Raw genomic sequence first — 56,315 nt, 5'->3', positions numbered from 1 at the left:
CGCGGGATGGCTTAGCATTGGCGGCTGCCTCGTGGGCAGACTGCAACTCAGGGTCAGCAGCGCAGGCGACGCGCAGGTGGTAACCGACGGTTGGGGCCGGGACGCCCACCAGCTCGGCAATCTTGGTGCGGCTGAGCCCGCGTCGGTACATCAGCACCCACTCCTGGTTCGGCGCCGTGCCCCGCCTCGTACTCGCCACGAGATCCATCCTGCCATCCGTCCCGGCTTTCCCTTGGGGCGCTCACCGGGGCAGGGTTTAGATTAGCGCCACTTACAGGAAGGCCTGGCACTATCGATGATCGAACAGAACCTGGAGCCGACGCCCAGAGGCTGGATAGAAAAGGCCTACGACGCGAATGTTTTCACACTGCTGACAGTGGCATTGCTCGTATCAGTGCTGTATCCCTTGAACGACAGAATGGGGTTTTGGCTCTCAGTGGTCATCATGGCTTTGGCCGTCGCTGCGGTGACGGTCTTGGTCGCACGGCCTGTCATCCACATCAAAGCGGCGTGCGGCGCTGGACGCGCAACGTGGTCTCTTTGAATGCGCCCATCGGGAGGTTGGGTCCGCGCTCAAGCAAAGATGGGCCATGGGATATGCGAAAGCAGAGCCAGGGCGGTTCCTGTTCCAAACCAAGACCGGCGTGACTGGTCGCTTGGCCGGCCCCGTCGAGGTCTACTCCCATCTGCGGGTGATGGGCGAGCCCGCCAAGGCACCATGGTCGGCATTCCCGCAAGGAAAAGTCATTACCCTCAGTACCAACAGGGTGTATGAGGGTCCGGCCATATCCGAAAGGAGACGGCCGTGTCAGAGTCCACGACCGAGATGACAGAGGTGATGATCGGCCCTATGACGGGCGAGATCATCGATCAGAAGGAGCTTGCGGAGCGGTTGCTCGCGCAGGCGAAGGAGCAGGGCGTGAGCCTGGTCGGCCCGGGCGGGCTGCTGAACCAGCTCACGAGGAATGTGCTGGAGACCGCGCTGGAAGCGGAACTGACCGAGCACCTCGGGCACGAGCATGGCCAGACGCCGATCGCAGCCAACATGCGCAACGGCACCAGGCCGAAGACCGTGCTGACCGAGATCGGCCCGGTCGAGATTGAGGTGCCCCGGGATCGGGACGGATCGTTCGAGCCGGTGATCGTGCCCAAGCGGAAACGGCGTCTGGACGGGATCGATCAGGTCGTACTCTCGCTGTCCGCCCGCGGGCTGACCACGGGGGAAATCGCCGCGCACTTCGAGGAGGTCTACGGGGCCAAGGTCTCCAAAGACACCATCAGCCGCATCACCGAGAAGGTTGTTGGGGAACTGGCCGAATGGTCGGCCCGACCATTGGATCCGGTCTATCCGGTGCTCTTCGTGGACGCGGTCGTGGTCAAGGTCCGTGACGGGCAGGTGCGCAACACCCCGTTCTACGTCGTCATGGGCGTCACCGTGAACGGGGAGCGGGAGATTCTGGGGATCTGGGCCGGCGACGGTGGCGAGGGTGCCCGGTTCTGGCTCCAGGTGTTCTCCGAGCTAAAAAACCGCGGAGTGGAAGACGTGTTGATCGCCGTCTGCGATGGGCTTAAGGGTCTGCCGGAGGCGATCACGACCACGTGGGAGCGGACGGTGGTGCAGCAGTGCATTGTGCACCTGATCCGCAACAGCTTCCGCTACGCCGGCCGCCAGCACCGCGATGGCATCGTCAAGGCGCTCAAGCCGGTCTACACCGCCCCGTCCGAGCAGGCGGCGAAGGACCGGTTCGCCGAGTTCACGGCCGAGTGGGGCCAGCGATATCCGGCAATCGTGCGGCTCTGGGAGTCCTCCTGGGCTGAGTTGGTGCCGTTCCTGGAGTACGACGTGGAGATCAGGCGGGTGATCTGCACGACGAACGCGATCGAGTCGATCAACGCCCGCTACCGAAGGGCGGTGAGGGCCCGCGGGCACTTTCCGAACGAAACCGCGGCCCTGAAATGCCTGTACCTGGCCACCAGATCCCCTTGATCCAACCGGTGGCGGTCGGGCACGCTGGGTAATGAGGTGGAAGCCTGCGCTGAACGCGTTCGCTATCACCTTCGCCGGTCGGTTCGAATGAACCACTCACTAATGAAAACCGCTGGACCCCACACACCGTTTATCGGACAGTCCCGGACAATATTCGAGACGAGCAGCCTGCCCTCATGGATATCCCGGGTGATGACTTGGTGACGATGGGCAGGGGCTTTTGTTCCATGTACGACGGCGGCGCGGTTGGTGCCGACATCAATGAGTACGTCCTCGAGGAAGGCGGCGTCGGTTTCACTGTGGAGGAGCTCGTCGCCGTGCATGGAGCAGCAGTGGGTGCGTTCTGTCCTCGACACATCGACAAGATGGGATCGTAACCCTTCGATCACCTGCGTGCTCTCGTCCAGCGCCTCATGTACGGGGCCTGACCCGTACGGCGTGTCGGGTGGATTTCGTCAAGGAGCAGCTGGTTTTCACCGGGGAGGACTCCCCCATGGCTAACATCATGTTCTATGTGATGGGTGCCTTCGCCGCGTTCGAACGCTCTCTGATCAGGGAGCGGCAGCGGGAAGGCATTGCCCTGGCCAAGCAGGAGGCGCTACCGCGGGCTGGCGGAATCACGCTTATCGGCCATTTGAACTAAGCCGGGTTCCTATACTCAGCCTGATTCCGCCCTAGGAAAGGCAGGCGACGCCTAAGGCAGCCTCCTTTCAGGGCCGGCGAAGAGCCGCATACGAGAATGAGCGCCCGATCCACGAATGGCACCAAACCGCGGCCGCTTCGACGCGGCAAACAGCCTCTGACCCTGGATTCGAAGCGGCTTATCAAGCCGCCCAAAAGAGTGCCAGTGAAGGCGGCATTCCCATCGGGGCGGCAATCATCCGCGATGGCGCGGTCATCGGGAGCGGACACAACGAAAGAATCCAGAACGGTGATCCGATAGCCCACGGGGAAATGTCGGCACTCCGAGCAGCAGGCCGGCAAAAGAGCTATCGGGACATCACTCTGTACACGACACTGGCGCCGTGTGCGATGTGTTCGGGTACGATCATCCAGTTCAAAATCCCTCGCGTGGTGGTGGGAGAAGCTCGCACCTTCGACGGCGAATTGGATCTGCTGCGATCACGTGGCGTTGAGGTGGCGGTCTTAGATGACCAGCGCTGCGTGGACATGATGCGCACATTCCAGGAAGCCCAGGAACGTTCTCCAAAAGAAACGCCTCAGGCTGAACCTAGCGTCGCCTTGGTGCTGTTCTGCAGTCCCCACGCAGCTCTAAGAATACCCTTTCAGCGGGTGCGTCGCCCAGAGGGGGGTGTCAGGCGCTGCCGCCCGCAGGGGGTTTTACGAGGTCCTGAGCAAGCTGGATTAAGGCCGCGAACGTTCCCACAAGTGTTACGCCCACCAGAGCTAAAGCAACCGCATTTTGCACAGCCGTGTGCCCGTCCAAGGCTTCGAGGCGAGCGGCCTCCTTCGACAACCCCACTGCGTCACCACCCCGCAAATAGGCCGAGGTGCGCTTCCGCAGCGACTTGGTTCGTTTCCAGAAGCTTGTATCTGGAAGAGCGTGGCTAGGAGCGCTAAACCCAGCCTTGACATGTTCCCTGCCGGAATGGGAATCGTTATTCCCCGTAATCCATATCAAGGTCCTCCCGCTAAGGAGGATTATAGAAAAAACGATCCCTAGAACCTTCACCGCGTGAAACTCGTCGTCTCTAGAAATATGCTCAGCAGCAGTTTGAGGGATCCACGCCAAGACAAGCCACAGTAATGACACGAGAAACAGATCTTGTTTAGCATTGGACACCGGTGTGTATTGCGTGAGATAAGTTGTTCGCCCGTATCCATAGGCCGCCGCAGTAGCCGTCAAAGCTATCAGCCCAACTATGACCATCGCCCCTACATTAGCCAGCAGGGATGTGAGCAGATGCACTGGGGCACCAGAGGTTCCTACCCCTTTCGTAAGCGACCAGTACGCAATTACAAAGGTGGCCGCTCCAGCAAGAAAACTTAGTATGGCAGTTGCACGTGTCACCCGCACGAGGTTCAACCGGAGTCCATTGCCGACAACACACTCCATTATGAATATAGCTACGAGGGCAGCCTGCAGCGCTGCTACCGGATGAAAGGTCGGAGGCGAACCTGTCCATGGCAGCGAGCCTGCAATCACGAATAGGGCGCATCCGGCGTACGTCGCCGGTAGCGAGACACCATTCAGCGATGGAGGGAAAGACTGGCGTTGTCCCGATCTCTCCCGTCGCGCATCAGCAACTTGAGGAGAAGCTAAGGCGAGAACAGCCAAGGCCACCGCTCCGAGCACAACACTTGGAGCTTCAATACTCACGTGACCAGTTGCAGGAAGCCAACCAACGGCAGGAGCTATGGACACAGTTAGTGTAATTATCACAAGGGCTGCAGCTACACCTGCAGCCCCTATACGGCCCCATATGCCCTTTTGTTCCGCGATTTCCTGCGGCGGGGCGATTCCGCCGCTGCTCTTTCGAATTTCGGATTGCTCAAGCTCCATCAGGCGGGCATAATCCGCTTGACACGGGACCAGGGCTATCTGGCTCATTCCTGCAGCGGCAAGCGCCAGCAAAATGGGTCGCCAGTGGAAGCCCAGATCGGGCGCTTGAATGAGCACGAGTACCCCGAAGCTGGTTCCCAGGAAGAGTGCCGCAATTAGAAACCAGCTAGTGTCCGGACCCAAGCCCTTGGCTCGCCGACGAAAGCGGCGAAAGCCTAAAGTCAAGAGTAGGACGACAACGACTGCCCCAGCTGCTGGAAGCAAGCGCGAGGGCGCGAAACCAGCGTGTTGTGAGATTAACGGCACCACGCCAAAAAGCGCCGGTACGGCAAGCCACTCTAGAGCTGGTGATCCTCGAGCGCCCGTCGTCGTTCCTTGAATGTCCTCTCCTTGCACAGCGGGCTCAGCCGTCATAGCAAACGACAATCCCGCAGCTGCCGCCATAGCAGTTAAGAGAATGGCAACAACGCTTGACGGCGGCATCAGCGCCAAACAGACGAAAAAAGATGCGAGAAAAACGCCACCTATGGTGGATGCGAAAGCTTCGGCAATGTCCCGCCGCGCCGCCCAGGCTAAACCTAAGGCTAGGAAAAGAGCCGAACCTACAAGCGCGTACAAGGATGATGCTCCTGCATCGGTCGTCCCCACGCGGGCGCTATCACGCCCGGCCAGCGCCGCGTACCCAAAGGTAGTTCCGACGATGAGAGCGAACAACCCTGAGCGAAGCAGGGAAATACCAATGACGCGTGTGGAAGATGCCCGGAACGCCGAGTGGAGACGATGCACAAGTTCGGCCCAGAGCATCGCAAAAAGAGCAGAAGCTCCAATCAGAAAACCTGCATGCCACTTACCCGCGTTGTTCAAGTAATGTGGCGCCGGCATCGTCCAATTGAGGCCCGGGTTTGGATCACTAACCCACCCCAGGATGACGAGTCCCCCAACAAGCAGTCCAAGGATGGCTGCCACAGCTAATGGATAGTGATGCTTTGGCTTTGGCAGACGACCTATGGAATAAACGAGGACTGCGGCAAGCACCGGAAGGAGAAGCCCGTCGCCCCAGACCGCGCTCGGATAATCATAGAATCCGAGTAATTTGGCATCCTGAGGCTCGGAAAACCAGTACCACGTCAGAGCGCCCCAGCCACAAAGGAGAACCAGTAGGGCGATGCCTGCGCTGCGAAGTAAAAGCATCATGCCGTTAGCATTACATGTCGCGGACCAACTGTGGTGAAGGAAACGGCTCTGCATCGCCCCTGAGTGATATTTGGCAGACCCCTGCTGCATACGCTGTGACGACGCTCCCCTGCTCCTCGCGAGCAGGTTGACGGAATATCAACTATCGGCGCTGCGTTCTACGGTGTGGCGGCTGATTGTTATGAGCAGAACGAAGTAAAGACGGTCGCTAAGTCGACGGCCAAGGTCATGCCCGCCACGTCGGTACCTGTCGATAGGATCAAGCCGATGACTGACGCCCGTGACCTTGCCCTTCCCAGCGGCTACAGCGACCTCCTCGCCGAACCCAAGAACCGAGTCCGGGAAGCCCGTATCCAGGCGTTGCGCTCAGTCAATACCCAGCTCTTGCGTGGAGCAGCGCTATCTGGACAGGATCAGGTCAAGCAGAGCCGGCAGGCTTGTGACGCCGTCTTCTGTCATGAAGTGTCCTGCTCCCGGATAAACCTGCAACCTTGCGTCCAAGCGCCTGGCGAGGTCATCGGACGCTGCCGGCGGCACGAAAGGATCAGTGTCGGAGCGGATCACTGTTCGATCCCCGATGCTCGTTGCTACGCGTTCAACGTCAACGTCAGCTGCGAGGAAACCATTAAGTTCCGGCAATGCCTCCAGTGGTTCGGTGAAGCCGGCGACCAACACAAGACCGCCCAGTTCCCAGGGCTCCGGCAACGCCGCGAGTACTCGTAGGACAGTGACCACACCGAGGGAATGCGCCACAATCACCGTTGCAGCGTCGGGCACTGCAAGTGCCGCGCTGACCGCGTCCTCCCATGCTGCTTTCTCAGGATCGTCCGGTGTAGGGAGGGAAACGACTGTGACGGCTATGCCTTCAGCTTCGAGGGCGTTTTGAAGCCAAGGGAACCAGTTCGCATCCGGCGAAGCCTCGTACCCGTGGACAATGACAACCCGTTCGCCGGTCCGAGCCTGGACGTTACTGGCTGTTACGTTCATACCCAAAGACTCTAAAGGGTCCGCTGATGTGACAGTTACGTCAGGGCCAGTACCGCCACAGTAGGTTGGCGCACGGGCTGGATATGCGCGCGGCTCAGCCGTCGAACAGCCGCACATTACACGTGAGTCCGGGCAACCTCGCAGGCCGGAACGCCTACTTTGTGAACGGCAGTCGATAGTGTTTTCTCGGAAGTGAACCGCAATCGAGTTGGGGGATAACGGTAAGGCCTTGCGCAGTGCGTCGACGCAGATCAGCGAGCAGGTTGAAAGCGTCAAGGAAGCTGCCAAAGACACAGTCGATAAAATGGCTTTGAAGGCGCCGGACGCCTACGAGGAGGCCATAGCGGAATACAACGCTGCCTTCGCGGCGATGAGCGACAAGGGGCTTTCGCTCCTGCGCCAGCGCGAACGGTCAGCGGACCTGATCGAGTTCGTCGAGCTGCTGGTGAACAGTATCGCGAACACCCCGAAGTCGTTCGAGACGTCCTTGGGTGAGATTGGCGTCTACAAGGCCGAGTTCCTGGATGCGGAGGAGTTCGCTCGGAAGGATCCCGAAGCTGCGCAGCAGTCTGCTGCCAGCGCCGGCGCGGGGTTTGCCGCGGGAGCTGCAGTCGCGAGCGTGGCGCCGACGGCCGCCATGTGGGTTGCCACCACTTTCGGCACTGCCTCAACTGGTACCGCTATCTCTGCTCTCTCCGGAGCCGCTGCGAGCAACGCCGCTCTTGCCTGGCTAGGAGGCGGCGCGTTAGCTGCCGGAGGTGGAGGCACCGCTGCAGGGGGCGCATTACTGGCGCTGGCCGGCCCCGTTGGATGGACCGTCGCAGGAGCCACCCTCCTCGCGTCAATCGCGCTGTTCGCCAAGAAAAAGTTCGACAATCTGGCGGCAAAGCAGGAGGCGCTTGCTGCGGTGAAGCGAAACTCCGCGTCGGTCAAGAGCGATGATGCAAAGATCGAGGACCTCCTCCAGAAGACAACCACGCTTCGCGTAGAGCTGGTGAACTGCTACGGCGAAGCACTGCCGTATTTTGGCGCCGACTTCCGTTCGCTCTCCGATTTCCAGCAGCAGAGACTCGGCGTCCTCGTGACCAATACGAAATCGTGTGCAGCACTGCTAAGCAGGCACATTAAGCGGGACGCAGCTGATGAATGACATACCAAAGCTGGTCAAGAGCAACCAGGAGCAGGCGATTGCTTCATGGGTGAACTACCTCAATCAACTTCGCATTGACGACCTACTGAGCTCATTCAGCCAGCAAGACGAGAACCTCCTGAACGCATTCACCAGCATCGATGAAGCTATCAGGAAGATTGACCTTGAGGTGGTCACCGCGAACCGCGGCGGACAGCACGGAATGCACGGCTTCATCGCGGAAATCGCCGAGGTCGGTATCAGCAATGCCCGGCAACAGATCCTCGGCCAGGAGTCCGACTACCAATGGGTGAACAATAACGGCCCCGTGGACCTGCTCCGCAGCGGCGTGGAGATCCAGCAGAAGTTCGTCGCAGCAGGCTTTTCACTAGGAGCGCTCACTGAGCACCTCAAGAAGTATCCCGACTTCGTGCAGAATGGCGGGAAGTACCAGATTCCCGCTGATCACTTCGAGGTGATCAAGAAGCTGTACTCCATGCCGCCTGAAGAGGCGGGAAAGCTCCTGTCGCGCAGCAGCGACGGACCCTCCTTTAAGGACTGGCAACGGATCGAAGCGTTCTTCCAAGAGGGATCGATCGCTATCGAAGCGCTCGAACCATCGACGCTCAATTACCACGAGGTACAAAGGGGCGTTTACGAGTCGACCATGGCTGCCGAAGAAACCTCCCTCCTTTCTACCGACCAGTCCCTTCGTGACAACGCCTTCCAAGAGAGCCTGCCTAACCTGAAAGAAGGAGCAACCGTCACGCTTGCAGCCGCCGTGATCGAGGGTGGAACCGCTTTCGTATTGGCCGTGGTCGCCAAGCGTCGGGAAGGGAAGCTGTTCAGAGAGTTCAGCGAGCAGGACTGGCTCGACATCGCAGGAGAGACAGGCTTCAGCTTCGTCAAAGGCGGAGTACGCGGCCTTAGCATCTACGCGCTGACAAACTTCACCGCCACATCAGCAGCCGCCGCAAGCTCAATCGTCACCGCCGCCTTCGGCATTGCCGAGCAGGCGAACAAGCTCCGCCACGGCGAGATAGACGAATTGGAGTTCATCGAGAACTCCGAGCTCGTCGCCCTGGAAGCCGCGGTGAGCGCACTGTCTTCTTTTGCCGGCCAAGCGCTCATCCCAGTTCCAGTCCTCGGCGCCGTTATCGGCAACACGGTCGGCACCATAATGTACAGGGCGGTCGCATCAGCCCTCTCGAAGCGAGAGGCCGACCTGATCGAGCGTTACTTCGGTGAGCAGCGCTTGCTCGACGAGCAGCTCACCGCGGAGTACCAGGAGCTCATAGAGAAATTGGACCAGGGCATGTCCGACTATCTCGGCTTGCTCGAACGAGCCTTCTCGCCTGACGTGCAGGTCGCTCTCATTGGATCAGTCGAGCTCGCACGAGCGCTAGACGTGCCTGTAGACGAAATTTTGGACTCCGACGAGAAGGTTCACGCCTATTTTCTCGACTAGTTTTTACGCTCAGAACTTCAGGTGGTCCTGAGTCCTGGCCGTTCTTGTGGTGGCTGGATCGAACGCGATGGTAGCGCGTCTAAAGGAGCTGCGTGGGAGGAAGCTGCTTCATGCACTCCATTCGCGTGATGACTTTTCCTTGCTGAAGAACTATGTCTTTAGTCGTTAGACCTTGGGGTGCTGGTCGTACGGGCCGGAGAGCTGCACGTGAGGGGTCACGGTGAAAAATCGTATGAAGCGTGGAGGACGCTGGTGCGCCCGTTTCCGCCACTGGTCGCGCTTATCTGCACGGTGCCGCTGAACCAAGGCGGCAGCAGCAAATATGCCAGCGATCTGGGCAGCTGAAAGCGTCGCTATCGGAGCTGCTGCCGCGACGATCTGCAACTAGTTAGGAACCACCGCCGAGGGAGGCCCTTTCAAGCGCCACTGGCGTCCGTGCATATTCTGTCTGAAACTATTCGTTCCGGCGGGCAGCTGAGCAGGAGCGATGTTCGGTGACCTGACGTGATTGCTCAGGTAGGAACAGCCGAATTTCCATCCTCTCCCGCCGGTTGAGGCGGTAGTACGTTGAACAGCTCAGGTATGTAGCCTTGCTCTCGAATCAAGGGTGAATTGGATCGATGGCAGCGTCATCCAGCGGTGCCCACACATTGCAAGGACCTGGAATGCCGCCGGCAAAAGCAACCGCCAAGACACCCGTTCCTGACCGTGCTTCAGCTGAACAAATCCAGTGGTTGTTGCAACCCCTGAAAATGCGGTCAGAATCCCCAATCTTGGCTCCGTCGCTGTCCCCGTGGCTGCTGAAGGTTGCCTTTTGAGCCACAGGACACGGCACCTTCTAATGGCGTCGCTAAGGAGAAGAAATAGCGTCGCTGGACCGCGAAAAATGTTGCCTCAGGCAATCTACTTTATATGATCTATATTATCGGCGTTTTACGAGTCTCACGGCGATGGCTAACTGTGCGGCACCGCGTCCTCGGGATGTTCTTTCTCAACGGAATCGCGAATAAAAAGCGCAGCGGTTTGCATAGTCGCAAGCGATTCGACCGCTGCAGACAGGTAGCTTTCAACATTCTGGGAGCGAAGATGCACGATTGCAGGATCCTCCCATCCAAATTCGAGCCTCTGTTCTTTTTCCTTGCTGATCTCATCCCAGCCGCTGATGAGGCTGGAAAGGGAGGAGCGGGCACTCTGAGCGCTCTCAATCAGCTGACCTGCGTGGTCCCCTAGCGAAGAACCTGCGGCGTGCTGTGTGAGGATTCGCTTGCTTCTTGCGAATTCCTCAAACTTCGGCGGAATCGCGTCCAAAAGCTCATGCAATGTTTCCCCACGCATGAGTTCACGGAGCTTCCAGTCCTTGGGATGGAATCGCTCGTCTGACAGGACACTTGCTGCCGTATAGAGAACCCTCCGATGGAGGCTGACGGTATCATTCGACGCACTAGGGCCAAGTGTTTCTGGGTTAGGCAGTTTGTTCCGACGGATTAGCGTCTCGATCAGGCTTTCCCGAGACACGGTTCCCGCATTGTGAGCCAAATCGGAGCTGACGCTGGCCAACGCTTCGAAGCTAACTGCCGGCGTGGGTACACGCTCCCAGCCCTTACAGAAGCGATCGAGTAGAGCCTGGGCCCGCGCTTCGCTGGGCGACGGCTCGTCAAATCGATGCTGTTCCACCACTAGGGCTTTCAGCACTTCCCAGACCCCAGGACTCGGGACGGAAAGCCCCTTCGCCGAGGCCTGAAAGAAGTCACGGAATGTGTCCATGCGGGCAATAAGTTTGTCATTCCGCAGCTGGACTGCCTGAAAAAAGGAGGCTTCGCTTTCATGTGCCCGCGCAATTCCCGCCAATCTATACAACTCCGTTGGCGGGACGGACACACTCTCCGAGACGAGAACCAGTCTCCAAGAGCCATTTTTCATGGCCACAGTGTGTAAGCCAAATTCACTCAGGAACTTCGTGAACAGGCTGACAGACTTGGTGTCACTCGAAACTAGCTTGGGATTTATTCTTGCCGCGACGGCCGCTACCTTGACGTGGCCTTCCGCGCTACCTTCGATGATGAAGTCATCCACCTCACTAATATTCAGCGCTTGAAACCTGACCTTTGTCGGTACGCCACCACCCAACTCAGCCATTGGTTCCTCGGCAAGGACGTGGGCAAGAATGAACGCACCATAGCGGTGCTCGAAAGTCGTTCCCTCACCAGATGAACTGCGTGGACTCGTGTTAGCTAGGCCGGTCATGTCCTAAATTCCCCCGGATCGTTAATTTCGTCGAACAGATTTCAGCCTATGCGGAAAGCGTCAGAAGAAGCGTCACCTCATGCTTCGACATGCGTACTTCCGCCGGAACAACTCGTCAAATGAGTTGAATCGCCTCGAAGAACGCTTCCAAACCGCAGCCGACCATCCACGACGGTGGAGTGTCAGGCGGTGAGTTCGCGGCCAGGGTTTGCGGCGAGTTGGCGTTCGCCCAGCCCTCCACCGGTCTTATGTTCGGCTACCAACCATTCAACCCCGCGGCGACGACGACATCCGCGCCGCCGAAGCCCTCTGCGCAGCCCTGCGCGAGTCCCTCTAGCCAAGAAAGAAATTGGCCAGTTCTCCCATGCCCCTTGACCCCCACCTCCACAGGATTCATCCCGTTCCCATGGCGTCCACATCGACCTGCTCCGCGACGACGCCGCTGCCTACGCACAAAACTTCGTGAATTCGGGTACACCCCAACCTGACGTCAGGTGTCCTGGTGCAAGGTGTCAGAGCAGAGCCCCATTTCTACTCTATTGACGATCGCTGAAGAGACTCCCAGACCCAAACTGGACACTCTGGGCCAACCGTTCCGAACCAAGAGGCCGGCGGAAAGCCTTCCCCGCAAGCCGAGGTGCGGCAACGCAACGCTACGTGCCGCCTTTCTGATGCGGTCAACCTCCCGCATCAACAGCCTCACACCTCTGGCATCCAAGGTCATCAGCGTGAGGACAGCTCACGTGTGGTCATGTCGAAACCGGTCCTCGATCTTATGAACGTTCGTGATCAAGAGTTGCGAAGAGTGCACGATAGGCTTCGAGCCTTCCCGCAAAAGTCAGCGCTTCTGTTCAATCCGCTGCGGCAACAGGAAGCGGGACCGGATGCGTCGAACTGCCCGCCGTCCTGCCCTGCCGGTAGCGGCTGACGACGGACCCGTAGTTGTCAAGGACGAGCTGAAGGCTTTGCAGCGCAAGCTGGCAACTAGGACAAGGATCTGCGAACGCCGTGTCGAGATTCTCCAGTCCAAGCTCCGCTCCCAGTCCTGTGAGATTGATCGGCTTGAGGCGGAGAACTCCGAGCAGCGTCAAAGCAACAATGTCCTCCAGATCGAAGTAGCCCGGCTGAAGCGTGCGCAGCGGACCAACGTGCAGGACCTCGCGCATCTCGCAGCATGGCTGGTCTCGCTTGCGAACGCAAAAGGTGTCGCACTGGACCCCGCAACGCTGGACATCCTCAACCGCCGCGGATGGCATCCATCCAAGCGCCGCGCAGGAGCGTCGCGGCCATGACGATGTCCATCGCACGCCTCTCGGCACAATCAGGTCTGCGCTACCTGTTCAAAACCACGATGCTGGATGACCTCACTACCACTCCCCCGGATGCCACCACCTACTACATGAAGGCCGGGACGCCTGAAGGCCGGTGGATCGGCAGCGGACTACCAGGCATCAACAGACGTGCCGGCGACGTCGTCACAGAAACAGATGCGAAAGCAATCTTCGACTTAGCCGTACATCCGGATACCAACACGCCGCTGGGCCGCCCGCACAGCCAACCCACCGCCGTCGAAAACAAAACCGGCCCACCAGCGGTGAGGCACGCCGTCGTCGGTTTCGACCTGACCTTCAGCGTGCCGAAGTCAGTGTCAGTCCTCTGGGCGCTCAGCCCTCGCAGCACGCAGGACCTAATCCTCCGCGTGCACCACCAAGCAGTGGAAGCAACACTTGCCTGGTTGGAAGAGCAAGTCATCCACACCCGCGCCGGACGAAACGGCGTCGCCCACGTCGGCACAAGGGGCGCCATCGCCGCCGCCTTCGACCACTGGGAATCTCGTACCGGTGACCCGCAACTCCACATCCACCTTGTCATCGCCAACCGCATCCAGCGCATCACCGACGGAGCCTGGGTCACCCTTGACTCCCGCACGCTATACAAGGCCGCCGTCGCCGCCAGCGAACACTACAACGGACTCCTCTTTGACGCCCTCCACCGGAAACTTGGCAGCGACACGGACATCCGCTTCCCCCTCGTCAATACGGGCAATCCCAGCCAGCAGCTCACCGGAATCGACGATGACCTCATCCGCGAGTTCTCCAACCGGTCCCGGCTGATCAACGTGGAAACAGACCGCCTCGTCGCGGAGTGGACAACGGAACACGGCCATCCGCCAAGCACAGCAACGGTCATCAAGCTGCGGCAGCAAGCGACCTTGGCCACACGCGTCCCCAAGTCCGAGCTCCCCACGCCCCTGCATGAGCTATCCAGAGAATGGAAGGCACGCGCCACCGCCAAAGGATTCCCACCGGACAACGTAATCGCGGCCACGATCAACTGCTCCCGAATCGTCCCATTTGGCTGCACTGACTTCACCTCTGACTGGATCTGGGCCGTCGCAACCCTGACACGTGAGCGGGTCGCTCACAAACGCTCCACCTGGAACCGCTGGAATCTCCTTGCGGAAGCCGAACGCGTCTGCGCCCAGGTGTGTTGCCGCACGGCGGCGGACAGGAGCACGCTCATGGACGCCGTCGCCACCGCGGCCGAGCAGCAGTCCGTGCCTCTGAATAATTACCGGTACACCGTCCCTGCCCACGCCGAGGCAGACGTCCGGCATGGACCACGAAGCGTCTTCGACTTTCACGGATCGCGCCTCTACACCGATACGTCCACGCTCGCCTGCGAGGACGCGGTCATGGCGGCCAGGAACGATGACGACGGCCCGGCAGTCCGCGCAGACCTCATCATGGATCTCCTTGAGCAGATCCAACAGCCGGAGAGCCGAGTGCTTCACTCCGATCAGCGTGCCGCCGTTGCCGACGTAGTCCTGAGCGGCAACCGGCTCGACGCCATCACGGGGCCAGCGGGCACGGGAAAGACGACAACGTTGAGTGCAGTGAAGGCAGTATGGGAAGCCGAGTACGGCGCCGGTAGCGTTGTAGGACTCGCCCCGGCAGCTGCCAGCGCCGAAGTGCTGGGCCGCGAACTCGCTATGGCAACGGAGAACGTCACGAAGTGGCTGCACGAGTCGGCCGGTCAGGGGGCTAGTTCAAGGGCGGGGCGCTTCTTCAATGTGCAGTCGCAACTGACCACGGCTCCTGTCGGCGAGCGCTGGAGCATCAAGTTAGCGCAGGAGGCTGCGCGGCTCGCTGCCGTCCAGCAACGATGGTGCTTCCATGCGAATCAACTGGTCATCATCGATGAGGCTTCCATGGTCTCGACTTTCCAACTCGCTGCGCTCGTACAGCAGGCGCAGGAAGCCGGCGCGAAGATCCTCCTCGTGGGAGACCCGGGGCAGCTGGACGCCATCGACGCCGGTGGCATACTTGGCTGGCTGGACCGGCAAGGTAAGACGACCAGGCTGAGCAGCGTTTGGAGGTTTCAAGAGGAGTGGGAGCGTGTGTCGTCGCTCAGGCTCCGGAAGGGTGAGTACTCAGCCATCGCCGACTATGCCCAACATGGGCGGATCCGGCACGGTAGCTACCTGGATATGGCTGACAAGGCGTACCTCGCGTGGCAGGCAGATACCCGAGCAGGAAAGTCGTCCATCCTCATTGCCGCCGACAATGAAACGGTCGGCATGCTCAATGAACGGGCGCAGGCGGACCGAGTGGCACAGGGAGAGGTGGATCCAGAGCAGACGGTGCTGCTCAGCGATGGCCTACGGGCTGGTTCCGGTGACACCGTTATTGCCCGCGGAAATAACCGAAAGCTAGTCGACAGCGACGGTAAATTCGTGAGAAATGGCACGCTGTTCGACGTCGAACAGGTCAATCGTCGCGACAGCTCGCTGCTGGCGCGACGGCAGGACACAGGCGCGAGTGTCCTGCTCCCAGGAGCGTATCTGGAGTCATCCGTCGAGCTGGGCTATGCAACAACAGCCCACCGTTCCCAAGGCATCACGGTGGACACCGGCCACACCGTTATCACTCGGGGCCGGCTCACCCGCGAGCTGCTGTACGTGAGCATGACCCGTGGCCGTTCCGGCAACTTTGCCTACGTTAGCGAGGGTGACGACGCCGACCATCCTGCCGTCGACCCGTCCCAGGAGCTGTCGTGGCGGGGTATCCTCGGCGAGGTACTCGCTGCGGAAGGCGCTGAGCGTACCGCCCACGAGATGCGTGATGCGGAGCGGAGGAAGGCGGACAGCCTTGAGCGGCTTTACGCGGAGTATGACTACCTCGCGCAGATCGCGGCAGGACTGGATCTTAGGCAGCAGTTGGACGAACATGCCCCTGGTGCCTCACAGGAATTCGAACAATCTCCGTCGTGGGGCGCAGCTGTCGCGGCATGGCGGAAAGCCACAGCCGTCAGCCGGCAGGGTACCGAGCGCATACTGAGCCAGTTCTGCCAGGAAAGTAGCATTGCCAATGATCGCTGCGCTGTCCTCAGCGTGCGCTTACGCCGGTTCATGAAAGGAAGGAGGACGGCGGTTGAGGAACCTCTGGTTGAAAAGCTCACCATTCCGCGCCCTGACTTAGCGTCGATGATTCAGCAGGTCAGGGTGCGTATCTCCCAAAGGACGGAGACCGTGAGCATGGCAGCGCTGACAGCCGATCCTGAGTGGAAACGTGCTTTGCTTGAAGCCGTCGGAGATAGCACCAGCGGCGAAACCTGGCAGCTGGTCCGTGACGTTGCCGTCTTTCGCGACAGGTGGGCGCTGCCGGACTCTCCCCTCCCCTTGGGTCCGTCTCCCGCGGATTACGAATGGGAACAACGGGGCCAGCGTGAACGAATCAACGCAGCAATTAACAATGCTCATCGCCGTGGCACCGCTCAACTAGATGACTCACCTTTGGATTCAGCCCTTTCTCAGCAAGTCGTCCTTACAGGTGCCGGCTGGCAGCTCTAATCTGGTAGGGAGGTAATGCGAATGGTCGTCAATCCGGCGGTAAGACCCAAGGTAGCGACAACCGGACTAGTGATAGCCAGCGCGGTTGTCTTCATAGTCTTTGCCTTCTCATTCGTAGCTTTGGCTGCCACGGAACTTCCTCTCGTCATGGAGGTCATCGTTGGCAGCCTGTTGCTGGCAACTGTTCTAGTGCTGGCGCTGTTATGGGGGAAAAGATCCGCCCAACGGCGAACCTGGCTGGCTAACGCAGCAAACAGATGGCGATCCTTTGACAACGCTAAGCTGGCCAGCGGGACCACGACAGAGGTCACCCTTCTCAGCGTCGACACGGTGCAACCCACCGGCTCGTGGGTCACCATCATCTGGAACCGCTTCAACCACGTTCAGCGTGCCTGGATAGAAGCACTACCCGAACCACTTTGGCCAGGATCCGTCCTGCTCATCGCCCCCGACCCCACTCAAGTAATGCCGAGCACACCCTGGCCAGAGACGTATTTCATTCGAGCCGCCGACTGCTTAGCTTGGGCACCCGCCGAAGGCCGGAGCCCCTAAGCGGCATCTACTGTGACGACGCTCCGGCGATGCAAAAATTCGAACGTGTGTTCTAAAATAGCTTCATGATCAAGTCCGGCTCCCCTCAAGATGTCGAGCGCATGATGATTCGCATGGACGCCGAAGCAAGCCGGCCGATAGACGACCCGGCACCCATCCGAGATTTCCCGAAGTATGGGGTCCGCTTGTGTACGTCAGCGGAATTTATGGCAAAGCCGTCGGGTCGACCCACAAGTACGGCCTCATCGAGTGGCTGGATACCTCCGGCAAATACCACATGGGTTGGGCGCATTTCTCGAGCATCAGGCGTGTAAAGCCTGATGAGTGGAAGGGCAGTAGTGCGCTGTAGTTGGCAGCCATCCGGGCGACGCTCAGGTAATCATCGGGTAGCGCCGTGCGTGTCGAAGAAACGCAAGGCTCGCGGTCGTGCCTAGGGTCGTGGGCATGGAAAGAGATCCCTCAGGGGAGCTGAGAGGACAGACGTCGATCAACGATCTTCTCGACAAGTCGGTCGGCGCCGCACCGGTCCAGCTCGCGCTGCCGATCCTGGTGCAGGTGAAGCCTGGACAATTCCGCCGGCTGTCTTAAAGCGGCGGCCGAGAGCGAGCGTACATGTGGAGCGTTGACAAGGTGATGGCCTGGTCCAATGAGGATCAGGCCATCACACTGCCAGCAGCAGTCAGCTACATGCTTATGTCAGCCCGCGCCGGCCTGCCTAAAGGGGGTGCGGCCACCGGACCTTTCGTAGCGATGCTGTAAGCAGGTTGAGCCGCTTCAGGCGCCGCTTGCAGACCCGCGTCGACCGTAGCTTCCGGGCCGGCTGCCGCCCGTGGGGAGCGCTGGTAAGCAGCTGTCCCGAACCGAAGGTCAGGACCGATCGTTTCAGCAACAATCCGACGGGCTTCCCGTCGCTCACCATCCTTTTCGAACGCGCGGAACTCGAGTTCACCCGACACCGTTACCGGGTCCCCCTTCTTGAGGGAGTTCGAAGCGTTCTCTGCGAGCGCCCGGAACGCGGAGACGTTGTGGAAGACCGGGTCTCCGTCGTGCCAGCTTCCGTCTGCTCCCTGAATCCGCTGGTTCACCGCCACGCGCAGTTTGGTATGCGCTACCCCGGACTCACCGTAGGTGAGCTCAGGGTCCGCGACGAGGTTTCCGGCAATGTTGACCGGAATCTTGGTACTCATATCTTCTGCCCTTTCCTTCGCAGACGGGTCTCTCCCGTCCAACACTTCGTGGTCGCCCTATGGGCCGGAAACCTCCAACCCCCGAGACGGCCCGCCTGGCTGCTGCAGGCCAACGTGCGAATCCTGGCCCTGCACCCGGGGCGAGACTTCAGCAGTGGGAACCTTCCCGCCAAAACCCGGTGGATTGGTGACTTCGAGGATGTCCTTGCTTGCCGCCGTGACTCGGCCTAGGACTGACTTCGCAATGTCGACCCGCGAGGCGGGTTGCTTCGCGGACGAGTTGTTAACAGCGGTAGAGTGCTCCGCTTCAATCACTGCATCAGCCCAGCCGGACAGGTAGCTTGCAGACTGCGGGCCCCGGTCGATGCCATGAGCCTTGAGGACGGTGTACGCCACAGACTCGGCTTCGACTTCGGCAAGGCCGCGGTGGTCAACGCTGCTTCCGTACAGCTTCCCCACTTTGTCATCGGGCCCGTGCAGCAAGACATGACCGAGCTCGTGTGCCAGGACGGCGACGCGCTCCTCCGCGTTTAGCCAGCCGCCCACTTGAACTTGGCGCTGTGCGAAGTCAGTGAAGCCGCTCGTCAGCCCGAACTGCGCATCGGTGACCTGAATCGAGAAGCCGTGTGTGCGGGCAACACGAGCCAGCGACTCCCATAGGTGTAGCGCGTCGAAGGTCGGGGCATCACTCGGCCTGGGAACCAGCAGCGGAGCCCCCTGGGTCTGCGAAACATCGAAGACTGCCTGTCCGCGCCAACCCGTGATGAGGGTCTTCTTCCCTTCATCTACAGCACCGCTAGGAAGCTTGCCACCGAGAGGAATGCGCTGGCGCGTGCCGTCGGGCAGCAGCATCTGCTGCACACGGGCGGTCCGAGGTGCAATGACCCACAGGGCATGCTCGCCCCGAAGGACAGTGCGACCGTGTCGTTCCCATTCCCTGTACCCTGCGACGAGCGTCGGCTCATGTGTACCCCGCTGCGTCATCTGCATCATGAGTAAGGTGACGTTGCCACCCGAGTACCGCCACAAATTGGCTGAGGCATCCAGCAGGACCTGCCAATGTGAAGGTGACTCGACTGCCTCCTCCAGGATCGAGTGCAGGCCATCCATCAGTGAGGCGATTCGCTCCTCGGGCGCCATGCGGCGAGCGCTGACGCTGGCTTCCGGAGAGCCCTGGTCAGGCAAAATGCTAAATGGAACTTCAGGTGTAGCGGCCACGACAGCCACCCTTCATGGTTCTTGGACCGCAGCATCGCTGCGCAGACACCCATTAATGGTTAGGCACCCCGACAGCGACATGATTCAGAAGTCAGCAACCAGTTGATGAGCAGCCTTCCGCCACTCGACAAAGTCTGGGTCATCACCAGAAAGGATTCGAGGTGCAGGCTCCTTGTGTGCCTGCAGCCCGACGCATCCGGCAGTCCTGGTGTGCATCCGCAGGCGTTCGACGGCGTGTGGGAGCCTTTCATGAAAGGCGAGCGGGCCGAAGCCCGGGTCATCTTGTGTGTAGGAGGCAAGCTCCGCACGGTGAAGTGCGTACAACTCAGCCACAATCTCAGGGTGACGCCACCAGCAATCGGGAACGACCGACGTCGTCAATTGGTAGGTGGCCACCAGCCACCGCACCCAAGAGAAGAGGGCACCCCAGACCTCCTGGGACTGTTCGGGTGTCATGTCCCGCCAGCGGCGGGTCACGCTCTTGGAAGCCGCTGAAGCACCAAAAGCGGATCGAAACAACTGTGCGGTGATCTCGTCGTCCCCGAAGGAGCCAGCGGACGGAACATCGAACTCCTCGGTCTCGTCATGGCTGCGCATCGGGTGCCCCTTCGGTCTTCTGCTGACGCTCTCTGTGCCCGTCAGCCAAAACGCGTTCCATTTCGGCCTTCAGGCGGCGCAGCTCCCCAGCGTCCTTTCGCTTGTGCCACTCCAGCAGGTCCAACAGGATGGGCCGGGTGCGCCTGCCGAGCATGAGTGCCGTGCCCACAGGCAGGCGTCGGATCTCATCCAGGGCGATCACTGGACTTTCGCGTATCTGCTCACCGTCCTGCCGGCCTTGGGAGGACCAGGACCGGGTGGTGAGGGTAAGACTCCGCTCCCCCAGCAACCCGGCGAGTGAGCGCAGGTCCCGTTCGTCGGATCCACCCCCAAAGATCACCTTGATGATGGCGGAGTCCCAGATGGTTGATGCCTCGTCGATGGACCACCCTGAGCGTGCCTGGGACAGGGACTGCAGAACCACCAGCGTTGAGATCCCAATTCCCCCGCCGTCGGACAGCGCAACCGGCAGTCCAGGCCATGGGGCCAGGTTGGCGATCTCGTCGAGGATCAGGGAAAGCGGCGGATCCAACCGGCCCCCGGGTGACACGAAGGCCATTTCCCGTGCTGCATTGTCGATGTCATCGATCAGCGCGGATAAGTACGGTCCTGCGGCAGCTGCCCCGGCTCGTGTGCCAATGAGGTAAAGAGTTCCCCGGTCCCGTATGAAAGCCTTGGGATCGAACTCTTCCGACTCGTCCTGCGGATTCAGCGCGGCCAGCACCTTGGGCGATGACAGAGGTGCCACCGCCGCCGAAACCCCAATCCATGAGTTCGACGTATTCCGCGGGTCGTCTTCCAGGATGCCCATCAGGTCGGCCTGCCATCCCATCGCCGCCCCCTGCTGGCCCAGCACCTCGAGGGCTTCCCGCGCCAGTACCGAACTGGATGACCAGCGGCGGAATGCAGTCACTCCCTCACCAGACAATGCCGCAGCATGGAGCAGGCACTGAAGAACTATCAGCGAGCGCTTCTGCCACGCTGCGTTCTCCCCCTTCATCTCGGTGTCCGCGGTGATGACCAACGCCCGCCGGGTAGCAATATCAGGATCCTCGCACCCACGTAAGGGAGACCAGCGCAGCGACGACGGGATCCCCGACATGCCCTGCGGATCAAAAACGGTCACGGGGCGGCCTCCGGATGCCCGGGCCTTCATCGTCACAACGAGGTTGTCCGCCCGCGTTGATGTCGTTACGACGGCACCCGGCGCGTCAAGGATCGCGTTGATGACGACATAAAGCCCCTTGCCGGATCGCGGAGCGCCTTGAATCACCATCGACTCTTCCGTGGAGACATGGACGGTGACGCCGCGGGAGCGGCCCAGCGTCCATGACACGTCCTGCACGGAAGGGTTTGCAAGTCCTGGACGCGTGAACGTCCCCCTTTTCCGCACGGCCCTCGCCCCAAAATCGTGGAGAATCTCGGCGCGGCGTGCAACGCCGTCGCGGTTCAGGATGTCTTGGCGCAACCAGCCGCCCGATTGCTTCCATCGCCGCCAAAAGACCACCGCACCGACCGCGAGCGCACCAACCAGAAATAGAGTCGGGGCCAGAACCCACCAGACGCTGTCAGTGCCGAGAACACAATCAGCCTGGCGAACAATGATCCATTCCATTCTGTTGGCGATGAGTCCGACGGCGGCCGCAGGGTTGAAGGGCGACGGCGGCATGGTGCCGCACTGCAAAGAGCCGGCCACGTGGGCTGCTGCCTGCACCACAGCACAGAGACATACATAGGCTGCGGCGCCGACAAGGCCGACGGTGACCAGTGGATTCTCGCTTGCCGCGCGCGAGCTCACTGGCCGTCTCACAGCATCCTGTCGTCTGTCCCGAAAACAGCAAGCTCGTCAGTGGTCACGCGATTGGCAACGATGAAGGAGCGGTTGCCCACTTTCCAGAGCCCGACGCCCTTCGGAAGGTTCTCCACGTGCTCGCACTCCGCTTCGGTCAGGCCGAGCGCTTCCTTGGTCAGGCGCATCGCGTCGTGTTTCTGCCGGTAAATGACTCTAGTGTCAGCCTCAGTCAGCAGGCCCAATGCCTTCTGTCTGTGTCCACTCGTGCTGTCACCGATCTCGTTGAGATCAGCGACCTTGTGCATGATGAGCAGGTTCGCGATCCCATACGTTCTGGCTAGCCGCCACTGTTCGCTCATCTTGGCCAACATGTACGGATCCGCGAGCATCCGCCACCCCTCGTCGTACACCACAAGCCGCTTCCCGCCGTCGGGATTGGTGATAGCGGCTTCCAACCACGTGGCACCGCAGGCCGCGGCCAACGAGAGGGCCTGCTCAGACGCCCCGATCAGCGCAGAAGTATCCAAGACCATCATTGGGGCGTCAGCGTCGAAGGCCACAGTGGATGGCGCATCGAACATGCCTTCGAGATCACCGGATACGGTACGCCGCAGGGAATGGCTCACGGCGGTTGCTCCATCTGCGCCGACCAGGGCGGTCATCTCTTTCGACGGCTTGAGGAGGTGGTCGAGCACCATGGGCAGGGTCGGGTTTGAGTTCTCGGCCATGGTTTCCATGAGGGCGATGTCCAAGGCTGTGTGCTCCACGGGCCGAAGGGGCGTGCCCTGCCGCATGAGCGAGACCAAAGCCCCAAGGAGATAACGACGCCGCTGCCTCACCACCGCTTGCCATTGAGCCTCGGTAAGGGCATTGAAGCGGGGACCGGCGTCGAGGGGATTCACCCTTGCAGGGCGGCCCGGGCCGATGGAAATGACCTTGCCACCAACAGCCTCCGCTACTGCAACCCACTCGCCCTTGGGATCAGACGCGACGGCTGCCTTTCGCCCTAGTGTGATTGACCGCGTCACGAGCGACTTGCCGCACATGGACTTGCCTGTGCCGACTGTCCCAATAACAACAATGGAAGGCCCGCTGATGATCCCCTTGTCGTAAAGGATCCATGGATCGTAGGAGAAGGCCCCGGATCCGAAAACGTCGGTGCCGATGTAGGTTCCCTCGTGCCCCAGCCCCGACTCTGTAAGAAATGGGTAGGCGGCCGCGAACGTCATGGTTGATGCCCGGTGGGGCGCGGGCCGCAAGCGATGCGGACCCCGCAGGGAGTTTGGCTCGTTGCTCCCCCAGTCTCCGGCGAGGGGCAAGCCCTGGGGGTCGCGCCGCTTGTCCCCTATCGATGCACTCGGCCACCCTTCAGCGGGCAGCGCCGGCCGCCGTCGTGCCTTCCGATTCTTTCCCGATGGTAGGTACTCGAAGCTTCTCACTGCCTGCTTCAACGCAGTCCCCTTCCAAGCGGCAGGCCACCGGCAACAAACGCGGCCCATTGCTGTCCGTAGAGAAGCCGGAGCTCAACGAATGCTCCGGCGGCAGCGGACTCAAGTTCCTGGCGATGCCGTGCCAGGTCCTCCAACGAGGTCGCCGTAACGGTGATATAGGCCGCTGGGCGGACGTCACCATGGCCGGCAACGATCTCTTCCTCCCTCTGGATCACCTCTTCTTCCTCGGCCTTTTGCTCACGGGTAAGTGGCCTATCGAAGCGGGCGTTGATGCGGCGGCGCGTTTCATGCGCTTCTTGCGCGGAGCGGATGTCACGGAGGGCTTCAGCGGTAGGCACTGCCCGTATGACTTCCGTGAACGTGTGGCGAAATTCGCCCACATAGATCAGCGGATGCAGGAAGCCCGGGAAGACTTTCTGGCGGGGCCATTCAGCGATCCAGAAGGTCTGGTGGAACCCGGTGTCGGTCCGCAGGTAGGTCCAGTGTTCTTCCACGGCCATCGGGCCATGTCGGTGGCGGGAATCCATCTCCTTACTTGTCGGCTCGTCCGACGGCGGGGCTGCCGCCACCGGCGCCTTAGCAGCCGGCAAGGCAGCGGGATCGAATGCAGCACCGATGATGCTTAGCAGTCCGGGTTCGCCAATCCACTCGTCTACCTTCACGCTGTGCGTACCTAGCGACGTTTTCATCGCCTCGACTTCCAGTCGCAGTACGCGTTCCAGGCCTACCAGTCCCCCGCCCGACCCCTTGATCCGCCGGCGAGCCTTGCCAGTGTCCACGACAACCGCCACGAGGAGTTCATGGCTCATGGTTGATCCGGCTGCACCGAGCAAGTCCTCATACGCGCGTTGTCCCCACGCAGCCTTCTCGCTGGCTTGTACCGGCATGGCGTTGTTTTTGAAAAACTCCCAGAGCGCCGACGAAGGATAGGGCACGGTGTAATCCTGGACGGCAATCCTGGCCACGCCTGGCCGGTGTGCCATGCCGGCTTGCACACGTGACCAGGCCTGGACTGCCCAGGCTTTGTCATCTGCATCCAGCAGTGCAAAGGATCGCGTGCTGCAGCGCAGGACTGCGATTGCCTCCTTGCCGTGGCGGTCGACCATGAAGCATTCACCGTTGGCGGTTGTTCGGATCTCCAAGTTGCCGAGACCGCCCGGGAGCGCGAGTCGGCCAGCAAGTTGCGGAGCTGCGGGCTTTGCAAGGAACCGCGTTTGTCCTGCCGCTGCCCGATAGAAGAAAAGGGCGAGCTGTTTCGCCCATACCGGATAAGGGATGCGGGAATACTGGAGGAGCCCGAGCAGCATTAGCCCGAGCCATAGGGGTCCGGAGGAGAACAGTCCGACTGGCCCACTACTCGCAGAAGCCACGATGGCAACTGCGCCTCCCCCCGCGACGATCAGTAGCTGGTACCACTTGAGGCCGAGGAAGAACCCGCGGCGCTCGTATCTCGGGAATTTGACGGCTTCAAGGGCACGGGCATCTTCAGACATGTGGGTTTCCTCCGTTCGGAGGGTTGATTCTTGGTGGTTGGGGTTTCGGAAGCCGCACCGGAGAAGGTGCCGGTGGGCTTGCGTTGGGATGCGCTCGCGGTTCGGCATCTCCGAGTGGGGGCTGCCCCGTTGGTGCTGGAGCGGTTCCGGCTTGTTCGCGAGGATTCATGCCTACAAAGCCCTGCGGCGACCCTGATGCGTGCACGGCTTTCGGAGCCCCTGTCGCTGGCCCGATTCTCAGGGCCAACTGGCCCCCGTCACCATGGGGCGACGGCACGCCGGACCGGACAGCGGGTGCCAACACTTGTGTCGGGAAGAGGTTACGGCTTGAGCTGACTGGCCGGGTCATGGCCGAACGATTCACCAAGCCCGCAAGAGTTAGGCGACCACCTGTCTGCCGACTGATCTGGCGAGCCGCCACGCTGCTGCTCCGCGACAGAACGTGGCCGCCACCGGCCGTTTGGGCCGCTGCCGCGAGTTCCCCGCCCGCGAAGCTAACCAAGCGAAGAGCCATGAGAGGTGCACCGCAGGCAAGCGCCATGCCCACGGTTCCTGCGGCCAAGCCCGCAAAAGACTTGGACTCGGCAAAAAGCTTGACCGCTACGGCCAAAACTGTTGCGGCCAACGGTTTGGCCAACACCAGGGCAATGACCACCTCGCACCAGCGGCGTGCCCAGGACTTTGACTTGTCCCAGGGCAGCAGCATCAGCGCAACCGGCGCAACGGCCGCCAAGACGACGAGTGCAAAGGAGCGGAAGATCATCGAGCACATCAGGATGAAGGCAAGGATCCACACGACAATAACTGCCATCACAGTGACGACGACGGCTCCGGCTGGGCCTCCTGTCGTTCCAGGTGCCAGCGAGACCAAGTTCCATTCCCGACCACTTCCTTCTGGTGCCCGTTCAAATCCGAAAAGCCTCATGAACACGAGGTATGGATCAGAACCGATGGATTCGAGCAAGGCGGCTGAGGCTAAGTCGCTCGCCCGCGTCAGTTGCCGGACCAGATAGACAGCAGCCCCGACTAGTGGAATGGCGGCAGCGCCGCCGAGCATCGCGCGGCCGATCCGTCTCGGCTGCTGGCTCAGCAGGCCCGATAAGACCTGGAGGATCATCACGACGACGAGCGGTGTCATCATGACGACGACCCACCAGCTCGTCAGCCCCTTGATGGAGAGCCACTGGGAGTCGTCGACGTTCGAGACAGAGAAGGCGCCGGTAATGAAGGCCCAGAGCCAGGACGCCATGTTCTGGAGGATGTTGGCGAAGAGAGACGTGACTGCGCCCAGGGCGTTGTCGTTCGCTTGTGAGACCAAACCGCAGCCGGGCGGCCACCATCCATTGAGGTCGCACTCAACAGGCATGAGCTAGAACCCAAGCGGGAAGGCAGTCTGCGACCAAAGGATGTAGCCGTTGATGCCGCCGAGAATGGCTGCCACCGGGCCGGTCCAAAGGAGGATCACGCCCCCGCCTGAGGCAAGGCGTGACGACTGGCTAAGTTTGCCAGCCAGCAGCATTGCGGCACCGATGATGGCCACGATGGCAATAATGATGAAAGCGCCAACGAGGATCCCACCGCCGATCTGTTTAAGCGATTCTAGGAAAGGAAAGCTCGCGTTCGGGGTGATCCCCGGGTCCACCGCTGCGAAAAACATGGGTGCTCCGTCCGTTCTGTTCCATGGAGTGAGCAGATGAGCTCACGGGTTCATGGAGGTGGCGCAGCGAAGCGACATGACTTCCTTGGCGGTCCCCTCTCATAAGCGGCGAGAGCACCATACGGCGCGATGACTCCAGCCAAAGTTCAGGCGGGGTGTGAGTAATGAGTCAACGAAGCCGGCCGGATTGAGCGGCCCGTCGAAAGTCATCTTATTTCCCGGACCAAGGCGATTAGTTGACCTAAGCCCAGCTAAACGCACAGGTCTGTCTATGGATAAACTGATAGCCCTTTTCTGACCGTTGGCTCTTTGAAATCACTGCCTCCTTCCGTAGATGGACCAGCTGTGAAGTATTTAGAGGCCACAATGGGTTCAAATCCCACCGTCACCGCCACGTAGAAAGGCCCTGGTTCCCTTTGTTTGTGAGGGAAGCAGGGCCTTTTGCTTTGCCAGGACTGGGCGATCTGACAAGGATCTGACAAGACTTCTGGGAACGGCCGGAACAGGAACGCTGCCGGCGTCAGCCGTCGCGCCGCGCGTCGCGGACCTGTTGCTCGCACCTTGTTCATCGCGGCCGGGCCGGAGATGAGATCGGCGACAGGCCTGTGCGGGCGCTCAGTAAACGTCGAGTCGTCCTCACTCATGCACATGTTCCACGAGGTACCCGGCCATCTCATCATGGGCGAGAGTCGGGTGCTCCTTCATCATCGCGTCCACGATAGCTACCGGATCATCGGCCAGGTACTGGTAGCAGATCACCAGACGGAGTGCCGCCTGCAGCTGCCCGGCCTCCATGCATATCCGTACAGCGCCCGGTAGCTTCTGGCACAGATCCGGGTCGACCACCATGATCGACCAAAGGCTCTGCCCGACGCCGCCGCGCTACCAGTCCGAGCCGCCGTCGTCCATCGTCTCCACGGCGTTCACGAGCGTCGCCAGCTCACCTGAGGAAATCCGGGGGCGTCTCGTTGCGGCTGCGGACCAAGGAGTACACCCTCGCGAAGCGAGACGACAGAATTCGAAAGGTGCGCGACGCAAACCGGTAGTAAGTAGCTGATAGGCAACGAGAGAAGACCGGCCAGAACCCGTAGGCCCTTCTTGAGAGCTCAACCTCTGAGGGAGTGGTCCATGATGTTCATGGACCACTCTTGCCTTTGTGTGGTCTGTTCCGACTCGCGCAGTAGAAGATGGCGGTAGATGCATGCTGGGATTCCTGACCAACCTACGAGACGTCAAGAGTGCCCTTTCATCAGGGATGCTCCTGCTATTTGGTCTGTGGCTTTGGCTCGGTCATCAGATTTTTAACGTGCAGCAAGACGACTCGCTTGTAGGCAACGTCGCCAAATTGGTTGCCTATCTTGGGCCAGTACCGACTATCGCGGCCATCACCTTTATCGCGTACGTTCTCGGTGTCGTATCGGGACTCGATGCACTGGTACTCCGAATCATCAATAGGGTGCCCCTCGCGACCCCAAATTTCTCGGATTCAGAGGGTAGGCGTCTTCGCCAGCACGTAGAGGATCTCGCAGTTCGAGCATCGCTGGTTCGGCCACCTCGTGAGCTGCGGGATGAGATCGCCCCGGATGGTGCGGCAACCGCTATGAAGCCTTCAATCTTGGACGAGTTATGGCCCGACGAGAACGCCAAGGAGAAGGCCCGTGCCAGGGAAATTAAGGCGCTTGTAAACGACGTGCTGCGACAGATGTATACGGAGATCGATAGCTTGGCTCATCAGCTCGGCAAAACGGATGAGAAAGCTTACGACCGGTTCCATAAGGCTCGCGGTGAAGCAGAGTTTCGAGCTGGGCTCGTCCTTCCGATCCTTTTCATCACGGGTGTGTGTGCCACCCGTGTGTACTTTGAGGTCTCCCCATCTTGGTGGTTTGCGGTGATCGCTGTAGTAGGGGTGGTAGTTGCCGCGATTCTGATGGAGCGCGCGAACACGAGTGCCTCAGATTCCCGTGAGGCGGTTTACCTTGCCATTACTCGTGGGACTGTTGATGTAGCCGACCTTGAGTACCTGACCGCTCAGATAGAGAAGGGCCAGACTCCAGCTGAGGCACCGGTGAGTCCTGTAGGTGCCGACGCATCGAACGGACCGAATCAGGTCTGACCTTCAGCGGTGACAGCTCGAGTTATTCATCCAGAAACCACGGAACCACTCAACTGGCGCGCGTTCCGCGACCAATGGTTTTTGGTCCCGAGTGCTAATTATTGCGTGCGAGTCTGCACTGCCAGGTCAAGAGGAACTGCCGACGAGTCACCAGCCCTGGCCAGGAGAACCACGGCTCGTCACCCTGGTCATTCGGGTTTGGTAGGTGGCGGACTAGCTACTCTTGATCCTCAGATTCAGCCCCGTCTTCGAGATCACCGGCCGCGACGCGATCAGCGGTGCGCTGGTAGGCCTGGACGATGTAGTCTTCAACGTCCTGGCGACCAATGCGCCACATGCCCCTTCCACCGACCTGAAAAGCACGCAACTCCCCCGTCCTGATGAGACCTTGCACGAGGCTTTGCTTCACGTTCAACTCGTCGGCGACCTGGGCCAAGGTCAGAAAACGGGGCTGGTTTGCTTCATCAGACACCGGGCCATCATATGTGTTGCCTCGCTGCGGGCACTCCCAGCCAGAGGGAGATGGAAAAGGACATGGATATGGATGCCATACCCTAACTGTCCGCATCAGAAAACAGTGTCTGACGCGTCTCATAGTATTTGACCATGACTTTTACCTACACCTCGGCCGAATTGACCGCTATTGCCGCCAGCATTCCAACCCAGGCCGGCGAGGCAGGTCTGTTGTTTCTTCCGGGGGCGAAGTTCGAAGGTGAAAATTACGTCGCGCTGGACGGAAAACAACTTTCGGCCACTGAAGTGGTGCATGCTGCAGCCCAGGTAGGAGCGTCATTTGTCAGTGTCAGTGCAGTGCCTTTTGATCTGAATGGGCTTGTGGCCGAGCTGGTCAGTGATGACGAGGACCTGCCTGACGCAGTGAAGCAAGTTGTTGCCCGCGCCCAACCGCACGATGGTTCCACGGAGGGTGTCTCGATAACATGGGTTGCCGAGGGCCTTGCCTATGTTTGGCACGCGCAAACGGAATGGACTGGCTCTTTCCTGAGCGAGTTGTACGCGGCGCAGTCGGAGTCTGAGGCCGGTGAAGACGCCGAGCATCAGGAAAGCCTGGAGATGGAACGTCGGTATATTGCCGACGCGGCGGCAGCCCTGGTTGATTCTCCGGAGTACCGTGCCGAGTCCCGAAACAAGCGTGGCATTCTCGCTCCGCGCATTCTCGCCGATGCAGGCCTCGGCGACGTACATCCCGCCCTTTTGAGCGCATACGTTTTTCCCCTAGCCAACCGAAAGATCGCCGAAAAAGTGTATGAGTACGAGCAGGACTTTGGCGGCCGGAAGAAGGAACTGGCGCTTGAACTGATCTCATACCCCGAATGGTTGAAGGAGACCACGAAGGTCCGACGCAAGACTGCTGCGATCAAATTCCTGACCCGTAAAGCCGATGGTTACCGTCTAAGCACTGACCTGGCGGAGGAGATCAGTAATATTGCCGCCTTGATTCCACGCAATATGGTGCGGCTGCAGAGTTGAACAGCTGAAATTCGCGACCAGCATCGAACGCCCGGGCCTCGCAAAGGCAAGTGCCTCGTGATTGCAGGGCCATTCTTGAGCCGGCAGATTCCGCTTCCGGAGCACCCTGCAGACAGGCCGATCACCCGCTCGATAAACTGATAGCATTAATTCATGGCCCAGAAAACAGTAGTAATTCTTTCCGATGACCTTGACGGCTCGGAAGCCAATGAAACCATCACCTTCGGCCTTGACGGGTCGGAATACGAAATTGACCTGAATGAGGCTCACGCCAGGGAGCTGCGTTCAGCCTTGGAACGCTTTGCCAATGCCGGACGCAGGACATCCGGTGGCCGTGGACGTCCGGCGGGACGCAAAGCCGGCGGTTCCGGGGTGGATACCAAAGCCGTTCGGATGTGGGCTTTGGATAACGGACTCAAGGTGAACACTCGCGGTCGTATCCAGCAGGAGATTCTCGAAAATTACCAGGCAGCACACTAAGCAATAGTCAGTACCAGCCGAATATGGGGGCCATCGGCTGGCACTGTCTATTTCCAACGTAAAACGTAAACTGCCCGGCAGGAGTGAGCCAAACCAGGAAAATGGCAGGAATTACATGGTGTTCCTGTAGTTGAATCTATTCGTGCTCACAGAATCGGATTTCACGCTAGTAGTCCATGTTGTCTATGTGCTTGACGGTACTCGTGGTACTGCAGGAAGCTGTCGAAGCCCTTTTCCGCTTTCGCCACGGCAAACAGGGACCGGAACTCGTCGTCGTAGCGGACGGCCATCGGGCCGCCTTATACGGGATGACTTAGTCCGGGACTCTCGGTTAAGCCCAGCGCGTCACGCGAGCGCCCGTCTTTTCCATACGTTGATAAGAGCAGTTATCAGGGACCCGACGGCAAATGGCACTCCACCGTCTTGCTCAGAGCCAGATAGTGGGAAGGCCAGTCCCCGCAAGCGGCCCGAGGGCCCACCCGGTGCGCTGGTCTGCAGATCAAGCCACTAGCACCCGAGAGGGGACAGGCACGGATGATCAGAAACGTGAACGCGTCAGTGCGTGGCAGTGACCACACTTAGAATTGATCCCATGGAGCGCAAAGGTCAAGAGGCGCAGGCTCTACTTCCGAGGCCGCTGCCAAAGCCATCGCGTTACGGCCGATCCCGCCGGAGGCCATTCGCTCAGGGGCCACTGTCGCGGCCGCCATCGCGATCCGTCGAGACCAAGAGCGTCTGGCCGCTCTCGAGGGCGACCCACACCGGCGCAGATGCGAGCTGCGATTGGACCAGAAGTCGTCCACAGGCAGTTTTTGCCGCGCGGCTGCAGAAGGTACCGGTCCCCGCGGAGCCAATCGAACGTCGCCTGACTGCGGCCGGTCTCGCCCAAAATCTCGGCGCGTAGGTCGAGCACGTAGTACTGATTGATGCAGCGCGTGGTCGGTTATCCCGTGATTTTGCAAGGTTTAGCCGCAGATACATGCAAATCCTTGGAGGCAGAAGTCAGGTGTCGTCGGCGACGGCAAGTTCTCGTCGATCGTCTCCGGAACTGAGGCAGGCCAGCCCACATCCCCGTTGTCCGGTGCAGTGTCGGCCTCGAGAAGCCGCGTGATGCGCAGCGCGAGCGCTTTATGCCGGTCGCTGAAGAATTGGTCGAACTCCTCCGGAGACTTAGGCAGCCATGGGATCACATTGCGCTCAAGGTACGCCGTGCTGGTCAGGAGTGGGATATGAAGATGCAGCCCAAGTGGGCTGGAACTGCAGCCGACTTCGAGATGATCGTGAGGTTGACGTAGAATCGGACCATCATGATCAGCCCGTTGCCGTCAGGCGCGGGCTGATTTTCCTTGCCGCTGCAGGCTCCCCGTTCTCGGCAGGGCTGCTCTCAGTTCTTCGACTGGTTCGGGACGAGGTGGTGCGGCCCGACGAATTCGACGTGCACCTGATATGGCAGAGGTCTTCGGAGAAGGAACGGGTTGTGAGCACCACACACGAAGAAGTGAAAGCCGACCACGGCGCGCAAAAGAAACGTCCGCTCTTCCGCGTTGAGCCGCAAAGCCACCGTGACGACGGGTCGCCCATCGCAGGTGAAGGTCAGGCGTATGTGACCCGGTCGCAAGCTGTTCCACACTCAATGGTGCTCGATCATGGATGGTCACTGGCGCGCCGTCAATGGAGGCATCTACGTGACAACGATGGCTGATGTGGGCCTGCGGGGACGTTGCCCGCAACGACCAGGACCCTGAAGCGAAGAAGCGCTCCAAATTGGAGCGGGCGGAGAAGCGGGCAGAGAGGCTGCGACTCAAAGAAGAAGCGAAAGTCGAGCACCGGGCAAAGGAACGGCCGCTCGTCCGCGTTGAGCCGCAAAGCCACCGTGACGACGGGTCACCTGTGGCAGGTGACGGACAGGTGTACGTCACTCGAACCGGGAAACTGTTCCACACTCAGTGGTGCTCGATCATGGATGGTCAGTGTCGGGCGGGCCAAAGAGGCATCTACGTGACAACGATGGCTGATGTGGGCCGGAGGGGACGCTGCACGCAATGCGACAGGGACCCTGAAGCCATGAATCGCTCCGAATTCGAGCAGGCAGAGTGGCGGCGACTCAACCAGGAATTGGACCAACTGGGCAGGACCATAGCGCGAACCCTCGTGGTGAAGGGACCGGAGGGGGTCAACACATTGGGCCCACACTTTAACCCCAACTGCGAAGAGGACAGGTCGTGGCACAAGCTGGCAAAGTCGGTCGGCTACGACGTGGCTCGGGCTCTCACTTGAGTGGGACCGAGAGCTTCTCGCCTACTTAACATCGAAGCTCAATGAAATTGTGTCGGCCCAGGACCCTAACGATCCGATCCGTTTAGCGCAACAAATGATGAAAGGCGATGGAGCTCTATAGCCGGCACACTTCGGCTGGATACTGAAGCTGGCGCGGGCGGTTGCGAGGTTCGACCAGGGTTGTCGTGGCTTCGCTGACCGGCTTCAGCCGGTGATTCCGGATGCGCTCGACCGCCCGCCGGTGATGCCCTTGTCCTTACCGTAGCGCCACAGGATGGCGTCCATGATGCGCAGTTCGGAAATTGGTGTCGGTACCGTGGAGAGCTGGTGAATGCGCGTCAACCGGCCAGCAAGGTCTGGGTCCTCCATGAAGAGGTTGTGCCAGTTCAGCCACTGGTCCTTGGCGGTGTCTTTGCCCACGACGGCCCCGATGACTTTGTCCCAGATGGGGATGAGATGCGGTCGCTTCCTTGCAAGGATCTTGCTGGCGATGGTGGCCCCGACATCCCAGCGCGTTTTTGGTGTGCGTCTGAGCTCCTGCCAGAGCAACCATGCCGGACTGCCCTTCCCCAATCTCCCTTGAGCTTCTTCGGTTGTGAGGCGGCTCATCTTCACATCGGTGGGTATTTCAGCCAGGAGCTTCTCTATGCGCGTAGCCAATGGCTGTTCCTGCAGCCCGATGATGGCCTGGGCCGGAACTTTGACGCTGAGCATGGTCACGGCGACAGCGTCGCTATCGGTGATCCTGTCCCTCACATCAGGGCCGTCGCCGCGGTTCGCCCATTCGTCAAAGTAGCTGCCGGTACTGAGCAGCCCCGTCTTTGTGGAGGGTTCGAGGTAGTAGCGCTTGAGAAGCTTGGCTGCGACCTCCACGTTTTCTTCTCGTAAGATGGCTGGTAGTTCCATGAAGTCCCCCTATGGTTTCATTGCGCCGACTATGACCCTGCGACGTGCGTAGTCAGTCTGAATGGCGAACCTCGATCTCGAGGTGGTTTTCCTTGACCCACTTTGCCATTCGCTCGCTCCGTTTTTCGATGAACGCCAGCACATTCTCCCTGTATTCGATGTACTCAAGGGTTGTGGCCGGTGTTCCGGAACGCTTGAAGTTGTTTGGCTTCAGGAAGTACTCGATTCCCTGGTAGTCGGAGCCGGCAACGATGAGGTCCTGGAAGTGGAAGAAGTCCACGAAGCCCTTGAAGGTGCCGAACAGTTCGAAGAAGTCCTTGTAGGCGGTGGTGACATCGGCAAGGGGGCTTCCGGGTTCGTTTGCATAGTGCCGCCGGATGGACTCAAGGGTGAGGTCTATGCGGTCAGCGATGAGCAGCCGCCTCCCTCGGGCCGTGTTCATGGTCGGGAGATCCTTCGACCGGAGCGGCCAGATCATTGCGCTGCCGATCGTGTAAGGCGGGTTGAGGTACCTGATCTTCTGTGCCGGGGTCAGCCCTTCGATAGCGTTAACCAGGGCCCTTGATCTGGGCCTCTTTGCCTTTATCCAGGCGGTGTAAGAGGTGGTGATGGCGTCGCTGCCGTAGCAATGCCTCTCTGTATTGGCGTCCGTGAAGATGAGATACTCCTTCGTCCTGCTTGTCACCTTCGGGGCGAAAACATCTTCGGACGGCAGCTCTTTGCTCCACAGCAGCTCGTTGTCCCACCGGAGCAACTGACTGTCACTGTCCGGGTCGGGCTTGGTCTGAGCGGGAGTGTCGGTTTTGTAGTCGAACGAAGTATCAAAGACGCGTGGCTGATGCTGCTGCGGATATTTCGGATACCTCAACGTTCCCCCAAGACCAGACTTATAAGACACTCAAATCCGGTGGTTGGTTCCGCAACTTTCGCGGCCATCGGCTCTGCCCAGACTAGGTGTCACTTCCTGATATTGAAACCCCAGGTGCCCGACTGACGCTGGCCAATGGCATGTTCCCTGAGGTTCTGATTGTGTGCCCATGCAGCCGCTCTTTTAGGGAATTCTTCCCATGTCCTGTACGTTGCAGGATCGGCAATACCCCCTAACAGAGAAGAGATGCACTTTCGTGGCAACCGATTACGATGAACTGCGCACTGACGTCAAGGAATCCCAGGAAAACTCCCTGGAGGCCCTGAAGTCCGCCAAAGCCCCGGATGCGAAATCCGTGGTTCAGGAGCTCGACGAGGCTGACGCCCTGGACGGCCTGACCCCCGGTGGCGAGTTCATTGCCGAAGAGCTCGTCGTCCAGGTCATCCCGCAGGCTGACGATGAGTTCACCTGCTATTCCTGCTTCCTGGTCCGCCACCGTTCGCAGAAGGCGAGCGAGAAGGACGGCCATGCCTACTGCGTTGAATGTGAAGGCTGAGCGGTTTTGGCCGGCTGTCCCGGAGTATATCTGGGACAGCATCCGCGAAGAATTCACCCTGCCGACAGCGGCGGACCTGGAGACGCATTTCCAATCCCGCGGCGACCCGGAGGCCATGCGCCGGCCAGTTCGGGTATTCATCGGCGAGGGAACCTTCTGCCCGGGCTTCCAGCTCAAAGATGGGCTCTTCCACGAACCTGTGTTGCGTCTCTTTGATCAGGCGATGAGCCTGAAGATTCCTCATAACGTGTTCGCCGCCTGGATGGTCAGCCCACTGCCGGCAGAATCCCGTTCCCGGCCAGTGGACATACTGGGCAGCATGACGCTGCTCCAGAGCTCCTTGGTCGCCTTTGGTGACAGGTACCGGCCGGCCGAAAAGCGTAGCTAAGAGCTTGCCTCTGCCGTATCCCAAACCAGATGGCTCCACGGAGGTCGTGGATAAACGGCTGCGACATGTCCCCGATCTAGCGGCCATCCTGACAGCGGCCCAGAATCTGACGGACCTCGCGAGAAGCTTCGAAACGGCGGTTGGCCCGAGCTTCCCGAACTGCCGGATCAGGGTCTCTGAGCGCAGTCCTTCCAGGGCGATAAGTTTTCACTGCCGCATACCGGGCAGCGACTCTGGGGTGCTTGCGGGCGAACCGCTTCCACAGGGTCTGCGCTTCGCCGCCTTGGAGGAGTACGACTTGAGCTTTGGCATCAGGTCGATCAACCGGGCCAAAGGGTTCAGCCCTTCCGTGATCTGCGGGCTCCTCAGACCGCTGGACTGATCGTGGCGGTACCACGGGTAGTCGTTCCAAGGGGTCAGGTCAGCAGGCATCAGGTCTACCGAGGCGAGCAGTTGGCATTGGAGCGCTGCGGAATCGTCGTCGTTCTCCACACACAGCATTCCGGAGCCCATGGTCTCGTGGGTCATCGGCCCGGGATCACGCGCAATGCTTAGGATCCTAGCCTCCGAGCCCCCATGAAGAGGCGCGACGTACGGCACCCACCCGCGGCCGGTCGAAGGCTCAGGCTCCCGGAGGGACTCGACCAACTGGTTCACTGCGGTGACGTGTGGAAGGTGCACACCGGCGAACTGCTCAGCTTTGAAGGCCGCGTCCCTCATCTGTTTGACCTTCCTTGGATACTAGCCGCCGTCCAGCCCCGTCCCGGGCCGTGGCATTGTCGTGTTTCCGCCCTCACGGGACAGATAGTCAGGCGCGCAGTCCCACGCACGCACAGCTGTACTTATTCGGCCAGGTTTTCCTAGCTTCGCTGACCGGAGTCAGCTGGTGATTTCGGATGTGCTCGACCGCCCGCCCGTGATCCCCTGATCCTTGTCGTAGCGCCACTGGTTGGCGTCCATGATGCGCCGTTCGGAAATGGCTGTCTGGACCTACCCGGGCTTGCTGCAGGCATGGAACCGTTCATTCGCGGAATCACCCTCGCCGCGGCCGGGAGCATCGACGACGCCCTGGCACACGCATTCAAGCAACGATCCGCAGCCAGGCGGAACCTTGATCAGTTCGGATTTGCCTCCAACAGCTACGTCGCAGTCCTGGCGCTGAGCCAACGGGGACTGAGCCACGAAGCCGACCACCTGATGAGCAGCATCTTCGCTCTCGGCCGAGCGGGCTTTCTGGTGAGCTTCCTCCACGACGCGATGCTGCGACTCGCTGGGCTCAGCGCACTGACCGAGCCAAAGCGGACCACCCCATCGTTGAGTGTCCAGGCCCGCACGAAGGCTCATCCAGAGACTCAGGCAGCCAGGGGATCTCGTTGAGTCAAGGCACGCCATTGCGCGTGGAATCTGACTGGCGGAAATCAACACCACGCGTATCGCAAGCCATATGCGCGAACTGGCAGTTCAAGGCTCCCAGCCCGCGGGTCCGTAATCTCTTTGCCTGCGCAGTTAGCTGGTCAAAGCCGCGGCAGAAGCGGGATCGAGGTGTACCCGTACCTGAAGATCATTGGCGACGGAGGCAGGGGCGTCGAAAGCCTGGGCAATCCCCTCGCGCATCTGTAAAACGACATCGGCCAGGGACATCCCTGCACTCATAGTTACGGGCAGCTTGCGCACAGTTCCGATCCATCTGTCGTTGTCAAAGGTCACGTCTATGTCGAAGCCAACAGCTTTCAGAACTGCCCAGTCAGAGGATGAAGCGAGATCACGCAGTTTAAGAGTGTGATCTGCGTGCCGCCATTCGTTTTCATCCAGCCATTTACGTAGCTCATTAACTGTCTGGAACTTTCTCGTGGAGTCTGCTTCCCAATCGAACAGGGCGTAGCCGGGTTCGTCCTCATACGAGATATTGAACAACGAGGACCCAACCGCTCCGTAGGACCAAATCAGCTCCATCTCAGGCGTTGACGTGATTTCGCAGTACCAGCCGGGACGGCCATACAGCAGATCAGCGAGATCCTTCCACCATTCCTCGGTGTCTTCGCCGTAGAGGCGTGCAGCAAGCCTCAGGTAGGTTGGTTCGCCAAAGTTCAATTCAACTTTGACTAACGATGATGGGTCGGACTGCGGTCCAGTCATAATGGCTCCATTCAGGTGCGGATTAGGTTCCGTCTCGGCGATCATCTCATTTCGATGAGTCTCGGGACTCGAATCAACGCGGGAGCGCGCCGGTGTCAATCAAGGCCGGCGACCCAAATGACGGCGATGCATGATTTGTCGCTTTCGTGCTTAATTGGCCGATAGCGTGTGACGGAGGACGTCGTAGTCGAAAGGTGCATGCAGTGGATACTCATCCTCGAAGCCGCGAGACCTTTTCGAAGGTCGTCGCCATTTTGAGGTTCCCGCATTTCAACGCCCCTATGTCTGGGACGAGGAGAGCCAATGGGCCCCCCTGTGGGACGACGTGGTCCGGGTCACCGAGAGTTATCTTCTTGACGGGGGTAAGCCCCCAATTCCGAACCACTTCCTGGGTGCGGTTATTACGAGTCGAAGCCTCCGTCTGCCGGCGATGTGACACGGCACGAGGTCATCGACGGCCAACAACGCATGACGACACTTCAGCTCTTGCTTGATGCCGCCCATGAAATCATTGCCAAGCGCGGACACCAGACAGAAGCGGATCAGCTCGAAGAGCTCATTCTGAACAGGGCGTTGACCTTCAAAGGCCGCATCGAGCGCTTCAAGCTCTGGCCATCCCAGGCGGACCGAAGCGCGTTTGCCCATGCCATGGATCCAGAGGAACCGCCTGTCGAGGAGCATCGAGTCATCGAGGCTCACGACTTTTTTCGGCGCGAAATAGAACGGTGGCTAACGGGAACGCCGGACGAGGAAGAGATCGCCCCACCCGCCACTGAAGAACTCCGTGCCAAGGAACTCTGCTCAACGCTTGAACATCGACTGGTCGTCGTCGCCATCGACTTGTCAGGACATGAAGACTCACAGCTGATCTTCGAAACGCTGAACGACCGGGGCACACCCCTGCTGAAAGCGGACCTCATCAAGAACTGGGTCTTCCGCAAGGGCGAACAGATTGGCGCTGATGTGGACAAATGGTCCAGGACGCACTGGGCCGACTTCGATACAGTATGGTGGCGGGCTGAAATCTCCCAAGGCCGTCAGATTCGGTCCCGCGTGGACATCTTTCTGCAGTACTGGCTCACGATGCGCTTACAGGAAGAAGTCAAAGCGGAGTTGGTGTTCAGAGTTTTCGCGGACTACGCAGGGTCGCGACTGTCCACTCCCGCCAAGGCGGAAGCCTTGCTGACGGAACTGCGGAAGGATGCCGATACTTACCGCGGCCTCAGCGAACTCGATGTAGGAACACCCGAAGGACGGTTCCGCTCCCGGGTTATCGAAACGATGGAGCTGGCGGCCACCACCCCTCTCTTCCTCTGGCTCCTCTCCGAGAACCACTCGGTTCCCCTCGACCAGGTGCGGATAGCACTGGACGCCATCGAAAGTTGGGTTATCCGCCGCACACTCCTGCGGAAGACCTCCAAGGATGTAAACCGCTTCATGGTCGCCACCTTGAAGTCGCTCGGGAGCGTTGATGCTCGCGAAGCCGGAAACGCCAAAAGGAAGTTTCTTTCGGAGCAGACCGCGGAGACCCGTTACTGGCCTTCCGATCAAGAGATGCTCACGACACTCCCTGATGTGAAGCTCTACGGGAATATCCGCCAGTGGCGGCTCCAGGTAGTCCTCCGTGCTGTAGAGCAACAACTTCGCAACCAAAGCACGAAATACGAAGCAGTCGAGCTTCCATGGGGATTGGAAATCGAGCACGTCATGCCGCAAGGTTGGCGAACCCACTGGGACCCGCCGCCAAGACTCACTCCCGAAGAGGCAGCTGTCCGTGACCGGGTCGTAAACACGATCGGTAATCTCACGCTCGTGACCAAGTCACTGAATGGTTCGCTATCCAACCGTCCGTGGACAGACAGAGACGCCACGGGACTTATCGACGGTGGTGAGTCAGGCAAGGGCAAGCGAACCCTGCTCGACGCTTTCAGCCTTCTGGTGCTCAACAAGGAAATCATCCAGGGACACATCGATCTCTGGACTGAAGCTGACATCAAGGAGCGTTCTGTTGCTCTGACCAAGGCAATCACTCAAGTTTGGTCCGGTCCCTCAATGGAGATCCAGGAAGCCGCCTTCGAAGCAGCAAGAGCTTAGTCTCCCGGTAGCTTGATCTCGTTGTTGGTCGGCCTGTCTAAGTCCTCGCCGCAAATGTACAAAGTCAGGCCTGCAAGGGCTCGTCGCAGGCTTTGCAGGCCTTCCGGCCGCCGACGCTGGTTTCTTCTATGACCAGCAGCCGCTTGGGGTTGTCGTCCCAGACGTTGCCCACTGAGTTGCACCAGGCCGGGTGGTAGACCTTTCCGGAGCTCACCACGTAAACTTGGCCAGGGCCCACTTTGGGTGAGCCATCGCTGCGGCGGGATGCCGGTTCGATCGCGTTCAGCTCCCCGAGTTCTTTGGATTCGTGTTTGGCTTTTGCTGCCGTCTGCCAGGCGCGGCGTGGACGTGGTGTCATTGCTCGATTCAGTTTCTGTTGAGGCCGAATTGTCGTGTCATCAGCGCGTCCTTGTAGTGGGACTCCGCTGAATCCACCTCGCTGGAAGGTGTGCTGGGTCCGAACACGCGCAGAAGGCTGAAGACAAAATGCCGGGCGTGGTCTGTCTTTGTCGTTTCGCCGGCTGCGCTGTCGTAGGCAAGCTCGCGCAGCGCGACGTTCCCGCCGTGACCGTCGCGCGCGTAGCTCGTCCACCGTCCGAGAATGCGCTCAGCACCATCCGCCTTTCCAACGTATTGCTTGCCGTTGGTGGAGTCAGTGATGAGGTAGATACCCTGTACTTCCTTCAAGGCAGCCCGCCAATCGGCATAGCGGGGGTTCTCCACCATGTCGCGGAGCTCGTGGTAATTGAGCAGTACGCCGTCGAACCCAGGGAAGGGAACCTTGTCCCGGTCGGCTATCTCCAATACCGGCAGGTTCGTGGCGCTGGAGGCGCGCCGGTGCCAGTTCCGCGGGCTGTCCCATTCGATCACGAGCCGGTCATTCAGGGGTGCCAGGAAATCCGAGATGCGCAGGTCGAAGAACCGGTTCACCTCAGTGCGCTCTGCGATCATCTCGCCATAGTTCTCGAAGGTGCCCCACAACCGGGAGCGGCGTTTGCCGTCGGCGATGAGGATCACCCAGAAACGGGGAGGATCCGTGGGGAATTGCCGGGGTGAGAGACCCTGCTCCCTGGTGTAAGCGAGGACCAGTTCCTCCGTCAGGTCTTCGGGACCACGCAGGGCGGTCGGGTCGCCGGGCCTGAAGGCATGGCGGATCAGCAATACATCCTCCAGCCGGACGGCCGAGTCGCAGTCTGCGCCCATGCCAATCAGTACATGACCGAGAGTGAGGGACGCGCGCGAAGCCGGCATCGCAGAAATCGTTGTTTCCGCAGGTACGTCGAGAGCAAGATCAGACACGGAAACACCATATGTCACGAGCCGGGCGCGCGGCTGTAGCCGCACATGGCTAGGTCGCCTGCGGGTTATGTTGCCTTCAGTGAGCGGGCCCTGGTGCCCCACCTATTGAAGGTCCTCTCCAAGCGGTGAAGCTAGGTCAACCTGTGAACCAGGAAGTAGATGGCAGCCGTAATGGCGTGGAAACGAAATTCGGCTTCGGCCTCGTTTGTAAGACCTGGGTGGGCCCCTTGACCGTGACTAATTTTCCAAAGACCCAGAAAATAATTGTGTTCACCGTCTTGGAAGTATTTCTTACCGTTCAAAACAACAATGGCATCACCACCCTGTTTTCTTTGCAGTGTTCAAAGGTGTTGTGAAATATCCTCTGGTGACAGCCATGCAGGCCCTCGATCCAAAGCGTGCCCCTGCCGTGTGGTTCCGTCCTGCCACAGGGCCGTATTCGGGGAGCGAAGCGACTCGATGACGGCCCTCCCTAAAAACCAGTCCAGACCAAACCGCAACGTCTGGTGAAACTTGTAAGGCTTTGCCGACGTGTAGATATGCTCGCCGTTAGTTGCACTCCTAGGTCCGGTCGATAAGCTCCTGAAGCCGACCAGTTATGTTTGGTCCCGAGCGAAAGCATCCAGCCTTATTGCAACTTGTAGAATTAGGCGGGTTGACTGTACGACACGACCTACAGATCCACGCTGTCGGGGGCTGATTTCCCATCTGTTCTAGAACCGCTCCGATGTCGGGGGGATGCAATTTTGCGGCTCGGTTCAGAGCAGTTAGCCGGACATGGCCATCCGGATCCTCTAGAAAGCGATAATGCTGAGAGCTGAGGTGTCCGTTCTCCGAACTTTCGCACAGCTCCGCCGCGACTCCCCGGAGGACCGGGTCTTGACTGTCGCACCAGCTCTCCGGTTCCGGGCCCGTGACGAGTGAGCAGAGCGTAAGGGCTCCAATCCGTAGGTGCTCACAGCTACTTGCTAGAAGTGGGAGTTTCTCACGCAGCATCAACGCTGCGGGCTCGGCGACAGGAGCGTCCCAAAGTGCAGCAGCCACGTACCACGCGTGAGCTCTTCCCCACGTAATCATTTTGGACAGGAGGGCGATGGCATCGGCGACGTTCGATACCTTGTCCCAATGGTGCCGACGTCGACCGGTGGCTTTGTCGAAGAGCGCATAGTAGGCATCTGAACCACCAACTTTGTCCATGCGGTCGAGTGTCAATCTGGCCTGCGCCGCTACGACTGCGGCGTCGAAAGCAAACAACGTTTCAGTCAAATCTATAAGGCCGGGAATGTCCTCCGGGTACTTGAACATGTGCAAGCTGCTAGCGTCGTTCAACGAAAGCGTCTCTAAGAGATCGGCGAGCTCATCACATCGGGCCTGCTGCTGGTATGTCAGTTCCGCCTTGGGCCTCTGGGCAAGTAGGTTTAGGAACTTGCGATCGTTGTCAGGTTCGAAGTCGCGGAGCCAGTCAGGCATTCTAAAATCGGGACGGGGTTCTTCCGTTTCATCTGCCGCAGCCTGTAGGTCAGCACGAATCAGGATGTCTCGCAATTCAGTTCTAAGACTAGGGGGTCCGTGCTTCGCGCGTTCCACGACCAGTTCTGTAGCTTCCGGCACCAGCCCAGTCAGGATCTCCGCGGCCGCGATCTGGGCCGCGTGAAGCTGGTTTTCCACTAAAAAGGCCCTGAGATTGACTTTGCCGCTCGTCACAGGTTTCACCATGTACGGGAGATTCTCCAACCGCAATAGGTCAAGCAAAGATTCGGGTTTTTTCCGCAAGTCATCACGACTACGGAACCTAAGATCCAGTTCCGCCCGCACGAGCTTTTGCCGCTGCTGGTCATAGTTAACTACGGCAGCTTCGATGGCGGTTCGCATTTCTGGAGTGATCGGTAAATGCAGCAACTGTGTCCAACTGTCCCAGGAAGACGTATCCGCAGTGCTGAGATCAATGATCAGTTGATTACAAATTGACTCCAGATGTCCCTCAGATATGGTTGCGCCTTCACGATAGGCCCTCACAGCCGCGTGCAGAACACCTCGTTCGCCGCTCTCGCTGGCAGCGGCACCTAAAGCCTCTGCTGCAGTCGTGCTGATTCCGGCCGCGAGGATCAATGGCTCTATTTGAGCTGATTGGATCCTGTCACTCACCCATTCGCTAATTTTTTCAGGCTGCTCTGTCGCGCGAAGGGCGTCTCCTATCTCTGCAAAGAGAGCCACCCTTGGAGCAACCGTTTCAGTCGAGCCGGTGATGACGAATATGCCACTGCCATCGAAGAATTGAATCGCGTCGCGTGCCGTAGCCAAGGCAAAGCCCGGGCTCAAGCCCCAGTGAACCGCAATTTCTCCAGCGACAATACGTTCCAATTCACCAAGCTTGATGGAACCATTTGCCTTGAGAATCGCTGACGCTTCCACTGCAAACGCGTGCATAGCTGCCGTATCCGTGGCTGATCCTTCTAGAGGTCCTAAGATGCTTCCGTCTTGCCTGGTAAGTTCGTGCCGAGAGACAGCATCATGAACGACCTCGGCCAACACACGGGCTCTGCCAAGGGGTAACGTATCTAGCTCTTTCTCAGCAGCAAGCAACGTAAGGAGGATAGGAAGTAGGGGTGTCTCGCGAAGAGTAGCATCCCTCCTAAGTGCCTTGTTCACCCAATCAATTCGTTCTTGCACCCAACGGTCAGCGTCGGAGGTCGAAACCGATTGGTTTTCCGCTGCGCGACTCAGAATTGCTCTAATTACTCGATCGGTTTCCTTCGGCGGGAGGAGTGAAAGATCTTCCCACCCCAAAGTTGCGGCATGACCGAAGGCGACGTCTCGGGTGGACAATAAGGCGTCCACATCGCTGGAGACAGACTTCATAAAGTCGTCGATCTCGCTAGCTACGGCAGCCCGCCTATCGTATGTCTCGTCAAGAGAATCAAGGAGTAGGGCCACCCCACCAGATGACAAACGCGCGTCCAACTCGCGGCGGATGAGGGCTCTATCCGCCGGCGCGTCGTCGCGAACTGCTGCAGTCAGGAGGCGGTCTCGAAAGCTCGCAGTGTGTTCGAGTGCGTCGACCTCCCTGAGCGAGACTCGGAGGGGTAAGGGCGCCCCAGGTAAAGTGCACAATTGGGCGGCCAGATTTCGGATCGCCGTGCTCTTGCCGCCCCCTGGAAGTCCGGTCAAGATGAGACGGCCTCGACGGAGAAAGGCCCACAAGAGATCAGCTTCAGCCTTGGTGTCCTCCGGGTCGGTTGTGACCTTTACATCGGCGTCGATTTCCTCAAAGGGGATCGAAGGAAGGCGTGCCCCCAGGCTGCGAAGGTCGATTGACGCAGCAGCCCGAATTACACGCTCCTTATATCTTTCAAGTGCTCCATGGAGTCTTTCGAGTTCCGCGGAGGGAAATTCTCCACTAGTAGCGACGGCCACCCCGGCCCCGCGCAGTTCCGCCAACCATCCGCCGAGCAAGTATCCGCCCCGAAGTCGGGCGGTCTTACCTGCTGCAGACACCAGTTCCTTCCAGGCCTTTCGCCCATTCTCAGCCGTTGCAGGAGAAACCAGTGGGCGAAGGTAGAGAGCCCCTACACGGGCGTCACTGTGGTGAAGCTCCTCAACAGCTAGTTCGCAGAGAACGCCGCAACGAAGGACCTTTTCTTTCTGCTCCAGTGTGAGGACGCTCAGTAACTCGTCAAGGTATGAGAGCGCTTCAGACTCACCCTTTGTAGGCGGCCCTGGCAGATCTGATCGGTGACGCTCCAGTGCTTTCTGAAGGTCCCGAAGCGGACCACTTAATGACCCGCTGACGATGACAAAGCGGTAGGCTTCAGGCGCAAGTGACGATTGAGCAGCCTTTATCCACTGATCTACTGCCTTCGAAAAGGCTGCCCCCTTGGTCAGAGCACGTTTCGCCTGAACGAGAGCGGTCCAACCCGACTGAAAGTTGATCCTAATGTCGTCAAGTGGGTCTTCTGTCTCTAGGGCAACAGACACTACCTGCGCCTCTGCATCCGGGATGCCAAAACCTAGCAGAGGATTGCCAGACAGGCCGCATGCAACAGCGTATGCAGCTACTCCTCTTCGATATTCGACTCCAGCATCACCAGAAGCTCCGGCGACACTCCCTCGCCCCGCCACTGGCACTGTGCTTTCCGCCACGGTCACTCATCCTACATAGGCAACCCATCTCTGGGGGTGAAGCACTATCCTATCTACACGCCGCTGACCGAGACGGCATTGAAGCGTTCCCGTTAGATGTGCCTCGAAGGTTTAGTACGGTCAGACCTCAGGCCGGATGCTTCTAGCAGCGTCCTTCTGGACGGTCTATAACAGCACTGTACGTTTTCGAAAAATGGTGAATCCACCTCTATCTCCCTCCGAAAACAAAATTGAATGAGAACGCCTTGAACAATGAAAAAGATCAGAGCATGGCAGCCAAAGTTCGTGCCTGGTTAGCCCAATTCCACTGGAAATGGATCAGCTTCTTGGTAGGAGGCGGCATGGTCTTGACCCTCTCTGCCTTCTTTGCCCGTACTGGGTTGGAGCCCAGGGCTATCAGCACATGTTTCCCTGGACGGCACTGGACAAGGACGATCTGGCTGTCGTCCAATCGGTTGCGACCAATGTCGGGACTGCGTTTCTCACAGCCGACTAAACGGGAGTTTCCGCCGGTAACCGTCGGGAGTTGGGTTTCTCACCGGAATCTTCCGTGTGTACACTGAACATGCCTGGCCCGAGCGCTGCGTTTGGCCATCGAACCCGATGGGCCCTAGCGCGCCAACAGGTCAAAGTAGGCCGCACCGGGGTTCCAACTCACCGGATGCAACAACGTCCCTACCGCCGGGTTCAAAGCGCTCCACATCATGCCGCCGCCGGCGTAGATGCCTACGTGACCCCAGTTGCCGGGCCCCTGCGGATTTTGAACCACCAGGTCTCCTGGTTGCGGATCCTCTGTTCGTACACCAACGCGCCATTGTTCTACTCGCGGCAGTTCGATCCCGGCTTGCCTATAGATCCACTGCACGAAGCCGGAGCAATCCCAGGCTTTGAAGGCAGTGCCGCCCCACACATAGCGCCCACCCAAGCCGTCCTGCGTGTACTTCAGAATGTCCTGCCGTAACTGGCTCAAGTTGTGTGGAGATCCCGCCGGCCGCTGCGATGTCGACGAATCCGCACAGGAGGCAGGAGCAGTGCCACCCTCAAGTGCAGCAACAATTGCCGTGGCCGCCGGCTCCCAGCGCGCATACAGTTCGGGAAAAGCAGATACCTGGACGGCTTGGGCCGCCAGACCTCTGTCCATTGTCTGCCAACCTGGAATGTCCAGCAGTCCTCGAGGACTGCCGCGATTCGGTCCCGCCGGCCCGCCGTAGAAAGCACGCGCGTTGTAGGAGGGATCCATCAGCTGCTCGACCGTCCCCCAGCCCGCCGCCGGACGCTGTTGGGCCGAACCGATCGAGTCGTGGTCACGTCCAACGCCGTCATTGGGGAAATGCAGGGAAGCAGGCACGCTGGGGTTGGCGAGCATGCGCAGACTCGACTCCTGCAGCGCCATCATGATGGCGATGATCTGCCCGGAGCGCGGTATTCCAAGCTGCTTGCCGACCGCGATGTATGTCCGTGCAACGCTCTCCTGCCGAGGCGTCAGCTCGTAGAGCAAGCGCCCAGCGTTCCGGACTTCCAAGCCGGCATCAGTGACGTTAGGGGCAATGGCCACTTCGGATCCCGCTGGTGTACAGGCAACTGCAGATTGTCGCGCCATACCAGTTATCGCTGCCACGCCTCCGGCAAATGCCATGGCGCCAGCAAGCAGAGCGAGGAAAGCAGCCGCCGATACAACCTTCACCAATGCCCGGCGCCGCATTAGGCCTGCGACGGCCACTAGTGCAGCCACTAGTAGACGATTCTCTCTGCGGTCGCGTAAAAGGCAACCATGGCGCAGCGCCCAGATGGAGCGGTGGTGGCAGGAGGACAGTTGACCATCACCGTGACGGGTGCTGCATAGGCACTTCGGCCGGTACTAGACTCGTCCACAACTTGCACCGTTACCGTGCATACGTGAAGGCCCTTCCACGGGGCCGGATACTCCTGAACTTTGGCCAACTCGAGATCGCAGCGCATGGACTCAGCGGTGCCGCTTCGGCGAGCGGACTGGTCTGCCAGGCTGGTGAACGTCCCCGCCGTCACGCCAGTCCCTTCAAACTCTCGAACCAACACAGATAAGGGATTCGATCCATCAGGCAGCAACTCCCACCACGATCGCACCTTGGCATATATATCCGAGTACGACGACGAACGGCTGTCCCAGCTATAGATTCCCTTTGCTGCCGCTACAGCGAGTGCCCGGTAATCGCGGGTACGTGGCAAAGCATCCGGCGTTGCCTCCGCCGTAACGACCGCCTCGTCAGGAACACCGGACTTACCGCCTGGTGCGGGGGTAGTGCCTGATGGCTTCGCCGTTGAAGGCGCGGTTGCGGACGTGGTCGGCGGGACCGGTCGGCTGGGGCTATCGGCAGGCCAAAGTAGGAAGACTGCACTAACCATGAGCAGGGCAACCAGCCCTGCCGCCAGCCACTCCCGGCGGCCAGCTCTACCGAACCAATTCATCGTCCAACCCCAATATCGGACACCCATGCCCTACAGGGCCGGCCTTTTCACTTCGTGCAGAAGCACGCGCCAAGCTGCTTGGTACAACTGCCGGGCAAATCCGATATTCACCGCGATATACCTTTCGGTGACGCCGAGCTCACATGCCAGAGCGGCCATCTGAACGGACCTATCCAGTCCTCGCAGGCCCGGGCGGACTATGGTTTCCGCGACACTCCGAAGGACGTTTGTGGGAAGGCAGTTGGCAGCGCACCGGCAGAGATCGTCGACGCCCAATCCGGGTTCGGGATGGCAGTTCAATGCCGTGTTGATTGTTTTGGCCGTCTGTCGAACGACGGTTACGGCATGCCATCGACGCCGGTCCTGGGGAGACGGAGGTCCGTAATGCCTCGGCCCTGTGAGGCTGGATACGGCAAGCCTCCAGGTTTCCTCGCTGACGCTGCGCTGGACCAGTCCCAGCATGGCGTGCGCCCAGGCCTGATCAACATAGTTTTCAGCTCCGTCTCCGGCCGTCTGAGCGCCTATGACAGCAAGAAGCTCGGGTGAGCTTTCCGTCGTCGTGAAGTCAACAAGCAAGGGCATTGTCTGATGGCTAAGCTCGCGTCGGACATGGGCAGCGCAGATCTTATTGCAGACACCTTGGACCCACGCTTCAAACGGGATGCCGGGCAGCTCCCGGTAGCGCCCCCTCGCAACCCCGTCCCACACGGCGACTCTGATGTCCTGCATGACGTCATCCACATCGCAGGATCGCCCGATTCGCGCGAGGCGGGAAACGACGTATCGGTGCACACCATCAACCGCGACCATGATCCGGTCCAGCTGGATGACGGAATCTCCCGACTGAGGTGCGCTTCGCAATGAGACATCGATATCAGCGACCGTGTCGGAGCCCTTTGTAGATTGATACGCCTTGGCTTCAATTTCCATGGCTGCACCGCTTTGACTGTTCAGATCGAGTAGTTCGCAGAGTCGCGCAAACGGCCACCCCAGTTAGTGGATGCGGAGATCCAACAACGATCAAAAGAAGCTATAGGAATTATTGTCGAAGATAAATAAAGTATCGTCAAGAGTGCTGTTCTTACTTTTTGCGCTGCCTTCGGGAAGAATGACCTTATGCCGAGAATTACGCAGCCTCACGACGCCGCCTGGTCGGCCGACGTCGAAGCTGCCGTCGCGACTTTCGGCAATCGGGCGCGCAACGAGATTCTTCGGTTCCTCACTTCCAGTGGACCTGCGACGCGCGGGGATATCGTCGCCGCTGTCAGCGCGGGCGATCCCAGCGTGGCAAAACACCTGGCCGCCCTGGAAGAGGCCGGTGTGGTGATGGTCGACGTCGAGCCTGGACGTAGACACGGACGGTCACCGCGGTATTCGGCGAACCCTGTCCGGATCAAGGAACTGCTCGACGCTCACCTTAAGTACTTGCTGGAACAGTAGCCGCAGTGCGTCGGAAGATGAGCCCGACGTTTAGTCTGCCCGCTCCGGCGCCTCATCCGCGTCCGACGGACTGGCCGCGGCCCTCTCCCCTTCTGGCCGGCGGCTAATGTCCTTATTCAAGTACTCTGTGATCGCCCGAAGTGTCTCTGGCGACACGTCACCAAGGGTGCGAGCCGCGAACGTCTTCACCCTCGCGGCGCGAAGAGATTTCACAAACTCAAGCTGGGAATCAATGCGCTGGGGCAGATCTGCGTCGTCGCTGCCCAGCAGATATGCGGGATCCACGTTGAATATCTCGCACAAGGCGCCAAGAAGCGCCGGGTCGCTTACCAGCCTTCCCGTTCCGTCTTTCATGTAGAACCAACGGGCCCTGGAAAGTTTGATCCCCTTGTCTGCCAGCTTTTCCTGGACTTCACGGAACGTGACGGGTTGCCCTCGCTCGGCAACAACAACATCGAGCAGCAGGTTCAAGCGGCGTGCAAGTTCGGCTTGGGGAGACAGTTCCGCGCCCTTGAGACCCTCTTCGTCTCCGGACACGATTCACCTCCAGACCTACGTGACTATCGTCAACGAGCCACTAATTGTTGCCCAGTATTGCCTTGGCCAACTCCACATGCAATACACGGGGCTTCGTCCTTCCATCCGTATGTGGATGAGCGTATCGTTTTGCTGTAGACCCGTCTACAGCGGGCCACAAAGATTCCCTCGTCACCTGGTTGTGGTCTCCATGGCGAACATCTTGATGAACCGGACGCGAAGCCGTCTCATTCGCTATCTGATCACCCATGGCCCGGCGACCTGCCATGAGGTCGCTGCAGCGCTCACCCTGTCTGCTTCCTCTGTCCACAAACACCTCAGTCTTCTTTGCGAAGCAGGCGTAGTCGTCCTCGGGGCGGGAACGTATAAGGCGCGGCCGGATGAAATCGAAAGAGAGCTTGCGGACCTTGCGGCAGCGTTTCAGCCGGCTGGCAGCGAGTTCAGGAACCGGGTTACGGACGACTCCCATTTATCGGTATCGGCGTTCCATTCAAGCGAATGCCCTGGAACTTCGAAGCGCACCAACTGAACGAGGTCGGGTCTTTGCTCCGCGAATCGCTCCGAAACTGTCACCGGTGTCGATTTGTCCTCGATTCCGTGCAGTATAAGCGTTGGTGTCTTGAGGTCACCAGCCCGGGCTATCCAATCCAGGGTGGAAAGATCAAGAGCTTGCTCGAGCCCCGTGACCCAGCGTCCTGCTTTCGCACCCAACATTTTCAACCCAACCTTGGCCACAGCTTCCGGCAATCCACTGGCACTCCCGTTAGACGTCAGAGTCTTAGCCCAATCCAGGACGGGAGCCACGAGCACCAGGCCGATGATCCGATCAGAATGGGCCGAGAGATTTGCGGCGCGCAGAGCCATGGAACCGCCGAGGGACCATCCGAACAATACGAGCCGCTCAGCGCCGTGGTCCACGGCGTACTTGATGGCCGCTTCGACATCCAACCACTCATTCTGGCCCAAGGAGTACCTGGAATCGTTCGACGGCGGCGCTTCGCCGTCGTTCCGGAATGACACAACCAGCGATGTAAGGCCGAGCCTGCTGGCAACAGGAACACCGCGAAGGGCGCCGGCGCGTTTCCCGCCCATTCCGTGCACGTGGATGGCCCATGTCGAAGACACCGGACCGCCGGCCGTGGGCGCGAATTTCCATGCGGGTGCCACACCGTCGTCAACCTGGATATTCACGTCTACAAAAGGCAAACCTAGCTGTTGCGGTTTGGAGTAGGCGTATCCGCTCCAGATGCCAGCGGTAGCAGAGTGTAGGTCACCGGAATCGACTCGCTCCACGAGCCGAGTCACTGTTTCCCCACGGGTGTCCTCGGCTATTACAGCCCCTATGCAGGCATGGCCCTTCCCGTGGCCGAACCACAAGCTGTATCGGCCTGGCGCTCTCGTCAAAGGGGTCGCTGGAAGTTCAATCCTCAGGAATCCATCCTCATCTGAGGAGACTTGCCTGATGGAAAGATCCTCCCGACGTCTGGTGCTCGGCACCACCACCCGACGAGCAAAGTAGGCAGCCCCAAGGAACGTTATTGCAGCTGCACCTGCGGCTCCAAAGGCTAGCGGTCCCAGCACTCTAGGACTCTTCATCATCGCTCCTGACATGCGTGTCGATGACATCCCTAAGTCGGGAAAGCGTCTCGGGGGAGAGATCTTGTAATTGCCTGGCCGCAAAATTCCTAACCCGTGCCTCACGCATCGATTTCAGGAGCTTGAGCTGGGCTTCCACCAGTTCGGGCAGCTCTGTTGAGTCATCAAGGAGGTACCGGCGATCCACGCCGAAGAATGTCGCGAGGTTCTGCAGTAGGTCCTGGTCCATGGCAAGGGAGCTATCACCGCTTCGCATGTAGGCCCATCTTGACCGCGACAACGGCGTGCCATATTGAGCCATGGCTTCGCTGACTTCCCTGTAGGACAAGGGCCCTGTCCCCCGGGTCTCATACAAATCCAGCAAGAGGTTGATCTTGCGAGCGAGCCTGGCCTGCGGCGGCTCCGAGGGTTCTACGGCATCATCTGCCACTTGGGTCCTTCCTCCTCCCCCATCGTGCTAGGCCCACTCGACCATCCTGCCTGCCTTGATTGGAGGCGAGGTAATCCTCTGTTCGGGTCAATGTTTGGAAATCAGCTTCATCCAGCAACTTAGCAGCGGCCGGATCCATCAGGAGAGCATCCTCAATTTCGACAAGCATCCGATGAAGCCTTCGCGTCTCAGGATCACCTCGCTCGATGGCAGCAGCAGGCGCCGCCAGGCGTCCATCCTTGCGTGTCGCAGTCGCCTTTTCCCAGGTGGACGTGAGGCTTTCCAGTAAGCCAGCCTGGGTCTTCAGTTGTGCTCGTCGAACGATCCGTCGGGCGACTGGTGGCAGGGCCAGTCCAGCACACAGGAACACCATCGACCCGACAAAGCTCGTGTCGTAAACCGCGGCCAACTGCTCCATCGTTGACTGCTCTCCCAGAAGGTGGGCGACGTCCATTCCCAAGACGGCGAACACAACGACGAGAGCCAGGCAGCACCCGATACCAATGAGAGTGAAGGCGACGCGAAAGTAAGAAGCGGCCATCCGCCGTCGGAATCTAAAGCACACGTATCCGGTCACGCCGACGACCACCCCGATATAGACAAACTGGATGACGGAATAGAGGGCGGCAGCAGGCTGGTCCCCGTAATCCAACATGAATTTCGTTGAAGACACTGGTGCTTCGATTCCGAGGAAAGCAAGGACCAGCCCCACCGAGACTAGACCCAAGATCAGGAGGCCACGACGGTCCCTGCGCACAGGTGCATCGTTGAGCTCGGCGGCCCGGAGGATCGCCTGGGAAAGGAAGTAGATTCCCACGACCATCAAAATATTCGCGACAAGATCCAGGAGGTTGCGGTCGCCGAGGGCTTGATCACCGGCGATGTAAATCGGGCCGACGTTCAAGGAAAGGGCGGTTGCGATCGCGACGGCAGCAACGAGAATGCTGTGGTCTTTTCTGGTGCGGGCCCCTGGCAGCAGGCACAGAACGAGGCACCAGATGACCGCGGCGGTGACTGCCTGGATCACCCGAAAACCTGTTCAAATGATCTTGGCTCCATGGTGCTGTCACGGATAGCGCCGGCAAGAAGATCTGCGAGCGTCTCAGCTGCGGCCTCCAGATCGTCGATGAAGCTGCTCCGCGCGAGAGCCCGTGACACCATCTCTCCGTCAAGATTTGGGAAGAGGCTGCCGGCATAGTCTGAGGAAATCGCCAACTCATCGTGGCGCAGGATCATATGTCCAAGTTCATGAAGGATGAACTGCTGCCTATGGAGCGCTGAGTCCGTTATGGCGTGCAGAATGAATTCCCGGGTATCCGTCGACAGCCACAGACCACAGACGGATGTGCCGTTTAGGATTCTCGTGGCTTCGATGTCGATTCGACGGCGGCGCCGGGCCGCCACGATCGCGATAAGTCCATCGAGGGTCAGGTGGCTCGGTAGCCGCAGTGCCAGAAAAGCATCCGCCGCAATCTGCGCTGGCCCCGGTCCTTGCGATTTTTGCTGGTCCATACCGCCCCCTCCTCGCAGTGGACAGCAAGCCTGGCTGCCTTGCATGGCAACCACCGCGGCGCGTCAGGCGCCGCAGCTTCAATTGAACGCCTGAGCTCTGGACATGTCCAGAGCCGGGGCACGAAGCTGGACCAGTATGGTCGATGGCGCCAGGAAACGCATACATATCTTCGCGACGGCATCAGGGGTAGTGCAACCATGACGTGTACGGCAGCGGCGCTCCAGAACTAGGGAAGGGTCCAGTGGTCTTTGACTTCCCCGCGCCTTAACGCCACTTTCATGGCGACCCGCACTGCTTTGACCCGCAGGTAGTTGAACGTGGCGACCACTGTTCCGGCAGACCTGAAATTGTCAGGGTTAGGGACATTGTGACGCAGCGGCTGTACGCCTCGTAGTCCTCAATGTCCTCGGGCAGCGGGCTTCGGAGACGGTGGCCATATAGGCGTCGGCAAGGCCGTGGCAGCCTTCCCCGGTGTTGAAGTTCTCCTGGAAGCCGGCCTCCATGGCCGCCGCCAGCGCCGCCCGGTAAATGTTGACGTCCATTCAGTTCTCCTTTTGCTGGGTGACCGCTGCCCGGGGCAACCTATCCGAGCGGTCGCTCCTGGGCTATCCATCATCGACGACGCCGTAGGTGTCCATCATCCCGTCCCAGCCGGAGTCCTTGTATACGTCGGCTGCGAAACCAGCGAACCATTCGCAGGTGTCCCGGTACTCAAGACCAGTGGCTCCTAGTGCCGATGGGCGTAGTGCTCCCCTCCGCCTATCTGGCCGTGGTCAGGACGATCCTTTTTTGGTGCTCAAATTCCTCGTCGCTACCCGGCACCGCCTGCACATGACGTGCCGGAGTAAATTTGGGGCGAGCCGGGGCACGCTGGGATAAGCTTCCCGGGGATACGGAAGAGAATTTATTGGGGGCAGGAATGAATACGCAGATCCCGTTTGTCTTCGGGCATACACTCGTTGAGCTGATTCGGGCGCGGCATCCGGTTCTCATGGTGGAAACGCATGAAGGCAACCGGGTGATTGCCGCAGTGGAAGCTGTCGCCTCCAGCCCGGACCTGCGCCGCCCGCGCAAGGTTGTCCTGTACACGGTCTCCAACGGTCTTCACGCCCCCGGTCAGGCTGGCAAACCCACACCTCCTGACGCCGCCCTGGCAGAGGCGGTCAAGGCCCAGGAACCGACGATTTTCGTCTTCTTTGACCTCCACCACTTCCTCGGTTCCCAGAGCCGTCCGGCTGAGCCGATGATGATCCGTGCGGTGCAGGACGCCGCACTGGCATTCAGGACCGGGGAGGTGCCCCACACGCTGGTGATGGTCTCCCCCGCCATGACGCTGCCCGCTGACCTGGAGAAGGAAGTGACGGTCGTTGACCTGCCGTTGCCGACCGCAGGTGAGATCGAAGGAGTCCTGAACGAAATTGTCGAGGCCAACGCGGCCTCGATCGTCGTGGATCTGAGCCCCGATGACCGGCAGCGGCTGATTCAGGCCGCCCAGGGGCTGACCTTGGGCGAGGCCGAGAACGCCTTCGCCCGGGCGATCGCGTCAGACCGGCGCCTTGACGCCTCGGACATCGCTCTGGTCCTGGATGAGAAACGCCAGACCATCAGGAAGTCCGGGCTGCTGGAGTTCATCTCCCCCGAGGGGACCATGAACGATGTCGGCGGCCTGGAGAACCTGAAGAAGTGGCTGGCCAAACGCAACGGGTCCTGGCTGCCGGAGGCCCAGCGCTGGTCCATCCCGGCACCCAAAGGGGTCCTGATCACCGGAATCCCCGGCTGCGGTAAAAGCCTGACGGCCACCTGCATGTCCACCATGTGGGGGTTGCCGCTGCTGAGGCTGGACGTGGGCCGGGTCTTCTCCGGCCTGGTCGGCTCCAGCGAACAGAACATGCGCGGCGCCCTGCGCCTTGCTGAGGCTGTATCCCCGTCCATCCTCTGGATTGACGAGATTGAGAAGGGCTTCGGATCCAGCGGCGGCGGGGACTCCGGGACAAGCCAGCGGGTCTTCGGGACGTTCCTGACCTGGATGCAGGAGAAGAAAAACCCCGTCTTCGTCATCGCCACCGCCAACAAGATCGAATCCCTGCCCCCGGAGTTCCTGCGCAAGGGCCGCTTCGACGAGATCTTCTTCGTGGATCTGCCCACCAAGGAAGAACGGGTCGACATCTGGCGCATCCAGCTCGAAAAGCGTCTGCACAGCGCTTCAGAGGCCGCCGGCGACTTCGAAATCACCGACGAATCCCTGGGCCACCTTGCCGGGCAGACCGAGGGGTTCTCGGGCGCGGAGATCGCCGAGGCCGCCGTGAGCGCATGCTTCGAGGCTTTCTCGGAGCGGCGCAAGCTCAACGAGAAGGATCTGAGCCGGGCGATCAACAACACGGTCCCGCTCTCGGTCACCCAGGCAGAGCAGATCAACGGCATCCGCGAATGGGCGTCCAGCCGTGCCGTGGCAGCGACCTCCATGAGCGCCAGGGAGGAGTACTTGACCAGCACCGCCGATGCCACCGCTGACGTCACGTCCTGGCGCGCCGGCCGGCAGATCGATTTCTAGGGGCCGGCATGAGCCTTGAAGTGCTTCTGATTCCGATCGGCATCGCCGCGATCGCTGCCATCCGTGAGGCCCGCAGCACCGACCTATGCGAGAAGTGCAAGACCACCCGCATCATCGACCAGACCCTCCTGCAGGAGGCGCTTCTGGCCATGGGTGCCACAGGCCTGAGCGTAGCCGAGGGCCGCATCACCGGAAACAGCCCCTACGGCCGGATCACGTTCCAGCGGATCGGGGAAGTCTTCCTTGGCCGGGTGGACAATGCCGAGGACAGCATAACGACCGACATGCTGGCCGCCCTGGACATCAGCGTCGGCATCGTGCTGCAGCAAAGAACCGTATCCTCCCTCCAGCAAAGGGCCAGGGACATGGGCATGGTGCTGGTCTCGCAGACGGCCTCCAACGGCGAAGTCCAACTCGTTTTCGAACAGGCGACATGATGCAAAAGAAAACCTTCACGATCACCGTTTCAGCCACCGGCGCCATCACGGCCGAAGTCAGCGGCCCCGGCCCGGGCTGCACCGACGGACTGGCAGCCATACAGGCGCTGCTGCCTGACGCGGTGATCTCCGATTCACGGCTGACGCCTGCCTACTACCAGGCCGTCAACCAGGACATATCCACCCAGCAGCTACAGCACGAGACGGACAGCTAAGAATGACTCCTGAAGAAAAACTTTGTTCCCGCTCATGGCGGCTTCGTAACAGCGCCGGAATCCTGTGGAGCATC

51 protein-coding genes and 4 pseudogenes (1 of these 55 running past the window's edge) are annotated in these 56,315 nt (G+C 59.9%); 26 read left to right on the top strand and 29 right to left on the bottom strand.

Features of this window, described 5'->3' with window-relative positions; translation table 11 throughout:
- Window positions 1-208: the 5' portion of a helicase associated domain-containing protein gene (locus ACIP9X_RS19190; RefSeq protein WP_400481351.1), read on the bottom strand. Its footprint begins 452 nt before the window's first position; only the first 208 of its 660 coding nucleotides appear in the window; its start codon is at window positions 206-208; its stop codon lies off the left edge, out of view.
- A gap of 87 nt (window positions 209-295) precedes the next feature.
- On the opposite strand from ACIP9X_RS19190, the gene ACIP9X_RS19185 reads away from it, so the two are divergent.
- The 5 genes and pseudogenes from ACIP9X_RS19185 to ACIP9X_RS19165 all read left to right on the top strand — a co-directional run.
- Window positions 296-544, top strand: coding sequence for a hypothetical protein (locus ACIP9X_RS19185; RefSeq protein ID WP_400481350.1), 249 nt, complete (start codon window positions 296-298; stop codon window positions 542-544).
- Between the two features lie 294 nt (window positions 545-838).
- A pseudogene (locus ACIP9X_RS19180) lies at window positions 839-2,078 on the top strand (IS256 family transposase).
- An 85-nt stretch (window positions 2,079-2,163) separates the two neighbouring features.
- Entirely contained in the window at window positions 2,164-2,364 is a 201-nt protein-coding gene (locus ACIP9X_RS19175; protein ID WP_400481349.1) for a DUF732 domain-containing protein, read from the top strand.
- Window positions 2,365-2,402: 38 nt separating this feature from the next.
- Window positions 2,403-2,594, top strand: a pseudogene (locus ACIP9X_RS19170) (recombinase family protein); the annotation flags it as partial.
- Window positions 2,595-2,737: 143 nt separating this feature from the next.
- Window positions 2,738-3,178 (top strand): annotated as a pseudogene (locus ACIP9X_RS19165) (nucleoside deaminase); the annotation flags it as partial.
- A 124-nt stretch (window positions 3,179-3,302) separates the two neighbouring features.
- On the opposite strand, the gene ACIP9X_RS19160 reads toward ACIP9X_RS19165, so the two are convergent.
- Window positions 3,303-5,705 carry a hypothetical protein gene (locus ACIP9X_RS19160; RefSeq protein ID WP_400481348.1) on the bottom strand — a complete coding sequence of 801 codons (2,403 nt, stop codon included), beginning with the start codon at window positions 5,703-5,705 and terminating at the stop codon, window positions 3,303-3,305.
- A 399-nt stretch (window positions 5,706-6,104) separates the two neighbouring features.
- Window positions 6,105-6,692, bottom strand: coding sequence for an RBBP9/YdeN family alpha/beta hydrolase (locus tag ACIP9X_RS19155; RefSeq protein WP_400481347.1), 588 nt, complete (start codon window positions 6,690-6,692; stop codon window positions 6,105-6,107).
- Window positions 6,693-6,921: 229 nt separating this feature from the next.
- Here ACIP9X_RS19155 and ACIP9X_RS19150 point away from each other — a divergent pair, with 229 nt between their 5' ends.
- Together ACIP9X_RS19150 and ACIP9X_RS19145 are read left to right on the top strand one after the other, a co-directional pair.
- Entirely contained in the window at window positions 6,922-7,842 is a 921-nt protein-coding gene (locus ACIP9X_RS19150; protein ID WP_400481346.1) for a hypothetical protein, read from the top strand.
- On the top strand, window positions 7,835-9,289 hold the full coding sequence (locus ACIP9X_RS19145; protein ID WP_400481345.1) for a hypothetical protein: 1,455 nt from the start codon (window positions 7,835-7,837) through the stop codon (window positions 9,287-9,289). Before ACIP9X_RS19150 ends, ACIP9X_RS19145 begins: the two co-directional genes overlap by 8 nt.
- 954 nt (window positions 9,290-10,243) lie before the next feature.
- On the opposite strand, the gene ACIP9X_RS19140 is transcribed toward ACIP9X_RS19145, so the two are convergent.
- Window positions 10,244-11,425 (bottom strand): hypothetical protein, encoded by a 1,182-nt coding sequence (locus ACIP9X_RS19140; protein ID WP_400481344.1) that lies wholly within the window; start codon window positions 11,423-11,425, stop codon window positions 10,244-10,246.
- 992 nt (window positions 11,426-12,417) lie between these two features.
- On the opposite strand from ACIP9X_RS19140, the gene ACIP9X_RS19135 reads away from it, so the two are divergent.
- The 4 genes from ACIP9X_RS19135 (at window position 12,418) to ACIP9X_RS19120 (ending at window position 17,525) form a co-directional block, all read left to right on the top strand.
- Complete coding sequence (locus ACIP9X_RS19135) at window positions 12,418-12,825, top strand: hypothetical protein (protein ID WP_400481343.1); 408 nt, start codon at window positions 12,418-12,420, stop codon at window positions 12,823-12,825.
- Window positions 12,822-16,385 carry a MobF family relaxase gene (mobF, locus tag ACIP9X_RS19130; RefSeq protein ID WP_400481342.1) on the top strand — a complete coding sequence of 1,188 codons (3,564 nt, stop codon included), beginning with the start codon at window positions 12,822-12,824 and terminating at the stop codon, window positions 16,383-16,385. The genes ACIP9X_RS19135 and mobF overlap by 4 nt, the downstream gene beginning before the upstream one ends.
- Window positions 16,386-16,406: 21 nt before the next feature.
- Window positions 16,407-16,937 carry a hypothetical protein gene (locus ACIP9X_RS19125; protein ID WP_400481341.1) on the top strand — a complete coding sequence of 177 codons (531 nt, stop codon included), beginning with the start codon at window positions 16,407-16,409 and terminating at the stop codon, window positions 16,935-16,937.
- Window positions 16,938-17,381: 444 nt separating this feature from the next.
- Window positions 17,382-17,525 (top strand): hypothetical protein, encoded by a 144-nt coding sequence (locus ACIP9X_RS19120; protein WP_400481340.1) that lies wholly within the window; start codon window positions 17,382-17,384, stop codon window positions 17,523-17,525.
- A 95-nt stretch (window positions 17,526-17,620) separates the two neighbouring features.
- On the opposite strand, the gene ACIP9X_RS19115 is transcribed toward ACIP9X_RS19120, so the two are convergent.
- The 9 genes from ACIP9X_RS19115 to ACIP9X_RS19075 all read right to left on the bottom strand — a co-directional run bounded on the left by ACIP9X_RS19115 (window position 17,621) and on the right by ACIP9X_RS19075 (window position 27,127).
- Window positions 17,621-18,124, bottom strand: coding sequence for a single-stranded DNA-binding protein (locus ACIP9X_RS19115; RefSeq protein ID WP_400481339.1), 504 nt, complete (start codon window positions 18,122-18,124; stop codon window positions 17,621-17,623).
- A gap of 57 nt (window positions 18,125-18,181) precedes the next feature.
- Window positions 18,182-19,264: an ArdC-like ssDNA-binding domain-containing protein gene (locus tag ACIP9X_RS19110; protein WP_400481338.1), complete on the bottom strand. Its 1,083-nt coding sequence runs from the start codon at window positions 19,262-19,264 to the stop codon at window positions 18,182-18,184.
- Between the two features lie 162 nt (window positions 19,265-19,426).
- Window positions 19,427-19,939 carry a hypothetical protein gene (locus ACIP9X_RS19105; protein ID WP_400481337.1) on the bottom strand — a complete coding sequence of 171 codons (513 nt, stop codon included), beginning with the start codon at window positions 19,937-19,939 and terminating at the stop codon, window positions 19,427-19,429.
- Window positions 19,926-21,749 carry a type IV secretory system conjugative DNA transfer family protein gene (locus ACIP9X_RS19100; RefSeq protein ID WP_400481336.1) on the bottom strand — a complete coding sequence of 608 codons (1,824 nt, stop codon included), beginning with the start codon at window positions 21,747-21,749 and terminating at the stop codon, window positions 19,926-19,928. Before ACIP9X_RS19100 ends, ACIP9X_RS19105 begins: the two co-directional genes overlap by 14 nt.
- On the bottom strand, window positions 21,746-22,960 hold the full coding sequence (locus tag ACIP9X_RS19095; protein ID WP_400481335.1) for an ATP-binding protein: 1,215 nt from the start codon (window positions 22,958-22,960) through the stop codon (window positions 21,746-21,748). The genes ACIP9X_RS19100 and ACIP9X_RS19095 overlap by 4 nt, the downstream gene beginning before the upstream one ends.
- A 218-nt stretch (window positions 22,961-23,178) precedes the next feature.
- Complete coding sequence (locus ACIP9X_RS19090) at window positions 23,179-24,675, bottom strand: SCO6880 family protein (protein ID WP_400481334.1); 1,497 nt, start codon at window positions 24,673-24,675, stop codon at window positions 23,179-23,181.
- Entirely contained in the window at window positions 24,668-26,041 is a 1,374-nt protein-coding gene (locus ACIP9X_RS19085) for a type IV secretion system protein (protein ID WP_400481333.1), read from the bottom strand. The genes ACIP9X_RS19090 and ACIP9X_RS19085 overlap by 8 nt, the downstream gene beginning before the upstream one ends.
- A 3-nt stretch (window positions 26,042-26,044) precedes the next feature.
- Window positions 26,045-26,332: a hypothetical protein gene (locus tag ACIP9X_RS19080; protein WP_056084497.1), complete on the bottom strand. Its 288-nt coding sequence runs from the start codon at window positions 26,330-26,332 to the stop codon at window positions 26,045-26,047.
- A gap of 636 nt (window positions 26,333-26,968) precedes the next feature.
- Entirely contained in the window at window positions 26,969-27,127 is a 159-nt protein-coding gene (locus ACIP9X_RS19075) for a hypothetical protein (protein WP_400481332.1), read from the bottom strand.
- 406 nt (window positions 27,128-27,533) lie between these two features.
- On the opposite strand from ACIP9X_RS19075, the gene ACIP9X_RS19070 reads away from it, so the two are divergent.
- Window positions 27,534-28,445 carry a hypothetical protein gene (locus tag ACIP9X_RS19070; protein ID WP_400481331.1) on the top strand — a complete coding sequence of 304 codons (912 nt, stop codon included), beginning with the start codon at window positions 27,534-27,536 and terminating at the stop codon, window positions 28,443-28,445.
- A gap of 217 nt (window positions 28,446-28,662) precedes the next feature.
- Here ACIP9X_RS19070 and ACIP9X_RS19065 read toward each other — a convergent pair whose 3' ends face one another.
- Entirely contained in the window at window positions 28,663-28,917 is a 255-nt protein-coding gene (locus tag ACIP9X_RS19065; RefSeq protein WP_400481330.1) for a helix-turn-helix domain-containing protein, read from the bottom strand.
- A gap of 134 nt (window positions 28,918-29,051) precedes the next feature.
- Between ACIP9X_RS19065 and ACIP9X_RS19060 the strand changes: the two genes are divergently transcribed.
- The 3 genes from ACIP9X_RS19060 to ACIP9X_RS19050 all read left to right on the top strand — a co-directional run bounded on the left by ACIP9X_RS19060 (window position 29,052) and on the right by ACIP9X_RS19050 (window position 32,115).
- Complete coding sequence (locus ACIP9X_RS19060; protein WP_400481329.1) at window positions 29,052-29,933, top strand: hypothetical protein; 882 nt, start codon at window positions 29,052-29,054, stop codon at window positions 29,931-29,933.
- A 153-nt stretch (window positions 29,934-30,086) separates the two neighbouring features.
- Window positions 30,087-30,413, top strand: coding sequence for an Lsr2 family protein (locus ACIP9X_RS19055; RefSeq protein ID WP_400481328.1), 327 nt, complete (start codon window positions 30,087-30,089; stop codon window positions 30,411-30,413).
- 1,477 nt (window positions 30,414-31,890) lie between these two features.
- Window positions 31,891-32,115 (top strand): hypothetical protein, encoded by a 225-nt coding sequence (locus ACIP9X_RS19050; protein ID WP_400481327.1) that lies wholly within the window; start codon window positions 31,891-31,893, stop codon window positions 32,113-32,115.
- A gap of 779 nt (window positions 32,116-32,894) precedes the next feature.
- Here ACIP9X_RS19050 and ACIP9X_RS19045 read toward each other — a convergent pair.
- The gene (locus tag ACIP9X_RS19045; protein ID WP_400481326.1) at window positions 32,895-33,596 is read right to left on the bottom strand and encodes a DUF6308 family protein; all 702 of its coding nucleotides are present in this window, start codon (window positions 33,594-33,596) and stop codon (window positions 32,895-32,897) included.
- Between the two features lie 52 nt (window positions 33,597-33,648).
- Window positions 33,649-34,464, bottom strand: coding sequence for a DUF6994 family protein (locus ACIP9X_RS19040; protein ID WP_400481325.1), 816 nt, complete (start codon window positions 34,462-34,464; stop codon window positions 33,649-33,651).
- Between the two features lie 256 nt (window positions 34,465-34,720).
- Here ACIP9X_RS19040 and ACIP9X_RS19035 point away from each other — a divergent pair, with 256 nt between their 5' ends.
- Both ACIP9X_RS19035 and ACIP9X_RS19030 read left to right on the top strand, forming a co-directional pair.
- Window positions 34,721-35,020 (top strand): DUF4193 domain-containing protein, encoded by a 300-nt coding sequence (locus ACIP9X_RS19035; RefSeq protein ID WP_400481324.1) that lies wholly within the window; start codon window positions 34,721-34,723, stop codon window positions 35,018-35,020.
- Window positions 34,992-35,408, top strand: a complete 417-nt coding sequence (locus ACIP9X_RS19030) for a hypothetical protein (RefSeq protein WP_400481323.1) — start codon at window positions 34,992-34,994, stop codon at window positions 35,406-35,408. The genes ACIP9X_RS19035 and ACIP9X_RS19030 overlap by 29 nt, the downstream gene beginning before the upstream one ends.
- A gap of 207 nt (window positions 35,409-35,615) precedes the next feature.
- Here the strand turns inward: ACIP9X_RS19030 and ACIP9X_RS19025 are convergent, their stop codons facing one another.
- Window positions 35,616-35,936 (bottom strand): hypothetical protein, encoded by a 321-nt coding sequence (locus ACIP9X_RS19025; RefSeq protein ID WP_400481322.1) that lies wholly within the window; start codon window positions 35,934-35,936, stop codon window positions 35,616-35,618.
- Window positions 35,937-36,419: 483 nt separating this feature from the next.
- Between ACIP9X_RS19025 and ACIP9X_RS19020 the strand changes: the two genes are divergently transcribed.
- Window positions 36,420-36,785, top strand: coding sequence for a hypothetical protein (locus ACIP9X_RS19020; RefSeq protein ID WP_400481321.1), 366 nt, complete (start codon window positions 36,420-36,422; stop codon window positions 36,783-36,785).
- 129 nt (window positions 36,786-36,914) lie between these two features.
- On the opposite strand, the gene ACIP9X_RS19015 is transcribed toward ACIP9X_RS19020, so the two are convergent.
- Window positions 36,915-37,589, bottom strand: coding sequence for a hypothetical protein (locus ACIP9X_RS19015; RefSeq protein WP_400481320.1), 675 nt, complete (start codon window positions 37,587-37,589; stop codon window positions 36,915-36,917).
- Window positions 37,590-37,785: 196 nt separating this feature from the next.
- On the opposite strand from ACIP9X_RS19015, the pseudogene ACIP9X_RS19010 reads away from it, so the two are divergent.
- Both ACIP9X_RS19010 and ACIP9X_RS19005 read left to right on the top strand, forming a co-directional pair.
- A pseudogene (locus ACIP9X_RS19010) lies at window positions 37,786-37,980 on the top strand (DUF262 domain-containing protein); the annotation flags it as partial.
- Complete coding sequence (locus ACIP9X_RS19005) at window positions 37,977-39,638, top strand: DUF262 domain-containing protein (protein WP_400481319.1); 1,662 nt, start codon at window positions 37,977-37,979, stop codon at window positions 39,636-39,638. The pseudogene ACIP9X_RS19010 and the gene ACIP9X_RS19005, both read left to right, overlap by 4 nt.
- Window positions 39,639-39,702: 64 nt before the next feature.
- Here the strand turns inward: ACIP9X_RS19005 and ACIP9X_RS19000 are convergent, their stop codons facing one another.
- Window positions 39,703-39,996 (bottom strand): hypothetical protein, encoded by a 294-nt coding sequence (locus tag ACIP9X_RS19000; RefSeq protein WP_400481318.1) that lies wholly within the window; start codon window positions 39,994-39,996, stop codon window positions 39,703-39,705.
- Between the two features lie 8 nt (window positions 39,997-40,004).
- Window positions 40,005-40,937, bottom strand: coding sequence for a GIY-YIG nuclease family protein (locus tag ACIP9X_RS18995; protein ID WP_400481317.1), 933 nt, complete (start codon window positions 40,935-40,937; stop codon window positions 40,005-40,007).
- 143 nt (window positions 40,938-41,080) lie between these two features.
- Between ACIP9X_RS18995 and ACIP9X_RS18990 the strand changes: the two genes are divergently transcribed.
- A complete protein-coding gene (locus ACIP9X_RS18990) occupies window positions 41,081-41,293 on the top strand; it encodes a hypothetical protein (RefSeq protein ID WP_400481316.1) in 213 nt (70 codons plus the stop codon).
- A 205-nt stretch (window positions 41,294-41,498) separates the two neighbouring features.
- On the opposite strand, the gene ACIP9X_RS18985 is transcribed toward ACIP9X_RS18990, so the two are convergent.
- The 3 genes from ACIP9X_RS18985 to ACIP9X_RS18975 all read right to left on the bottom strand — a co-directional run bounded on the left by ACIP9X_RS18985 (window position 41,499) and on the right by ACIP9X_RS18975 (window position 48,452).
- On the bottom strand, window positions 41,499-44,912 hold the full coding sequence (locus ACIP9X_RS18985) for a hypothetical protein (RefSeq protein WP_400481315.1): 3,414 nt from the start codon (window positions 44,910-44,912) through the stop codon (window positions 41,499-41,501).
- Between the two features lie 775 nt (window positions 44,913-45,687).
- A complete protein-coding gene (locus tag ACIP9X_RS18980; RefSeq protein WP_400481314.1) occupies window positions 45,688-46,575 on the bottom strand; it encodes a C40 family peptidase in 888 nt (295 codons plus the stop codon).
- A gap of 977 nt (window positions 46,576-47,552) precedes the next feature.
- The gene (locus ACIP9X_RS18975; protein WP_400481313.1) at window positions 47,553-48,452 is read right to left on the bottom strand and encodes a hypothetical protein; all 900 of its coding nucleotides are present in this window, start codon (window positions 48,450-48,452) and stop codon (window positions 47,553-47,555) included.
- 186 nt (window positions 48,453-48,638) lie between these two features.
- Between ACIP9X_RS18975 and ACIP9X_RS18970 the strand changes: the two genes are divergently transcribed.
- Window positions 48,639-48,962 carry an ArsR/SmtB family transcription factor gene (locus tag ACIP9X_RS18970; protein WP_400481312.1) on the top strand — a complete coding sequence of 108 codons (324 nt, stop codon included), beginning with the start codon at window positions 48,639-48,641 and terminating at the stop codon, window positions 48,960-48,962.
- Window positions 48,963-48,992: 30 nt separating this feature from the next.
- Here the strand turns inward: ACIP9X_RS18970 and ACIP9X_RS18965 are convergent, their stop codons facing one another.
- Window positions 48,993-49,499 (bottom strand): hypothetical protein, encoded by a 507-nt coding sequence (locus ACIP9X_RS18965; protein WP_400481311.1) that lies wholly within the window; start codon window positions 49,497-49,499, stop codon window positions 48,993-48,995.
- A gap of 76 nt (window positions 49,500-49,575) precedes the next feature.
- Between ACIP9X_RS18965 and ACIP9X_RS18960 the strand changes: the two genes are divergently transcribed.
- On the top strand, window positions 49,576-50,028 hold the full coding sequence (locus ACIP9X_RS18960; protein WP_400481399.1) for a winged helix-turn-helix domain-containing protein: 453 nt from the start codon (window positions 49,576-49,578) through the stop codon (window positions 50,026-50,028).
- On the opposite strand, the gene ACIP9X_RS18955 is transcribed toward ACIP9X_RS18960, so the two are convergent.
- The 5 genes from ACIP9X_RS18955 to ACIP9X_RS18935 form a co-directional block, all read right to left on the bottom strand.
- Window positions 49,920-50,690, bottom strand: coding sequence for an alpha/beta hydrolase family protein (locus ACIP9X_RS18955; protein WP_400481310.1), 771 nt, complete (start codon window positions 50,688-50,690; stop codon window positions 49,920-49,922). The two genes, ACIP9X_RS18960 and ACIP9X_RS18955, sit on opposite strands and share 109 nt — an antisense overlap.
- A gap of 391 nt (window positions 50,691-51,081) precedes the next feature.
- Complete coding sequence (locus ACIP9X_RS18950) at window positions 51,082-51,525, bottom strand: hypothetical protein (RefSeq protein ID WP_400481309.1); 444 nt, start codon at window positions 51,523-51,525, stop codon at window positions 51,082-51,084.
- Window positions 51,515-52,552 carry a hypothetical protein gene (locus ACIP9X_RS18945; protein WP_400481308.1) on the bottom strand — a complete coding sequence of 346 codons (1,038 nt, stop codon included), beginning with the start codon at window positions 52,550-52,552 and terminating at the stop codon, window positions 51,515-51,517. Before ACIP9X_RS18945 ends, ACIP9X_RS18950 begins: the two co-directional genes overlap by 11 nt.
- A complete protein-coding gene (locus ACIP9X_RS18940) occupies window positions 52,549-53,037 on the bottom strand; it encodes a hypothetical protein (RefSeq protein ID WP_400481307.1) in 489 nt (162 codons plus the stop codon). The genes ACIP9X_RS18945 and ACIP9X_RS18940 overlap by 4 nt, the downstream gene beginning before the upstream one ends.
- A gap of 357 nt (window positions 53,038-53,394) precedes the next feature.
- Entirely contained in the window at window positions 53,395-53,580 is a 186-nt protein-coding gene (locus tag ACIP9X_RS18935) for a hypothetical protein (RefSeq protein WP_400481306.1), read from the bottom strand.
- Between the two features lie 377 nt (window positions 53,581-53,957).
- Here ACIP9X_RS18935 and ACIP9X_RS18930 point away from each other — a divergent pair, with 377 nt between their 5' ends.
- Genes ACIP9X_RS18930 through ACIP9X_RS18920 form a run of 3 tightly spaced genes read left to right on the top strand, consistent with a single transcriptional unit; the run spans window position 53,958 to window position 56,241 of the window.
- On the top strand, window positions 53,958-55,589 hold the full coding sequence (locus tag ACIP9X_RS18930) for an AAA family ATPase (protein WP_400481305.1): 1,632 nt from the start codon (window positions 53,958-53,960) through the stop codon (window positions 55,587-55,589).
- Window positions 55,590-55,597: 8 nt separating this feature from the next.
- Window positions 55,598-56,026, top strand: coding sequence for a hypothetical protein (locus ACIP9X_RS18925; RefSeq protein ID WP_400481304.1), 429 nt, complete (start codon window positions 55,598-55,600; stop codon window positions 56,024-56,026).
- Window positions 56,023-56,241, top strand: a complete 219-nt coding sequence (locus ACIP9X_RS18920) for a hypothetical protein (RefSeq protein ID WP_400481303.1) — start codon at window positions 56,023-56,025, stop codon at window positions 56,239-56,241. Before ACIP9X_RS18925 ends, ACIP9X_RS18920 begins: the two co-directional genes overlap by 4 nt.
- Window positions 56,242-56,315: the final 74 nt, after the last annotated feature.

The organism is Arthrobacter sp. NPDC093125, assembly GCF_044754225.1.
GTDB lineage: Bacteria > Actinomycetota > Actinomycetes > Actinomycetales > Micrococcaceae > Arthrobacter.
Note: the sequence above shows the minus strand (reverse complement) of the source record. Positions and strands in the feature narration are given on the sequence as shown.

Excerpts from the sequence above, each read along its gene's own strand:
- ACIP9X_RS19115 (WP_400481339.1), bottom strand. The coding sequence starts at position 18,124 with ATGAGTACCAAGATTCCGGTCAACATTGCCGGAAACCTCGTCGCGGAC.
- ACIP9X_RS19070 (WP_400481331.1), top strand. The coding sequence starts at position 27,534 with ATGCTGGGATTCCTGACCAACCTACGAGACGTCAAGAGTGCCCTTTCA.
- ACIP9X_RS19060 (WP_400481329.1), top strand. The coding sequence starts at position 29,052 with ATGACTTTTACCTACACCTCGGCCGAATTGACCGCTATTGCCGCCAGC.
- ACIP9X_RS19080 (WP_056084497.1), bottom strand. The coding sequence starts at position 26,332 with ATGTTTTTCGCAGCGGTGGACCCGGGGATCACCCCGAACGCGAGCTTT.
- ACIP9X_RS19155 (WP_400481347.1), bottom strand. The coding sequence starts at position 6,692 with ATGAACGTAACAGCCAGTAACGTCCAGGCTCGGACCGGCGAACGGGTT.
- ACIP9X_RS18930 (WP_400481305.1), top strand. The coding sequence starts at position 53,958 with ATGAATACGCAGATCCCGTTTGTCTTCGGGCATACACTCGTTGAGCTG.
- ACIP9X_RS18935 (WP_400481306.1), bottom strand. The coding sequence starts at position 53,580 with ATGGACGTCAACATTTACCGGGCGGCGCTGGCGGCGGCCATGGAGGCC.
- mobF (WP_400481342.1), top strand. The coding sequence starts at position 12,822 with ATGACGATGTCCATCGCACGCCTCTCGGCACAATCAGGTCTGCGCTAC.
- ACIP9X_RS19175 (WP_400481349.1), top strand. The coding sequence starts at position 2,164 with ATGGATATCCCGGGTGATGACTTGGTGACGATGGGCAGGGGCTTTTGT.
- ACIP9X_RS19185 (WP_400481350.1), top strand. The coding sequence starts at position 296 with ATGATCGAACAGAACCTGGAGCCGACGCCCAGAGGCTGGATAGAAAAG.
- ACIP9X_RS18970 (WP_400481312.1), top strand. The coding sequence starts at position 48,639 with ATGCCGAGAATTACGCAGCCTCACGACGCCGCCTGGTCGGCCGACGTC.
- ACIP9X_RS18975 (WP_400481313.1), bottom strand. The coding sequence starts at position 48,452 with ATGGAAATTGAAGCCAAGGCGTATCAATCTACAAAGGGCTCCGACACG.
- ACIP9X_RS19125 (WP_400481341.1), top strand. The coding sequence starts at position 16,407 with ATGGTCGTCAATCCGGCGGTAAGACCCAAGGTAGCGACAACCGGACTA.
- ACIP9X_RS19085 (WP_400481333.1), bottom strand. The coding sequence starts at position 26,041 with ATGCCTGTTGAGTGCGACCTCAATGGATGGTGGCCGCCCGGCTGCGGT.
- ACIP9X_RS19110 (WP_400481338.1), bottom strand. The coding sequence starts at position 19,264 with ATGGCGCCCGAGGAGCGAATCGCCTCACTGATGGATGGCCTGCACTCG.
- ACIP9X_RS19025 (WP_400481322.1), bottom strand. The coding sequence starts at position 35,936 with ATGACCCACGAGACCATGGGCTCCGGAATGCTGTGTGTGGAGAACGAC.
- ACIP9X_RS19020 (WP_400481321.1), top strand. The coding sequence starts at position 36,420 with ATGGAACCGTTCATTCGCGGAATCACCCTCGCCGCGGCCGGGAGCATC.
- ACIP9X_RS19095 (WP_400481335.1), bottom strand. The coding sequence starts at position 22,960 with ATGACGTTCGCGGCCGCCTACCCATTTCTTACAGAGTCGGGGCTGGGG.
- ACIP9X_RS19120 (WP_400481340.1), top strand. The coding sequence starts at position 17,382 with ATGGAAAGAGATCCCTCAGGGGAGCTGAGAGGACAGACGTCGATCAAC.
- ACIP9X_RS19140 (WP_400481344.1), bottom strand. The coding sequence starts at position 11,425 with ATGGCTGAGTTGGGTGGTGGCGTACCGACAAAGGTCAGGTTTCAAGCG.
- ACIP9X_RS19055 (WP_400481328.1), top strand. The coding sequence starts at position 30,087 with ATGGCCCAGAAAACAGTAGTAATTCTTTCCGATGACCTTGACGGCTCG.
- ACIP9X_RS18920 (WP_400481303.1), top strand. The coding sequence starts at position 56,023 with ATGATGCAAAAGAAAACCTTCACGATCACCGTTTCAGCCACCGGCGCC.
- ACIP9X_RS19160 (WP_400481348.1), bottom strand. The coding sequence starts at position 5,705 with ATGATGCTTTTACTTCGCAGCGCAGGCATCGCCCTACTGGTTCTCCTT.
- ACIP9X_RS19105 (WP_400481337.1), bottom strand. The coding sequence starts at position 19,939 with ATGCGCAGCCATGACGAGACCGAGGAGTTCGATGTTCCGTCCGCTGGC.
- ACIP9X_RS18925 (WP_400481304.1), top strand. The coding sequence starts at position 55,598 with ATGAGCCTTGAAGTGCTTCTGATTCCGATCGGCATCGCCGCGATCGCT.
- ACIP9X_RS19145 (WP_400481345.1), top strand. The coding sequence starts at position 7,835 with ATGAATGACATACCAAAGCTGGTCAAGAGCAACCAGGAGCAGGCGATT.
- ACIP9X_RS18940 (WP_400481307.1), bottom strand. The coding sequence starts at position 53,037 with ATGGACCAGCAAAAATCGCAAGGACCGGGGCCAGCGCAGATTGCGGCG.
- ACIP9X_RS19135 (WP_400481343.1), top strand. The coding sequence starts at position 12,418 with ATGCGTCGAACTGCCCGCCGTCCTGCCCTGCCGGTAGCGGCTGACGAC.
- ACIP9X_RS18960 (WP_400481399.1), top strand. The coding sequence starts at position 49,576 with ATGCAATACACGGGGCTTCGTCCTTCCATCCGTATGTGGATGAGCGTA.
- ACIP9X_RS19015 (WP_400481320.1), bottom strand. The coding sequence starts at position 37,589 with ATGATCGCCGAGACGGAACCTAATCCGCACCTGAATGGAGCCATTATG.
- ACIP9X_RS19030 (WP_400481323.1), top strand. The coding sequence starts at position 34,992 with ATGCCTACTGCGTTGAATGTGAAGGCTGAGCGGTTTTGGCCGGCTGTC.
- ACIP9X_RS19075 (WP_400481332.1), bottom strand. The coding sequence starts at position 27,127 with ATGGAGGCCGGGCAGCTGCAGGCGGCACTCCGTCTGGTGATCTGCTAC.
- ACIP9X_RS19090 (WP_400481334.1), bottom strand. The coding sequence starts at position 24,675 with ATGTCTGAAGATGCCCGTGCCCTTGAAGCCGTCAAATTCCCGAGATAC.
- ACIP9X_RS19000 (WP_400481318.1), bottom strand. The coding sequence starts at position 39,996 with ATGACACCACGTCCACGCCGCGCCTGGCAGACGGCAGCAAAAGCCAAA.
- ACIP9X_RS19045 (WP_400481326.1), bottom strand. The coding sequence starts at position 33,596 with ATGGAACTACCAGCCATCTTACGAGAAGAAAACGTGGAGGTCGCAGCC.